The following is a 57,671-nucleotide window of genomic DNA, read 5'->3' as shown; positions in this document are numbered from 1 at the left end:
TGGTAAAAAATACTCTTTTAAGCACTCTTTTAGTCCATTTTCATACTTTAGAATTTTTTCAATCTCTAGTCCGCCAAGATCATAGTTTGTTCCCTTTGTTGCATGCAACATAGTAAGGATATCTGGCTGGCTTGTTCCGCCACTTACAGGAGCAGCTGCTAGATCTATACCATCAACTCCTGCCTCAAGTGCTGCTTGATAACATGCCACGCTAACTCCGGCAGTTTCGTGAGTGTGAAGTCTTATGTGGGTATTTGATGGTAGTTTTGCCCTTGCCATTTTGATTGTTTCATAGACCTTTTTTGGGCTACTTGTGCCACTTGCATCCTTAAAACAGATACTATCAAAAGGAATCTCAGACTCTAAAATATCCTCAAGCACCTTTTGATAGAAGGCTGCGTCATGCGCTCCATGACAGTTTGGCGGAAGATCCATCATAGTTATTACAATCTCATGTTTTAGTCCATATTTTTTGATACATTCGGCGCTAAATTTCAGATTGTTGATATCATTTAGTGCATCAAAATTTCTTATAGTAGTTGTGCCATGCTTTTTAAAGAGTTTTGCGTGAAGATCTATCATATCAGCACTACCTGTATCAAGCGTGACTGTATTTACACCACGGCTTAGAGTTTGAAGATTTGCCTCATCTCCTACAATCTCTCTAAATTTATCCATCATAGTAAAGGCATTTTCATTTAGATAAAAAAACAGACTTTGAAATCTAGCTCCACCTCCAAACTCAAAGTGCGTTATACCCGCCTCTTTTGCCATAGAAACGGCAGGCATAAAATCATCCATAAGAACTCTTGCGCCAAAAACTGATTGAAAACCATCTCTAAAGGTGGTATCCATAACATCTATAAATTTCTTAGCCATAAAATCTCCTTAATATCTTTTTTGATTGTTGGTTGATAGTTGTAGATATCACGACAGATAGATAGCTTAAAATAAATTATCTCTATAAAAAAAAGTGGTGATATTACAATTAGAAAGTCTTTTAAATTTGGTAAGACTATTTTAAAAGGGTCTTTGTTTGGTCTAAAGCTACCATTTTTAAGCTGCGTGTTTTTTATGCTAATATCCATAAATTTGCACTAAATAAAGCTAAATTTGATAAGTTTTTAACTACAAAAAAGAGATGCAAAGTCACTCCTTAAGACTCAATTTAAATATAGAGGCTATTTTAGCTAATTTTTCATAAAAGAACTAAAATAAAAAGAAAAAGAGAGAAATTTAAGAGTTAAATTTGACTATAAAATCTCTATCTATCTTTTGATTAAGAATTTTTATATAAAATTCAAAACCAATTTTATTAAAGGAAATTTATGAGTCATCTTTTTACAAATCTTGCAAAAGTTATCTTTATCTTAATCTTTTCTCTAAATTTAGGAGCAAAACAGATAGAAGAGGGCAGAGACTATTTAGTTTTGAAAGAGCCCTTTTTAGATGCCAACTCAACTATGATAGAAATTTTTAGCTATGACTGTCCATTTTGTTATAGATATGATCAAAATATCACTTCTACGATAATGAGCGCATTTTTGGATATGAGATATGAGCCTATACATCTGCAAGATAAACCACTGTATGGAAAAGCGGCAAGTAGATTGCTTGCTGTTATGTTGATGCTTGATAGAGATGATGATATAAATTTATTTAGCGATGAGTCTAAATTTAAAAGAGCTAAAATGAAGCTCTATAATGCCTATCACAACAGAAGCTTTAGTGCAAAAGAGGTAGAGAGTGCAGAAGCTATCTTTAGAAATATACTTCAAGAGCTAGGTGTTGAGCTAGATGAGTATGAAAAGCTAAAAAACGATGAAAAAGTTTTGGCTATTTTGGATAGTTGGAATAACGAAAGAGTCTATGAGGCTGTTAAGTTGCAAGGAATTCCAGCTTTTATTGTAGATGGTAAATATCTCATAAAAACCGCTGCTGTTGGTGGGATTGATGATATGATAGAGCTGATAAAAGAACTTATAGAGCTTTCGAAGCGAGTTGTTGGAGAGCATAATTTTTTAAATTTAAACAAATCCAAAGAATTCAAATAGTAAAATTGCCTGTTTAGAGTTTGGAGTAGGGGCATTGAACCGAAAAGAGCTTTAAAGACTATATTTTAAAGGATTTTTTATGAAAAGAGTTATTCTTTTTGTTTTGGCACTTTCTGCTTTTGCTTTTGCTGGCGATATAGAGAGTAGTGAGATGTTGGCAACTTATACAACATTGGCTTCATATTCATTTATAGCAGCCGCTTTTGTTTTGGGTGTTCCAGCTCTTGGTGGAGCTTTGGCTATGGGAAATACATCAGCTGCTGTAATTAGCGGAATTGCTAGAAACCCAGGCGTTGGAAGCAGACTTACAACTACAATGTTTATCTCTTTGGCGATGATTGAGGCTCAAGTTATCTATGGTCTTGTTATTGCACTATTGTTGCTTTATGCAAACCCACTTATAACAAAGACAATTGGAGCTGTTGTAGCCTAAGTGTATTCGGACCCATTTTTTGGGTTCGGCTTTTTTGCGATCATGGTGGAACTGGTAGACACGCTATCTTGAGGGGGTAGTGAGCCACGCTCGTGCGAGTTCAAGTCTCGCTGATCGCACCATCTTATATTTAATTTCTTATAGTTTTAGTTTATTTAAATTTATATCTTATATTTAAGTATTTTAGGTGATAAGAGATTATGATAGATGTCACATTTTAAAAGTGATATTTATATTAGTTGGGGTTTTGCTTATATCTCACTATCTTGTACTTGGGAGTGGGACAAATTACTATAAATTTAGATATAACTACTTTGTAAATTTTATTTCATTTTCTTCATTGCTCTTTATTTCGCTATATTACAAAAGATTTTTTTGGTATATTGCTTTTCCTTATATTGTAATTCTTAGTTTTTGGGCACCAATTGGTCTTGTGCATGGAAGAATTTCTCTTTGGTATTTTATGGCTATTTGGGCAACATATGGTAGTGAGGTAAATGAGTTTTTTCAAAATATACCATATGACTATTTTATCTATTCAGCTCTTTGTATTGTTTTTGTAGTGCTATTTAGAAAGCTTTTGGCAAAAGAGAGTATAAATTTAAAGGTCAAGAAACCACTTTTTATCTTTGCGATAATCGCCTTTATACCAACTATATTTGCAAAAAATGCACCACTTTATACAATTACAGATGGCGTTATTTACTTTAACTCTTCATATCAAGAGATGAAAGAGCTTAAAAAACCACTTCAGAGTAGTTGGAAGATAGTAAAAGTTGAGCCAAGATATAAAAACTATGTTGTAGTTATCGGTGAGAGTGCAAGGAGAGACTATCATCATGTATATGGATCCCGCTAGAAAATACTCCATTTTTAGATAGTGTAAATGGTCTTTTTGTGGATGGTTTTAATAGTGTTGGTCTAAATACAATTCCATCGCTTAGTTGGGCGTTGGCATACCCAGATAGTAGCAATGGCTATAAGCAAAATATAGCAAACAATATAGTAACTCTCTCTACTCTTGCAGGATATGAGACCTATTGGCTATCCAATCAAGGTTTTATGGGTCAAAATGACACACCAATTACCAAAATGGCAAAAAATGCAAATCACCTTTTCTTTTTAAAAAGTGTTGATTATGATAGCAAAAATAGCTTTGATTTTGAACTTTTGCCCAAATTTAAAGAATTTTTAACTACCAAAAGCGATAAAAATAGAGTATTTTTTCTACATCTTATCGGCTCACACCCTAGTTTTTGTAACAGAATTCCAAGAAAGCTATATGTAAAAAATAAAGGTAGAAAAGATATCAATATCTACTGTTACTTAAAAACTATTGAGCAAACTGATAGTTTTTTAAAAGAGCTTTATGGTATTTTGAACAAAAATTACAAAGATAATAATGAGAGTTTTTCTATGATATATTTCTCAGATCATGGACTTACTCACCGAGTTAAAAAGGGAGAATTGAGTTTAGCAATAAATTCATCTATAGCCGCAAAAGAGCATTTTGCAGTTCCACTAATAAGGTTATCAAGTGATGATGTTGGTCGTAAATTTGTAAAAAATAGAAGCTATGGCAACTACTTTGCCCAGAGTTTTGCAAAATGGACAGGCATAACTACATCTAACATAAAAATAACTAATGATATTTTTGAGCCAATAGAGCAAAAAGATATCATAGACATTGATAAAAATTTCATAAAAAGTAAAAAACCAGATAGCGCAAAGGTTATTGAGAATTTTAATTGATATATCAATAGATATTTAACTACTTTCTAAATTTAAAATATTTTTATTATATGTTTAAGTTTCTTTTCGATACCATAGGGGATTATTTTTTTAGGTTGGTTTTATGAGTTCAAAAGTTACTAAATTTAGTAGAGTTGGTTTTATCTTAGCAGTTGCAGGAAGTGCTGTTGGACTTGGCAATGCGTGGAAGTTTCCTACAATGGTTGGAGAAAATGGCGGAAGTGCCTTTATACTTCTCTATCTTATCCTGACTTTAGGCGTTGGCTTTGTCATATTTTTGGCTGAGTTAAGTATCGGTAGGCTTAGTAGAAAAGATCCAGTCAATGCCTACAAGGCACTCTCGCACGACAAAAGCCCTTGGAGATTTGTGGGATATAGTATGATAGGCGCTATTATGATAGTTAGCTTTTATAGCATTATTATAGGTTGGGCGCTTAAATATCTATTTTTAAGTTTTGGTTCACTTCCAACGGACATTAATAGTAGTAAAGAGCTTTTTGAAAATCTTATAACCAATGATCCGCTTAGTCAATTTATCTGCTTTAGTTTAATTTTTATAGCTGTTTTTTGGGTAGTTTCTAAAGGGGTGATTAGTGGCATTGAGAAGTTAAATGTTTGGATGATGCCAACACTTTTTATACTTTTGATACTTTTGCTTGGCTACTCTGTTAGTATGAGTGGCTTTTGGAAAGCTGCAGAATTTCTTTTTGTTCCTGACTTTTCAAAGGTTGGAGTAAGTGCATTTTTGCAAGCTTTAGGCTTATCGTTTTTTAGCCTATCTATTGGAGTTGGTTCAGTTATCACCTATTCAGCTTCGCTAAACGAAAAGACCAACTTTGTAAATAGCACGCTTATTATCATACTTATAAATTGTCTTATCGGACTTATGATGGGGCTTATAGTCTTTACCTTTATTTTTGAGTTTAACGCTAGTGTTAGTCAAGGTCCTGGACTTATCTTTATCTCTTTGGCAACTCTTTTTGCCAATCTTGGGATTTTAGGTAAAGTTTTGGCGATATTTTTCTTTGTAGCACTCATATTTGCTGGTCTTACAAGCGCTGTTTCTATGGTAGAGCCATTTACCTTCTATCTTATAAATTCCTTTAATTGCTCTAGAAAAAAGGCACTCATCTTAATAGGCAGCATAGTCTATGCGCTTGGAAGTTTGTGCATACTCTCATACTATGTTGTTACTAGTAGCTATTTTACCTTTTTTGACAAGAGCTTTTTTGATATTTTAGACTATGTTGCTTCCAACTGGATGATGCCACTTGGCGGATTTTTTGCAGCTATATTTGTAGGTTTTTATATGGATAAAAGACAAATTTATAAGCTATTTTCGTCATATATGAGTAAAACTACCTTTGATATTTGGTATTTTTTCGTTCGTTTTATCTCTCCTGTTGCGGTTGTTGTAATAATGCTTTATGAGTTGATTTTTAAAGATTTGATAGGTGGTTAAGATGAATGAGAAATTTAGCAAAATTGGTTTTATCTTAGCAGTTGCAGGAAGCGCTGTTGGACTTGGCAATGCCTGGAAGTTTCCAACTTTGGTCGGACAAAATGGCGGAAGTGCCTTTATACTTTTGTATCTTATCCTGACTTTGGGTGTTAGCTTTGTCATATTTTTGGCTGAGATTGCTATAGGGCGGCTTTCTGAAAGTGACGCGGTAAGTGCCTTTAGAAAACTTGCACCAAAACATAAAGAAAAGTGGAAATTTGCAGGATATTTTATGATAACTGCGCTCCTTATCTACTCATTTTATAGCGTAGTTATGGGCTGGATTTTAAAATACACCATAACAAGCATTTACTACCTACCAAAAACAATAGAGGAGAGCGCAGATAAATTTGGCACTCTTTTAAGTTCAAGTCTTTTAGTTAGCGTAGTTTGCTTTACTATCTGTTCGGTAGTTTGCTTCTATATACTTTCAAAAGGTGTAAAAAGCGGCATTGAGCGGCTTAATGTTTGGATGATGCCAGCGCTTTTTATACTTTTGATTTTGATGGTTTTATATTCAGTAAGTGCTGAAGGTTTTGTAAAGAGTCTCAAATTTCTACTTATTCCTGACTTTGGTGCGTTAAATAAAGATAGTGTTTTAAAGGCTTTGGGACTTGCATTTTTTACACTCTCTTTGGGTGTTACAACTATCATAACCTACGCTGCAAGCCTACCAGCAAAAACAAACATCTTAACTTCAAGTCTAAGCATTGTTTTTATAAATATCTTAATTGGCATAATGATGGGGCTTATAGTCTTTACCTTTATTTTTACTTTTAATGCCAATCCAAATCAAGAGGGTCCAGGACTCATCTTTATCTCGCTTACTATGCTTTTTTCAAAACTTGGCATAGCGGGTCATATCTTGGCAGTTGGCTTTTTTGTAGCACTTCTTTTTGCTGCAATTACTTCTGCTGTTTCGATGATTGAGCCAACTATTTTTTATCTTATAAACAATCATGGTTTTACACGAATAAAGGCGATAATTTGTATATTTACTATCACTTATATTTTGGGACTTTGTTGTATATTTGGCTACTACATACCAACATCTGGGAGTTTTTCACTCTTTGGAAAGAGCTTTTTTGACTGCCTAGACTATCTTACCTCAAACATCTTAATGCCAGTAAGCGGAATTGTAACAGCTATTTTCGTAGGATTTATCCTTAAAAAGCGCTCTTTGCTTATACTTCTTGGAAGATATATGGGTAGGGCTATCTTTGAGCTTTGGTATTTTTTATTAAGATTTGTAGCGCCTATTGCAGTTCTTATCATAATGTTAGAACAGCTTGGTATTTTAAAATTTTTAGGACTTAGCAAGTGAGTGATAAATTTAGTAAAATCGGCTTTGTATTGGCAGTTGCGGGTGGTGCTGTTGGGCTTGGCAATGCATGGAAGTTTCCAACTTTGGTTGGACAAAATGGTGGCTTTGCCTTTGTGCTTTTGTATCTTTTACTAACTTTAACGATTGGTTTTAGCATATTTTTGGCTGAGATTGCCATGGGGCGAATTAGTAGAAAAGATCCCGTTGGCGCCTATAAAACTCTAGCACCTAAAAATGGCGATAGGTGGCAATATGCTGGCTTTTTTATGATAAGCGGTATTTTTGTTTTGTCCTTTTATCTAGTTATTCTTGGCTGGGTTATAAAGTATATTTTTGTTGGATTTTTTGAACTTCCAAATAGCATAGAAGCAGCCGATCTACTCTTTGGAAACTTCATCACAAATAGCCTTGGTGAAAATCTATTTTTTTACTTAATAGCACTATTTTCTACTTTGGCAGTTGTTTCAAAAGGTATAAAAAGCGGCATTGAGCGACTAAATATCATAATGATGCCAACACTTTTTATCTTGCTTTTGTTAATGCTTTGCTACTCTCTTACGATGAGTGGCTCAAGTGAGGCTTTTAAATTTCTCTTTAAGCCCGACTTTTCAAAGATAAATTTAGATAGCGTTTTAACAGCACTTGGACTTGCATTTTTTACGCTTTGCGTTGGAATAGGGTGCATTTTGACATATGCAGCCTCGCTTGATGACAATACCAATCTCATAAAAAGCTCCATCAACATCATTCTTATAAATATTCTAATTGGTCTTATGATGGGTATGATAGTCTTTACCTTTATTTTTGAGTTTGGTGGCGATCCAACACAGCAAGGCGTGGGACTTGTTATGGTCTCTCTTAGCGCTCTTTTTTCAAAACTTGGTATAGTTGGCAATATCTTAGCGGTTTTGTTTTTTGTATCGCTCTTTTTTGCAGGTATTACTAGCGCTGTTTCGATGATTGAACCATTTATCTTCTATCTAGTCAATAAATACAACATAAAAAGATATAAAGCACTCTTTTTTACAGGAATTTTTATCTTTTTGCTTAGTCTTTCTTGCATACTCTCTATGCATGTTAGATATCAGGAGAGCTTCACCTTTTTTGGCAAGAGCTTTTTTGATATATTGGACTTTTTAACTTCAAATATCATGTTGCCACTTGGTGCAATTACAACCGCTTTGTTTGTGGGATTTGTGATGAAAAGGGAGCAAATTTACAATCTTCTTAATAAAGATATGGGTAGAGTTGGCTTTGCTATTTGGTATTTTTTCTTAAGATATATAGCGCCACTTGGGGTTGTTGTGATAGTTGTAAATGAGTTTATAGGTTAAATTTAAGAATTAAAGTTGCAATAAAATTTTTTTGCTAAAATAATGATTTTTAAGACCATATATGGGGGAGAGTATGAATTTTGTTGATATTGGAAATGGTATTTTTGAGTTTAAATTTGCCTTTTTCAAAGTTATTAAGGAGTTGCAAGAGGGAGTCTTTGCATATCATATTGTGCTTGATTTTTACTCAACTTTTGCAGCCATTTTGCTAGTTTTGCTTATAGGTAGCTTTCTTACCAAAAAGATAAAGTTTCTAAACACATATGATATTCCTGAGCCAGTTACGGGCGGACTTGTTGCGGCGATTGTATTTTTTATATTGAAATTTTCTTTTAATATCTCTGTTGGCTTTGAAGATAGTATAAAAGATCCTTTGATGCTTATGTTTTTTACCTCAGTTGGACTTGGCGCCGACATTGCAAGCCTTAAAAAGGGCGGCAGGCTTTTAGTTTTGTTTGGTATAGCTGTCTGCCTCTTTTTGATTGTGCAAAATATCGCAGGAATCGCTGTTATGTCTCTGCTTGGAGAAAATCCTCTAATTGGCTTACTCGCTGGCTCAATTACGCTAAGTGGCGGTCATGGAACGGGCGCTGCTTGGAGTGCAGTTTTTGAGGCAGCTCCTTATAGTTTTGAGGCAGCAAAAGAGATAGCGATGGCTAGCGCAACTTATGGACTTATAGCTGGCGGTCTGATAGGCGGTCCGATGGCAAATCATCTTATCAGCAAATTTAAACTAAAGCCAACTGAGCCTATAGATGTTGCAAATATTAGCGATGAGATTTTCGAAGAGCCAAAAAAACAGCGCCTAATAACTGCGCAATCATTTATAAAAAGCCTTGGACTTTTTGCAGTTGCTATGTTTTTTGGAACAACTATCTCCGTGCTTACAAAGGGAAGCGCTATAACTTTACCAACCTTTGTTTGGTGCCTTTTTGCTGGAATTATTATAAGAAATGTTCTTTCTTACTCAAGTCTTCACAATATCTTTGATAGAGAGATTGGAGTTATTGGAAATGTCTCATTGTCACTCTTTTTAGCGATGGCAATAATGACTTTAAATTTGGTTCAGCTTACAAAATTAGCAGTTCCACTTATCACTCTTCTTGTGGTTCAGACTCTACTAATCATAGTCTATGTGAGATATGTTACATTTGGAATTTGTGGAAGAGACTACAACGCAGCTTGCATGGTTGCAGGACATTGTGGTTTTGGAATGGGCGCTACACCAACAGCTGTTGCTAACTTACAAGTTGTAACTAATCACTTTGGACCATCAAAAATCTCATTTATAATAGTTCCTGTAATGGGTGGCTTTTTTATAGATATTGCAAATGCCATAGTGCTTGGGCTCTTTTTGAAGTTGCCATTTTTTGGCTAATTACAAAGACTAAGAGTTAGCCTCTCTTAGTCTTAAAATCTCTTTTGCAATACTCTCTTTATCGCCACTAAATTTATCCTTAAATTTAGAGCGATTGAAGGTAGTTTGACGTTTTGCAAGTTGGGCGGTGTGAGTTGAGATAAGTTCTACAAGTTCATCTTCGTCTTTTATCTTGCCATCAAAAAAATCTCCACACTCTTTAAGACCTATCGATTGAAGGGCTTTATGCTCTCTTCCATACTCATCAAAAAGCATCTTTGCCTCACCTAAAAGCCCAAGCCCAATCATCTCTTTTGTTCTTTGTTTGATCTTATCTCGAAGCTCTGCTCTATCCATCTTGATTTCGTAGATTGGAATTTTTTCGATAGTTGGTTTTTGTGTCTGCTCTTTTAAAAATTGAGTTGGGATCTGTTTAGTTGCTGTGTAGATATCTAACCATCTATTTAGTCTATAGCTGTCATTTTTACTAAATTTGGCGCTAAAGAGCGGATCTATCTTTAGTATAAGTTCCCAAATTTCATCATTGCTAAGAGTTAAATTTGAGGGCTTGACATAGGGCACAAGTCCTTTTAGCATGCTGTTTAGATAGAAGCTACTGCCACCTGTGATGATGAGTGGAATTTTTCTTTTTTGGGCATAATTTTTGGCTATTTTATACTCATCTATAAATTTAACTACATTAAACTTGGCATCAGGATAGACCAAATTTATACCAAAATGCCTTACACTCTCTAACTCTTTTTGGGTCGGTTTTGCACTTGCGATATCTATCTTTTTGTAGCAAGCAAGTGAGTCAAGGCTTAAAATAACTCCATTTATAACTTTTGCAAGCTCAATTGCAAGGGCGCTTTTGCCACTTGCTGTCGCTCCTATTAATGCACATTCAAAAAACATTTGCAACCTTTTTTATTTTGCTAAATTTCAAACTCTAAATTTATCCAAAGTTTTCAAACGTCAAATTTAAGATAATTTTTTATAAATTTAGCAAATCGTATTATAATAAATTTACCAATTAAAACAGAAGGAGAGACTATGTTTAGTGCAAGAAATCAACTAAAAGTCAAAATCAAAAATATAACCAGCGGTATCGCAAATTCTGTTGTAACTGCTAGTTTGAAAGATCAAGTTTTAAAAGCAACGATAACTTTAGAGTCTGAAAAAAGACTTGGCTTAAAAGAGGGCGATGAAGTTTTATTTATGTTTAAGGCATTTGATGTGCTTATTGCAACAAAAGATGACCTAAATACAAGTGCTTCCAATGATCTTGCAGGCGTTGTTTTGGATGTAAGCGATGGAGTTGTAAGCTCTGAAGTTGTTATTGAGGTGACAAATGGTGTTACAATTGTTGCCGTTATCACCAAAGAGTCAAGCAAAAATTTAGGACTAAAAAAGGGCAGCAAAGTTAGAGCCTTGATAAAGGCTACCAACATAATTGTTGCCAAAAAATAGAGCTATTTAGGCGCTAAATTTCGCGCCTAAACTAAAACTCATCTTTTGTATTACTTCCGCTACTTCTATCCCAGCTAAGTTTTGTTCCGCCAAGTAGATGAAAGTGTAGGTGCATGACCTCTTGACCAGCATTTTCACCACAATTTGTGATAAGCCTATAGCCAGTTTTATCAACGCCCATAGTTTTGGCAACTTTGTGGATAAACTCAGTCATTGCTGACATTATTGATGGATCTACCTCCTGAAAGTTTTTATAGCACTTTTTAGGAATGATTAAGATGTGAATTGGTGCCTTTGGGTTGATATCATGAAATGCCAAAAAATCATCATTTTCCAAAACTTTATTGCAAGGAATTTCTCCTGCTACAATTTTTTCAAATATTGTCATTTTTGCTCCTTATGCTCCTTAAATTTATGGTTGATTATATCAAAATATAAGAGAAATCAGGTTAGATTGCTTTTTTGATAATTTACCTATTTTTTATAAAAAATTGATTAGAATGTCTGCTTAACTTCAAATAACTAAGGATAAATAGGTGCAAAATTTAAAAGCCAAAATAGAAGATGTCAAAAACCTTGATGAACTTGATAGACTTAGAGTTGAATATCTTGGTAAAAAGGGCATTTTAACAGAGCAATTTAGCAAACTAAAAGAGCTAGACGCAACTAAGAAAAAAGAGATGGCAAAGAGCCTAAATGAGCAAAGAGATAGCCTAAATGCTTTTATAGCCAAGAAAAAAATCGAGCTAGAGACAAAAGAGATTTTACAAAAAGAAGAGGAGCAAGCTATCGATGTAACGCTTTTTAATGAGCAAAAAAGTATCGGCGCACTCCACCCAATAACGGCAACTATGGACAAAATCATAGAGTATTTTTTGGCGCAAAACTTCTCACTTGAGAGCGGACCTTTGATAGAAGAGGATTTTTACAACTTTGAGGCGCTAAATTTACCAAAATACCACCCAGCAAGAGATATGCAAGATACATTTTATCTAAGCAACAAAAATCTCCTTAGAACTCACACAAGTCCAGTGCAGATTAGAACTATGCTAAAACAAAAGCCGCCAATTCGCATGATAGCGCCAGGTGCTGTTTTTAGAAGAGATCTAGACCTTACTCACACGCCTATGTTTCATCAGATTGAGGGGCTTGTAGTAGAAAAGGGCAATAAAGTTAGCTTTTCAAATTTAAAATACCTTTTAGAAGACTTCTTAAGATATATGTTTGGCGATGTAAAGGTTAGATTTAGACCTAGCTTTTTCCCATTTACTGAGCCATCTGCCGAGGTGGATATAAGTTGTATTTTTTGTAAAGGAGAGGGCTGTAGAGTCTGCTCAAATACAGGTTGGCTAGAGGTTCTTGGAAGTGGCGTTGTAGATCCAAATGTCTTTACTCATGTTGGTTATGAAAATGTAAGTGGATATGCGTTTGGGCTTGGTATAGAGCGATTTGCTATGCTACTTCATCAGATTCCAGACTTAAGAAGTATGTTTGAAGGAGATATGAGACTATTGGAGCAGTTTAAATGATAATAACAAGAAATTGGTTGCAAGAGTGGGTAGATATAAGAGAAATTTCAAGTCAAAAGCTACAAGAGACCCTAAACTCAATAGGGCTTGAAGTTGGCGGTTATAGAGAGATTGCTATACCTTCAAAGGTAGTTATTGGTTTTGTAAAAAGCAAAGCAAAGCATGAAAACTCAGATCATCTAAGTGTCTGTGAAGTTGATGTTGCAGATGAGACATTGCAGATAGTTTGCGGTGCAAAAAATGTAGCTGTTGGTCAATATGTCGCTGTTGCTTTGATTGGGGCGGTTTTGCCGGGTGATTTTAAGATAAAAAAGTCAAAGCTAAGAGGAGTTGAGAGTTTTGGAATGATCTGTTCTTCAACAGAGCTTGGACTGCCAAAGATAAATGATGGTATTATGGTGCTTGATAGTAGCATTGGAGAGCTTACTTTGGGCGAGGAGCTTTGCAAAAATCCATGGCTAAATGATGAAATTTTTGAGATAGACTTAACTCCAAATAGAGGAGATTGCCTAAGTGTCTATGGAATCGCTAGAGATCTTTGTGCAGCGCTTGATATAAGTCTAAAAGAGGTTAATTATGATGAGAAAGAAAACCTTTTGGGTATTGGAAGAATTATCTCTATCAACTCATCCAAGCTACAAGATTGCTCATTTCAATATAGAGCCTTTGATGTTAATTCAAATGTCTCAAAGCTAGATCTTCTAAAGCAGCTAAGATTGGCGGCAGCTGGTATTTATAGTGCTAAAAAGATAGATGATATTCTCTCATATGCGACCTATTCGACAGGCGTTCTTCTAAGAGCTTATGATCTAAATAAAATTTGCACTGATTGCGATAAGATAACATTTACAATCAAGCAAGAAAAATGCGGCGCTTATGGCGTTTATGCCAACGACAAACTTCTTTCTATCGCTGGAATTTCACAGGTAGATGAATTTAGAGCGGATAATGAGAGCAAAACTATCATTATAGAGGCAAACTACACAGCGCCAACAGCTATTCAAGAGGCAGTTGGACAAAACAAAGAGCTAAAGGGTGATGAACATCTTTATCGCTCAACTAGAGGTTCTGAGCCAAATTTAACGATAGGTGGTGACTTTCTCTTCTCATTTTTAGCAAAGATGAGTGGCATAAATTTATATGGCGGCTTTCAACAAATTTGTCCGCACAAAGAGCGCTTTATTGTTAGCTTTTCTATCGATGAGATAAGTAGTATGATTGGAAAAGAGCTCGATAAAAATAGCGTTGTAAAGATACTTAAAAGACTATGCTTTGATGTCAATGTTTCACAAGAGCTTATCAATGTTGGAGTACCATTTTTTAGGCATGATATCAAGAATTCTCACGATATTTGCGAAGAGATAGTAAGGATAATTGGGATTGAAAATATCGAGTCAAGGCCACTTCTTTTTAGTGAGAAAAACAGACTAAACAAAAGTTACGAACTCTACACAAATCAAAAAAATATAAGATACAAAGCTGCAAATAATGGCTTTATTGAGTGCATTCACTACGCTTTTGATAGTAAAGAAGAGCTTAGTAAACTTGGCTTTAAGCCTTGCCAAAAAGAGATATTAAACCCGATAAACAACGAGCTAGACACACTTAGACCAACGCTTATCAACCATCTTTTAAAATCTAGCCTTAGAAATATCAAAAACTCTAAAAAAAGTATAAAGCTCTTTGAAATAGGAACTATTTTTGATGAGATAGCAAGAGAGAGCGTTGCTCTTGGATTTGTAGCAAGTGGCTATGTAGAGGAGTCAAGTCTGTTAAATGGACCAAAACCTAAAATGGTTGATTTTATCTATTTTGCCAACCTTATCCAAAATATCATAGGCGACTTTAGGATAGAGCTACCAAAAGAAAAGCTTCCATTTTTAAGTCAATATGAGCAGGCAAACATCGTCCAAGATGGCGAAGTTGTCGGCTATATAGGCAGAGTAAGTCTTGCTTTGGAAAATGAGTTAGAGCTTTATAAGAGCTATCTATGTCAAGTTGATTTTGCAAAGCTTAAATTTCAAAAGATAGTTGCCAAAAAATACTCCAAAATGCCTACAATAACAAGAGACATCAGCCTTATAGTCCCAAAAGAGTTAAGATATGAAAAGATAAAAGAGATTATAGATGGGCTAGATATCCTAAATTTGAAGGAGTTTTATCCAACAGATATCTATAGTGATGAGAGTTTGAAAGATAAATTTAGCCTCACAATAAAACTCACCTTTCAAGATGATGAAAAGACCTTAAAAGATGAAGATGTCACTATCTTTGTAGATAAAATTATCTCTTCCTTAAATGACAAATTGGGTCTAAATTTAAGATGAAAATTTTTACGCAAACAGAGCCGATATTAGCAACTCTTGAAGAGATAGCAGCTGATAAATCACTCTCTCATAGAGCAGCTATATTTTCTCTGCTTAGCAACAAGCCGTCAAAGATAGAGAACTATCTTTTGGCAAATGACACTTTACACACTTTAGATATCGTAGAAAAACTTGGCGCAAAAGTCCATAAAAATGGCTCATCTATCACTATAGAGCCGCCAATTACCATAAAAGAGCCAAATGAAGTTTTGGAGTGTGGTAACTCAGGAACAACTATGAGACTTTTTTTGGGCTTTTTAGCAGCGACAGATGGATTTTTTGTCTTAAGTGGCGATAGATACCTAAATAAAAGACCTATGAGAAGAGTTTTGGACCCACTAGGGGCTGTTGGAGCCAAGTTTGATGGAGTAAAAAATGGCGAGTATGCACCAATTGCCATAAGAGGTAAAAAGCTTGACTATTTTAAATTTGAGAGCAAGATACCATCAGCACAGGTTAAGTCAGCCATGATACTTGCAGGGCTAAAAAGCAGTGGTTGCTCTTACAAAGAGCCAGAGCTTAGTAGAGATCATAGCGAAAAGATGTTAAAAGGAATGGGCGCAGATATAAAAACAGATGGCTTAGTAAGCTATGTTAAGCCGCTAAATTCGCCCCTATCTCCACTTTCTATAAAAATCCCATCAGATCCAAGTTCGGCATTTTATTTTGCTGTAGCTGCGGCTATAACTCCAGGCTCTAAAGTTGTTTTAAAAGATCTACTTTTAAATAAAACTAGAGTAAAAGCCTATGAAATTTTGGCACAAATGGGAGCAAAGATAGAGTTTATAAAAAAAGAGAGTTTGTATGAGGAGATTGGTGATATTGTAGTTGAGTATGCACCACTAAAAGCAGTCGATATAAAAGAGAATATCTCATGGCTCATAGATGAAGCACCGGCCCTTGCAATGGCATTTGTCTGCGCTAGTGGAAAGAGTAGTCTAAGAAATGCAAAAGAGCTTAGAGTTAAAGAGTGCGACCGCATTAAAGTTGTCGTTGAGGGGCTTAGAGCTTGCAAGATAGAGGTAGAGGAGTTTGATGATGGCTTTGCAATAAAGGGCGGCAATCCACAACCTGCCATAATAGACTCCAATGGCGATCACCGCATAGCTATGAGTTTTGCCATTTTGGGATTAAGGTGCGGTATGATTATTGAAGACGCGGCTTGCATAGATAGCTCATTTCCGAAATTTAAAACACTCTTAAAAAGTGTTGGAGTTAGTGTTGAAGATTGAGCTTGCACAAAATTATGGCTTTTGCTTTGGTGTAAAAAGAGCAATTAGAATAGCGCAAAATACAAAAAACGCAGCAACTATAGGCGAGCTTATACACAACAACGAAGAGATAAAAAGACTTAAAGAGCGATATGGAGTAAAAACTCTAAACAGCATTGACGAGCTAAAAGATGAAAAAAGAGTTATCATAAGAACTCACGGCATTGCAAAAAGTGACTATGAGAGGCTCAAATTTGAGGGCAAAGAGATATTTGACGCTACATGCCCTTTTGTGACCAAACCACAGCAAATTGTAGAAGAGATGAGCAGTGAGGGCTATGATGTAGTTATCTTTGGCGATGAAGATCATCCAGAAGTTAAAGGTGTAAAGTCATATGCCAAAGGAAAAGTTTATGTTACTACAGATCCAGCTACGCTTGATGGAGTTAAATTTGGCAAAGTGGCACTCATCTCTCAAACTACCAAAAAAATCGAAAACTTTGAAGTTTTGGTGGGATATCTTTTAAGAAGAGCAAAAGAGGTGAGAGTTTTTAATACCATTTGCAACGCAACCTCTCAAAATCAAAAGGCGATTACAGAGCTCTCTCAAAGAGCCGATGTTATGATAGTAGTTGGTGGCAAAAACTCATCAAACACAAAGCAACTTTTTCTCATCTCAAAGCAGTTTTGCAAAGATAGCTACCATATAGAAAATGAGTTAGAGCTTAAAAAAGAGTGGTTTATAGGCAAAAATCTTTGTGGTATCTCAGCTGGTGCTAGCACGCCTGATTGGATTATCCAAAAGGTAATTAAACAGATCGAGAGTTTTGTCTAAATTTCAACTATATTTATAAATTTACCAAAACAATATCCGCAAAAAAGCCAAATATATTTATTAAATTTAAAGCAAAGTTATCATAAAATCAATTCCTACTATTTTATTTATAGATAGAAATCATAGACAAAAGGAAAAAAATGGCTGAGGTGAACACAGGAGTTCAAAGTGAAGCAAAAGAGCATCTCAATGAAGAGATGGATTTTGCAACAATGTTGGAAGAGTCTTTCAAGAAAAAAGAGGAAGAAGTTGTGATTGATGGCACTATCGTTGCTATCAAAGGTGATGAGGTTTTTGTTGATGTAGATAGAAAGTCCGAAGGGCTTCTACGCGCAGAAGAGATAAAAGATGACAACGGCGCTCTTTTATACAATGTAGGCGACGCTATAAAGGTAGTTATCGTAAGTAGCTACAACGGTAAACCGATAGTTTCATACAAAAAAGCATTAAAAAAGATAAAAGTTGCAGAGTTTATCGACTCTTATGATGAAGAGGCTGAAAATATCTTTGATGCAAAGATTGTTTCTAGAAACAAAGGTGGCTATATCTGCGTTACAAAAGATGGGCTAGAGTTTTTTATGCCTCGCTCGCAAAGCGCTTTAAAGGATTCAAACTCACTTATTGGCAAACAATACAAAGTAAAAGTAATCAAAGTAAATAAAGAAGATCAAAGCATAGTTGCTTCTAGAAAAAAGCTAGTTGATGAAGAGAGAAAAGCCAAGAAAGAGATAGTTTCCAAAATCCTAGAAAGCGATGAGATTATTGAGGGAACTATCAAAAAAATCACAACTTATGGAATGTTTGTAGATGTTGGTGGAGTCGATGGTTTGGTTCACTATAGTGAGATAAGTTACAAAGGACCTGTCAATCCTCAAACGCTTTACAAAGAGGGCGATAAAACTCAAGTAAAAGTTATAAATTATGATAGTGAAAAAAGACATCTTTCACTCTCTATAAAGGCAGCTACTCCAGATCCTTGGAGAGAGATCAAAGAAAACGAGCTAGGTGTTGGCGATATCATCAACGTAACAGTTAGCAACATAGAGCCATATGGTGCTTTTGTTGATCTTGGCAATGATATAGAGGGATTTTTACATATAAGCGAGATCTCTTGGGATAAAAACATTAAAAATCCAAAAGATTTCATAGAAGAGGGTCAAAATTTAGATGTTGAGATTATTGAGATAGATAGCGAAAAAAGACGCTTAAGAGTAAGTCTTAAAAACCTTCTACCAAAACCTTTTGTCGAATTTAAGTCAAAACATAAAGTTGGCGATGTTGTAAAAGGAGAGGTGACTACCATCACAAATTTTGGAGCATTTGTAAAAATAGACTCAGTAGAGGGACTTTTACACAACGAAGATGTCTCATGGGATAGAGCAGTAAGATGCAAAGAGCTCTTTAAAGTTGGCGATGAGATAGAGGTAAAGATTATTAAGATTGATGATGAGAGTGAAAAAATTTCTCTTAGCAAAAAAGAGCTAGAGGATAGCCCTGTTGTAGAGTATGCCAAAAAGCACAATATTGGTGATGCAGTTAAGGGCAAGATAAGAGATATCAAAGAGTTTGGAATTTTTGTTGAACTTGGCGAAAATGTTGACGCACTCATCAGAAAAGAGGATATTCCAGGTACTGAATTTGACAATCTAAAAGTTGGCGATGAGATAGAGGCGGCAATTGATTTTATAGATGAGAGAAGAAATAGAATCAGACTTAGCCTTAGACGCCTTGAAAGACAGAAAGAAAGAGCAGTCCTAAACGAGATAAACGATAGTGACGAGAAGGTAACTTTAGGCGATCTTATAAAAGAGCAGTTACAAAATAACTAAATTTGCCATTTAGGCTTATAATTTAAGGGAGTTAAGAGATGGGTACTATTATAGTTTGCGATGCGATACATCCAATTGGATTTGAACTACTAAAAAAAGAGAGAGATATTGAAATTATTGATGCTACAGAGCTTAGCAAAGATGAGCTTTTAAAACTTTTGCCAAAAGCCGATGTAGCAATCACTAGAAGCCCAACAGCTGTAAATGATAAATTCTTAAACTCAGGTGTAAATTTAAAAGCAATTGTTAGAGCTGGTGTTGGTGTGGATAATGTGGATATTGAGTCTTGCTCAAAACGAGGAATAATCATTATGAATGTCCCAACAGCAAACACAATAGCTGCTGTTGAGATGACTATGGCTCATCTTATTAACTCCGCAAGAAGCTATGTCAACTCTTGCAACGACCTAAAGATAAATAGAATTTGGAAGCGAGAGAAGTGGTATGGCAATGAGCTTTTTGGCAAAAAACTTGGAGTTATAGGCTTTGGTAATATTGGCTCAAGAGTTGCTACAAGAGCTTTGGCTTTTGGTATGGATGTAGTTGCTTATGACCCATATATCTCACCATCTAAGGCAACAAGCGTTGGCGTTAAGTATTGTGAAGATTTTGGCGAGATATTGAGTAGCGATTTTATCACTATCCATACACCAAAGACAAAAGAAACGATAGATATGATCTCTTTTGATGAGATGAAAAAACTAAAAGATGGTGTTAGGTTGATAAACTGTGCAAGAGGTGGACTTTTTAATGAAGATGCTCTAGTTGAAGGGCTTAAAAGTGGCAAAATCGCCTATCTTGGTATAGATGTTTTTGACAAAGAGCCAGCCACTGACCATCCATTTTTGGACTTTGAAAATGTTTCAGCCACTCCTCATCTTGGTGCAAATACCAAAGAGTCACAAAAAAATATTGCAACTCAAGCAGTTGAGCAAGCAATTAGTGCTTTAAGAGGCATTTGTTATCCAAACGCACTAAATTTGCCTATAAAAGAAGAAGATATTCCAAAAGATATAGAGCCATATATCGAGCTTATTTCAAAGATGTCCTACCTTGGAGCGCAGATAAATAAAGCACCTATCAAAAGTATTGAGTTGCAAGCTTCAGGCGAGGTTGCAAACTATCTTGACTCTATGATAACTTTTGCTTTGGTGAGCGCACTTAGGGATACTTTGGGAGATAATATAAATTATGTAAATGCCAAATTTATAGCAGAAGAGAAGAAAATCGCGCTTAAAACATCAGTTATAACTCAGTCAAGCTACAAAAACAGAGTTACAGTAAAAATCGTAACCGATAAAGATATCTCATCAGTTAGTGGCACAGTCTTTGCCGAAAATGAGGGTCGCATTATAAATATCAACGGCTTTAAAACTGACTTTAAGCCAAAAGGCAAGATGATTGTCTTTAAAAACGAAGATATTCCGGGAGTTATTAGAGATATCAGCACAATTTTAGCTAAAGAGCAGATAAATATCGCAGACTTTAGACTTGGTAGAAGTAATAGTGGCGATGGCGCTTTGGCTGTAATTCTTGTAGATGAAGATATTACAAAAGAGACTCTTGCAGCACTTAACAAGATCCCAGCTTGCATTTGGGCAAAATACGCAGTTTTATAAACTTTAGTGGCTTTTTATAGCCACTAAACTTACAAATTTAAGCAGTGAAATTTAAGAATTTTTTATAATTTATCAATATATTTTCGGAGTTAAATTTAGTTAAAAGTTGCCATTAGATGGCAACTTTTTTAGCATGAATAGCAAGTTTTGAACTCAAACGCTGTTGGTCTAGCTTCATATGGCCATACTTGAGTTTCAAATTTAAAGTGTTGATATGTCTGGATAAAGAGATCACTCATTACAGGTTTTAGATAGTCACAATCCCTTATAAGCGACTCCAAAGCCCCTCTTAAGGTGTGTGGAAGTTGCTCTATATCTCTTTTTCTTATCTCATCAAGAGTTAGTTCAAATAAGTTTTCATCCATTGGACCAACAGGCTCATATTTGTGTTTTATGCCATCAAGTCCTGCAAGTAGCAGTGAAGAAAAGGCTAAATATGGGCAAGCTGTAGCATCTGGAAATCTTATCTCAGCTCTAACGCTATTTTTGCCACTTCCATATGGAATTCTAATAGAAGCTGAGCGGTTTTGGCAAGAGTATGTCAAGATATTTGGCGCCTCAAATCCAGGTATCAATCTTTTATAAGAGTTGGTGCTTGGGTTGGTAAATGCAGCAAGACTTCTTGCATGTTTTAAAATACCGCCGATATACCATCTTGCAACATCGCTTAAATTGCCATAAGCTCCCTTTTTATAGAAAAGATTTAGTCCATCTTTCCATATGGATTGGTGCACGTGCATACCGCTACCATTGTCCCCATAAAGCGGTTTTGGCATAAATGTAGCTGTTTTGCCATTGAGATGAGCTACCATTTTTACCACATACTTATACTTTTGAACATTATCGGCTGCTTCAACCAAAGTGCCATATTTTACGCCAATTTCGCCTTGTGCTTGACCTGCCTCATGGTGAGCTAGATAGGTTTCAAGCCCAATTTGCTCCATTACTTGCAACATCTCAGCTCTTAGATCAACCATACTATCTACAGGTTGAACTGGAAAATATCCACCTTTTGCAGTTGGGTGGTGACCTGTATTGTAACTATCTTTAAATTTCTTACCACTATTCCACGAACCCTCTTCACTGTCTATCTTATACATTCCAACATTTGATGAATCCACGATTCTAACATCGTCAAAGATAAAAAACTCATTTTCAGGTCCAAAGTAGCATGTGTCGCCTATGCCACTTTCTCTTAAAAAGGCCTCTGTTTTTTTTGCAATACTTCTTGGACATTTTTCATAAAGCTCATTTTTATAGACATCATAAACATCGCAAATCACCACTGCTGTGACATCGGCTGTAAATGGATCTAAAAAGAGAGTTTCAACATCGGGCTTTAAAAGCATATCGGATTGGTTGATTGGCTGCCATGCTGCAATAGAGCTGCCATCAAATGGTATTCCATTTTCCATTAGCTCTCTTTGAAGTCTGTGATAGTTATATGCTATGTGGTGCCAAGTACCTTTCATATCGGTGAAGCGAAAATCAACAAAAGCGACCTCATTTTCATCACAAAATTTAAAAAATTCATCTAAGTTTTTAACAAATTTTCCCATGATATCTCCTATTTAAATTTCAGAAGCTTTATTTTAACATAAACAACGGTATTTTTTATTTAATTTTATATTTTTAAAAAATCTATTTTTTATTTAGCTAAGTTAGATAAATTTTGCTTTAAATACAATTTTAACTAAATAGAATATAATATGACTTTATCAAAAAGGAGAGAGTTGAAAAAGATAGAGCTATTAAGCCCAGCGGGCAATCTTACAAAGCTTCAAATAGCCATAAATTATGGCGCCGACGCAATTTATGCAAGTGTTGGAAACTTTAGCCTACGCCAAAGAAGTGCAAAGGACTTTACAAAAGAGAGCTTTGCAAAGGGCGTTGAGATAGCCAAAGAGCACGGCAAGAAATTTTATGCAGCAGTAAATAGCTTTGCCTTTAACTCCCAACTTGAGAAGATAAAAGAGCATATGAATTTTTTAAATGAGCTAAAAGTTGATGGGGTCATCGTCTCAACACCAGCCACAATCGCTCTTGCAAAGGAGCTTTTGCCGCACTCCCAGATTCATCTTTCGACTCAAGCAAATGTTATGAACTATCTAGATGCTAAGTTTTACTATGAACTTGGAGTTAGTAGGATAGTTGCAGCAAGAGAGATGAGCTTAAAAGATGCAATTTTTATAAAGGAGATGTTGCCAAATTTGGAGCTTGAGATGTTTTGTCATGGTTCAATGTGCTTTGCATATAGTGGTCGCTGTCTTATAAGCGCCGTTCAAAGTGGAAGATTTTCCAACAGAGGAAGTTGTGCAAATGACTGTAGATTTAACTATGAGTTATATGCCAAAGATCCAGAAAATGGCGCTTTGTTTAGGTTAGAAGAAAACAGTGGCGATGGAACTATGATAATGAACTCAAAAGATCTAAATCTCATAAACCACATAGAAAAGCTTATCTCTAGCAATGCCATTGACTCATTGAAGATTGAGGGCAGGACAAAGAGTGAGTATTATGTTGCTTGTAGCACAAACGCTTATAGAATGGCAATGGATGAGTATAATACGCCTAAATTTGACCTTTCTAAATATAACTATGAACTAAATAGCCTAAGCAACAGAGGCTTTATGGATGGATATGTTGTAAAAAGACCTTATGAGCGATTAGATAGTCAAAATTTAGACTCAAGCCAAGAAGATGGAACTCATCAAGTTGTTGCAATGAGTGACGAAGAGGGCTACATAAGTGTAAAGTCAAAGATAATTTTGCAAAAACCATACGAAATTTTGTCTGCTAACAAGCAGTTAGAGTGCTGCGATAACGATATAGGCAGAATCTATCAAGAAAATGGCAGATATATGTTGATTTTTAAAAGACTAATAACAAAAAACCAAAAAGAGCTAAGTGAGGTTCATAGCGGAAATTTAAATCCAATAAAACTTCCAATAAAGCTTGCTAAATTTAGCTTTTTAAGAGAGAAAATAAAGGAGAATTTATGAAGTTTGTAAGCATTATAATGGGTAGCAAAAGCGACCTTGAGGTTATGAGAGAGTGTGAGAGTATTTTAAAGGAGTTAGGCATTGCTTATGAGATGATAATAAGCTCAGCTCACAGAACTCCAAAAAGAACTGCAGAGTATGTTCAAGAGGCGACAAACAAAGGTGCAGAGGTCTTTATCTGTGCAGCTGGCATGGCGGCTCATTTGGCAGGTGCAGTGGCGGCAAATACCATAAAACCAGTCATTGGTGTGCCGATGTTTTCAAATACCCTTTCTGGTGCCGATGCTCTTTATTCAACTGTTATGATGCCAGGTGGAATACCTGTTGCAACAGTTGCGATTGGCAAGGCAGGTGCAAAAAATGCCGCCTATTTGGCAGCTCAGATTTTGGCTACAAGCGACGAAGAGTTAGCCAAGAAGCTTAAGGTAAACAGAGAGCAGAGTGCTAAAAATGTTGAGAGCGACTCAAAAAGCATAGAAGTTCGTATCAAATAATGGAGTTTATATGACATTTTCACAAATTATTTTAAAACTACAAGAGTATTGGCATAAGCAAGGTTGTATTATAATTCAGCCTTACGATATACCAGCTGGTGCTGGCACATACCATAATGCTACATTTTTAAGAAGTCTAGATAGCAAACCATGGGCTGCAGCTTATGTTGCGCCATCTAGAAGACCGACCGATGGAAGATATGGCGAAAACCCAAATAGACTTGGCGCCTACTACCAATATCAAGTAATCATAAAACCAAGCCCAGCAAACATTCAAGAGCTCTATTTAAAGAGCCTTGAGATGTTGGGACTTGATCTAAAAAAGCATGATATTAGATTTGTTGAAGATAACTGGGAGAGCCCAACACTTGGCGCTTGGGGACTTGGTTGGGAAGTTTGGCTTGATGGAATGGAAGTGACACAATTTACCTATTTTCAGCAAGTTGGCGGTATCTCTTGCAAAAGTATAAGTGTTGAGATAACTTATGGACTTGAGCGACTTGCCATGTATCTGCAAGATAAAGAGAGTGTGTTTGATCTTGTTTGGGATGAGTATGATGGCAAAGTCTTTACCTATGGTGATGTTCATAAAAGAAGCGAGTATGAGTTTAGTAAATATCACTTTGAGTTGGCCGATACAAAGATGCTTTTTTCTATGTTTGATGGCTATTTTAAGGAGTGCAAAAGGATTTTAAAAGAAAAGCTAGCACTTGTGGCGTATGATTACTGTATGCTTTGCGCTCATACATTCAACATTTTAGATGCAAGAGGCGCTATCTCTGTAACGCAAAGACAAGAGTATATTTTAAAGATTAGAGAGCTTGCAAGAGAGTGTGCTTTGTGCTATTTGGGAGATGAGAGTGAAGATAGCAAAGATCTATGAAATTTTAGATCAAATTGCGCCATTTTGCGAGCAGGAGAGTTGGGACAATAGCGGACTTTTACTAGGCAGCATGCAAGATGAGTTTGAAAAGCTCTATCTAAGTTTAGATCTTGATAGTGCCCTTGTTGGGGAGATGTTGTCAAACTCTTTAGTCATAACTCATCATCCGCTTATTTTTGGTGGTCTAAAAAAGATAGACAATCTCTATCCATCAAATTTGATAAGAGAGCTTATAAAAAAAGAGATAAAACTTATCTGCATGCATACAAATTTTGATAAATTTGTCTTAAATGACTATGTTGCAACTCAAATTTTACAAGTAGATATTGTAGATAGAGATGACTTTCTTATCTATTTTGAGCCAAATTTAAGCTTTGATGAGTTTGGAAAGTGGCTCAAAAAAAGGTTAAATTTAGAACAAATTCACGCAGTAAAGGCGGGAGATTTTATCAAAAGAGTGGCACTTTGCACAGGAAGTGGCGGGGATTTGATAGATAGTGTTTTGGCAGATTGTTTTATAACGGGCGATATTAGATATCATTTAGCACTTAAAGCTCATGAAAATGGCATTTCGCTTTTTGATATAACTCACTTTGGAAGTGAGTGCTATTTTGCTTTGGCACTTGCTAAACACTTGCAAAAAAACCAAATAGAAGTTATAATTCGTAATTCAATAAATCCATTTAGTTACATATAAAAGGGAAAAGATGAACAAATACTTAAAGCAACTTATAGAGTTGTCAACATACGATAAACAGATAGATGAATTTACTCCACAAATCGAAGAGATAGAGAAAAAAGTTGGCTCAAAAGAGGATGAGATTGGAGCAGTTAGCAAGCAAGAAGAGGAGCTTTTGGACGATAACAAGGAGCTAGCAAGTCAAATTTCTAAAACAAATATCCAGATACAAGAGTTTGCTCAAAAACTAAAAGAGGTTTCCAAAAAGAAAACCACCATCAAAACTGAAAAAGAGCTAAAGGCACTTAGCACAGAAGAGACAGTTGCAAAAGAGCAGTTAAATGCAGCTAACGAAGAGATTGCAAGACTTGAAAGAGTTATAGAGAGCAAAAAAGAGCAACACCAAGAGTTAGAAGAGAAGAAAAAAGCTTTGGAAGATGAGCTAGAAGAGATGAAAAAAAAGAGCGGCGAAGAGCTTGCAAAGATAGAAAAAGAGCGAAATGCAATCTCAAAAAACAAAGCCCAACTTCTAAAAGAGATGGATCAAAAAATTATCTCTTTTTATGAAAAAATTAGAAAGTGGGCGAAAAATAGCGCAGTTGTTCCTGTAAAAAAACAGGCCTGCTATGGCTGCTTTTTAAGAATCAACGAGAAGACCTACTATTCAGTTTTAAAAGGCGATGAGATTGTTACTTGCCCACATTGTGGCAGAATTTTATACAAAGAAGAGAGTAGCACAAAAGAGAAGTCAGAGTGATTTATAATTTAGTTGCCGCTATCGTTTGGGTAGTGGCATTGCCCATTTTGCTTCTACTCTCATTTAAAAGCAAATACAAAAAGAGCATTCCAGCTAGATTTTTCCTAAAAGATAACTCAAAATTAAAAAAATCCGATGTTCATTTTCACGCCTGTAGTTTTGGAGAGGTTAGAGCGCTAGCGCCACTCTTTGATAAGTTTAAAAATATCGCCATAACAACTACCACACAAACTGGCTTTAATGAGGCCAAGAGATGGGACAAAGAGGCTAAATTTCTACCTTATGAGCTTTTTTTGCCATTTTGGCTGGGTGGTTCTAAGGTTCTAGTTGTTTTTGAGGCTGAGCTTTGGCTAAATTTAGTCAAATATGCCAAAAAAAATGGCACCTTTATCATCCTTTTAAATGCAAGAGTGAGTGATCACTCCTATGAAAAATATCTCAAATTTAGATTTTATTATAGAAAAATTTTTAGCTATATAGATGTTGTTTTTGCACAAACTACCAAAGACAAAGAGCGACTCTTGGAGCTTGGTGCAAAAAATATCATCGTAAATGGCAACATAAAATGCTATGTTGATAGGAGCAAATTTAGCCAAAAAATGGAGCTAAAAAGTGACAAAAAGATATTGGTCATCGCAAGCACTCATAGCGGCGAAGAGAGTATTATACTTGATAGTATCGCAACAAAGAGGTTTAAAATCATCATCGCGCCACGTCATCCAGAGCGCTTTGATGAGGTTGATCTTATCTCCAAAGAGTATTGCAAAAGACTAAACTTAACTTATGAGAAATTTAGCCAAAATTTAGCTCTAAAGAGCGATTTTATACTTCTAGACACCCTTGGAAAGCTTGATGAGTTTTATCAAGTTTGCGATGTTGTTATACTTGGTGGAAGCTTTATTAGGGGCATTGGTGGTCACAATCCAATAGAGATAGCAAGATACAATAAGCCTCTTATTAGTGGCAAATATATTCACAACCAAAAAGAGCTTTTTAACTCAATTGATGGTGCTATTTTTGCAGAGCCAAGTGAGCTGCGAGGACTTTTAGAAAAAGAGCTTCCTAAAACTAAGATTAAAAAAGAGTATGACCTAAATCCAGTTATAGAGCTAATAAAGGAGAAAATTTGAGTAAAGAGAGAGCCTATAAGTTGCTTGCATTGGAGCTAAAGATCTCAAACAATAAGGCAAAAGAGCTAATAGACGATGGACTAGTTTTTGCTAGAGGTGCAAAAATTGCAATTGCTAGAGAGATGTTAGATGTTGGGACCAAATTTAAAGTTATGCAAAGAGAGGCTATAGAAAAAATTTATGAAGATGACAATATCATAGCCCTAAATAAGCCAATCTCCATTACTTCTAGCCAAGTTGAAGAGAAATTTGGTTTTGCGCTTTTACATAGACTAGACAAAGAGACAAGTGGCGTTTTGTTGCTAGCAAAAAATAGCGATTTTCAAAAGAGAGCAATTGATGAATTTAGGGTAAAACGAGTTAAAAAAACCTATCTAGCCATAGTAAAAGGAGTTGTCAAAGAGCCATTTACTATAGATGAGCCACTAATTACACTAAAGGGCAAAGGTGGGGCTTTTACTAAGCTTTCAAAGTATGGAAAAGAGGCGATAACACACGTAGAACCCTATATGATAAGTGGCAAAAAAACTCTTCTAAACATCTGCATAGAAACAGGCAGAACTCATCAAATAAGAGTCCATTTAGCTTCCGCTGGATATCCTATAGTTGGCGATGAAAAATATGGCAACAACAGCTCTATTAGAATGTTTTTGCACGCTTATAAAATTGAGCTTTTGGGCTATAAATTTATAGCAAGCTTAAAAAATAGTTTTAATGAGTTTGGCTTTGAGCTACCCAAAGATTTGCCATTTTAAAGATATTTAAGGATAAAAAGATATAATAGCCCCTTTAACTGCATAAAATATATAAAAAGGAAGAGAGTGTTTAACCAAATTAGCGAGTCATTTAGATCTGCTGTAAATAAACTTAGATTTGTTGATGATGAAAAGGCGCTTAAAAATGCCATTGATACGCTTAGAAAAACGTTGCTTAGAGCCGATGTTCATCACAAAGTAACAAAAGATCTATTAACTCTTATTGAAAATGATGTCAAAGCCAAAGGAATTGGACAAAAACACTTTCTCGACTCGATAAAAGAACATCTTACAGCTATCTTAACAGCGCCTGGCAATCAAGGCTTTGTCTTTGCAAGCAAGCCACCAACTGTGGTGCTTATGGTTGGACTTCAAGGTAGCGGTAAGACAACAACAACAGCAAAGCTAGCAAACTATCTAAAACTAAAAAAGAAAAAGGTTTTGATAGCAGCTTGTGACCTTCAAAGGCTTGCGGCAGTTGAGCAACTAAAACAGCTCTGCTTGGCAAATGAGTTAAATTTATTTTATATAGAAGATGAAAAAGATCCACTCAAAGTTGCAAAAGGAGCACTTCAAAAGGCAAAAGATGAGCTTTTTGATGTTTTACTTATAGATACAGCTGGACGACTTGCGATAGATGAGGAACTTATGAATGAGCTAAAAGAGATTAAAAAACTTAGCTCACCCGATGAGGTCTTTTATGTAGCTGATGCGATGAGCGGTCAAGATGGAATTAGATCGGCTGATAAATTTAACGAACAAATTGGACTAACAGGAGTTATCTTAACCAAATTTGACTCTGATACAAAGGGCGGTATTGCGCTTGGTGTTGCAAAACAGCTTGGCGTAGCACTTAGGTTTATTGGTGTTGGTGAGAAGATTGCCGACCTTGAAGGTTTTATACCTGATAGAGTTGTTGGTAGGATTATGGGCGAGGGCGACCTTGCTACATTGGTAGAAAAAACTAGTGCTGTTTTTGATGAAAGAGAGGCAAAACAGATAAGCAGAAAGATAAAAAAGGGCGAATTTACATTTAATGACTTTTTATCTCAGCTAGAGAGCGTAAAAAAACTTGGCAGTATTAAAAATCTTGTTGGTATGATACCGGGACTTTCAAATGTTGCCAACCAGCTAAAAGATGTTGATCTTGACAATTCAAAAGAGATTATTCATATAAAGGCAATGATTAACTCAATGACGCCAAAGGAGCGCGAAAATCCATCTTTACTCAACAACTCAAGAAAGAGAAGATTGGCAGCTGGTTCAGGGCTTACTCAAATGGAGGTAAATCGCTTTTTAAAGCAGTTTAGTAACGCCTCAAAAATAGCCAAAAAATTTTCAAGTAAAAATGGTGGTATGAGTGCACTTAGTTCTATGATGGGCGGACAAAAAATTCCTAGATAGTTCTAGGATTTTTTTATGGGCAAAAGATGTCTATAAAAAAGTCTTAATAAATTTAAAGGAGAGAGCAGATGGCAACAGTTGTAAGGCTAACTAGAGTAGGTCGCAAAAAGAGACCTTTTTATCGTATTGTTGTAACAGATAGTAGAAAAAGAAGAGATAGTGGTTATATCGAGGCTATTGGTTACTATAATCCAATAACCAACCCTGAAGTTGTTAAATTTGATCAGGAGAGACTTCAGTATTGGAAGAGCGTTGGTGCAAAACTTAGCGATCGTGTTGCACGAATAACAGCAAACGCATAAAAATGGTAGAAGAATTTTTAAAGCAATATGCTCTATTGCTTGCTAGCAAACCAGACAAGATAGAGGTCAAAAAAGAAGAAGCAGATGAGAATTTTGTAGAGATTATCATCTATGCCGACAAATCTGATACTAGAAAGCTCATAGGAAGAGGCGGTAGAATGATAAATGCTATAAAAACCGTCTTGCTTGGTTGCAAAGCCAAAAGTCCAACTTCTTATAGAATTACAGTTAAACCTATCGAGGAGATGTGATGGATGAGCTCCTTTTGGTGGCAACTATTGGCAAAACAGTAGGGCTTAAAGGGGCTTTAAAAATTCACATAGTAAGTGATTTTCCAGAGCAGTTTAAAAGTGGCGCCAAGTTTATCTTAGATGATGATAGAGTTTTGGAGATTGCTGCTTTTAATGATGGAAATTTAACTGCTATTTTTAAGGGATATGAAGAGATAAATTTAGCCAAAGAGCTTGTAAATAGAAAAATTTATCAAACTATCGAAGAGACCAAAAAAAACTGTAAATTAGAGCAAAATCAATACTTTTACTTTGATATCATCGGGCTTAAAGTCTTTGAAGAGTCGCTTTTGCTTGGTGTTGTTGATGAGATTGCTGATGGCGGGGCAAATGAGCTGCTTTTAGTAAAAACAGATAGCGCCTTAGTTAAAAGCGGTCTTAAAAAAGAGTTTTTTATCCCATATACCAAACGTTTTGTTGTTGGTGTTAGTTTGGAGAGAGAAGAGATCAGAGTCAAAAATTCACTTGATCTTCTAAAGAGTTTATGACCATTAGTTACATTACGCTTTTTAGCTCTTTGGTTGAGTTTTATTTTAGGGACTCAATCCTAAAAAGAGCGCTAGATAGCGGACTTTTCACAACTAAGTTTATCAATCCTAGAGACTTTTCAAAAGATAGACATAAAAAAGTCGATGACTATATGGTTGGTGGCGGTGCGGGACTTTTGATGAAGCCAGAACCGCTTTATGAGGCTATAAAAAGATGCAAAGAGCAGGGCGCTTACATTATCTGTCCAACTCCAGCAGGCAAGCCATTTAGACAAAATGATGCAAAAAGACTTGCTAAAAAGGAGCATATTTGTTTTGTTTGTGGAAGATATGAGGGGATTGATGAGCGAATTGTTGAGCAGTGTGTTGATGAACTTTTTTCTATAGGGGATTTTATCATCACTGGCGGAGAGCTTGGGGCGCTTTGTATGAGCGATGCAATCTGTAGAAATATCAAAGGTGTTCTTGGCAATGAAGAGTCCTTGAAAGAGGAGAGTTTTGAAGAGCTTCTTTTAGAGGCACCATCTTTTGTAAAGCCAACTATTTTTAATGATAACCCGTTGCCTTCAGAATTGTTAAAGGGTAATCATGGTAAAATACAAGCTTTAAAAAATCAAATGGCGAGCTTAAAGACTAGCTATTACCGTCCCGATTTAGCAAATATCGCCAACATAAAAGGAAAATTATGAGAAATAAATTTATTGAGACATTTGAGCAAGAGCAGATTGCCAAAAAAGAGGTTCCTCAGTTTCGCGCAGGCGATACTATAAGAGTTTCTATACATATACGCGAAGGCGATAAGAGCAGAATTCAAAACTTTGAAGGTATCTGTATAGCAAGACGTGGAACTGGCGTAGGCGAGACCTTTATCGTTAGAAAAATAGGTGCAAACAACGTAGGCGTTGAGAGAATTTTCCCACTATATAGTGAGAGTATCGAAGAGATAACAGTCTTAAGACATGGAAGAGTTAGAAGAGCAAAACTATTTTATCTAAGAGATAGAAGAGGTAAGGCTGCTAAGATTAGAGAGCTTAAAAAATAATTCTACAAATTTAAAAGATCGCTAGAGTTCTAGAGATCTTTTTACCCCTTTACCACACATTTTAATCCAATCTTTTCTATTTTGAGCTATTTAACTCAAATTTGACTTCTTTTGTTTATTGTAGATTTTGTGGTTATTGAGTTGAAATTTAAGCCTTTTAACATTCAAATTTAGAGTTTTTAAAATGGCAGTTAAGTTTAAATTTCAGCTGTTTATTTTAACTTTGAGGCGCTTATTGATTGCACTTTTAAAAGCTAAATTTAGCCTCTAAACTCCTATAAGTTGAGAGTTTTTAAAATGGTTAAATTTTAACTCTTTATTTAGTAGGTTTTTTAAATTTAGTTTTTTATTTTATTGTAGACTTTATGGCTATTAATTTGAAATTTAAACCTTTTAAAATGGTAGTTAAGTCTAAATTTCAGCTGTTTATTTTAACTTTAAAGTGCTTATTGATTGCACTTTCAAAAGCTAAATTTAGCCCTAAGCTCTTATAAATTTAGAGTCCTAAAAGAGTATTTTGTCATTGTAGCTTGGCTGTTCGTTGCTGTCGTCTTGTTGATAGTCATAGATGGTCTTTACAGGCAGAGGCGAGCGATCTGTATAAAACTCTTTTTTGCCATCATCATACTCTTTTACATAGACGCCATTTGGCAAGCTAAAGGTTCTCTTTGTTCCTGGAAAAAGAGCTAAATAGCTGTTTAAAAATTTAGCAAAAACAGGTGCTGCTGTTCTAGCGCCGCCCTCTACATTTCGCATTGGCTTGTAGTTGTCGTTGCCATACCACACAATTACCAAAAGCTCAGGCGTGTAGCCACAAAACCAAGCATCTACGCTGTTATTTGAGGTTCCAGTTTTGCCAGCGACCTCTATCTCTGGGACTTTTGCTCTTCGCCCTGTTCCGTTATTTACCACATCTCTCATCATATCAATCATTAGGTAGTTTTGCTCAGGTGTGGTTATGGTTTTGGATTCAGATTCAAAAAGATAGACTGTATCATCTTTTGAGATGGCTTGTTTTATAAATTTAGGTGTAGTCATCACTCCGCCACCTGCAAAAACTGAGTAAAACTTAGAGTATTCCAAAGGCGATATTCCAAAACTTCCAAGTGCCACTGAGAGATCGCTTGGGATATCTTTAAAGCCCATATCTTGAAGTCTTTTTACGACATTATTGACACCAAGTTGGTTCATAAGATTGACTGTTGCTAAGTTTCTAGATCTTCTAAGTGCCTCTTTCATAGTGATGTAGCCATCATATCTTCTTCCGTAGTTTTGTGGGTTCCACTCATTTTGAGCTCCCTCGTCAAATGTCTTTGCAATATCGGCCACTTCACTAGTTGGCGAAAGTCCGCTATCTATGGCATATTCGTAGATAAATGGCTTAAAGCTAGAGCCTGGCTGTCTTTTGCTCTGTGTTGCGCGGTTGAAGTTGCTTTTTGCATAATCGACTCCACCAACAATAGCCAATATATCGCCATTTAACGGATTGATGACAACTATTGCGCCATTTACAACACTTGCATTTGCCTCACTATCTCGCTTCAAAATCTCGTTATATCCAAAAACTAGCGCCTCTCTTGCTATCTCTTGGACCTTTAAATCAACGCTAGTATAAATTTCATAGCCCGATTTGTCTATCTCTTTTAGATATCTTCTAGCCTCTTTCATAACTTCATCTACTACATATGGCGCTCTGTTTTGAGTAAGTGTGTCATCATAGACCTTTGGGACCTCTTTTGTAGCGCTTATGTATTCGCTTTTGGTTATCCAGCCAAGATTATACATCCTTTGAACTACACTATTTGCCCTTGCAAGTGAGAGTTCTAGATATCTAGTTGGATCGTAGCTACTAGGGGCTTTTGGAAGACCTACAAGGATAGCCATCTCCTTTAGAGTAAGCTCATCAAGACTCTTTCTAAAGTAGCCTTTTGCTGCTGTTTTTATGCCAAAATAGCCATGTCCTAAGTAAATTTCATTTAAATATCTCTCTAAAATTTGCTCTTTGCTAAGATAGTCTTCAATCTTGATAGAGATCAAAATCTCCTTTATCTTTCGCTCAATCTTCTTTTCGCTGCTAAGTAGCATATTTTTAACAAGTTGCTGTGTGATGGTAGAAGCACCCTCTACTAACTTCATAGCCTTTATATCTTTGATAAGCGCTCTAAAAATCGCCTCATAATTAACGCCACCATGTTCAAAAAAACTGGTATCTTCAATGGCGACCAATGCCTCTATGATCCTTCCTGGAATATCGTCATATTTTACATAGAGGCGGTTTTCTTCATCAAAAACATTTGCAATAAGATCACCATTTATATCGTATATTCTAGTAGTTAGGGCAGGCTTATACTCTATGATACTGTCAAAATCAACCTGAATACTCCTATAAAAATAAAATATGATTGTAAAGGCAGCAACAACTCCCAAAGTTATAAGCCCAAAGAAAAATCTCACAAACATAGATATCTCCTAAGAATCTCGATATTTAGTCCCATGGCTGTGCTAGTGTTGCCACTTTGAGACTTGATATATTTTTTGTTAAATCCCTCTATACTCATTCCGCCCGCCTTGCCTTTGTATCCGCCAGATGTGATGTAGTTGTGAAGTTCATCTTGGTCAAATTTGTAAAACTCATATGTTGTAAGGCTCAAATTCCAAAAATTTAGCTCTTTTCCCAAAAATATCATAGCGGTAGATATGCTTACTTTGTTGCCACTTTGCAAAGAGAGCATTTTTGTTGCCTCTATCTCATCTTTTGGCTTTTTTAGGACAATGTCGCCTACCAAAACAAGAGTATCGGCAAAGAGTAAATTTTGGCTCTTTTTGTCAAATTGTCTATATTGGTGCTGTTTTTGCATGGCTATCTTATAGGGCTTTAGATATGGCGGTGTTTCTCTTATATCAATTTCGTTAAAGTCAAATTTAATCTGTTTAAAATAAAAGCCGCTCTCTTTTAGAAGTTTGGCTCTAGTTGGCGAAGTTGAGACTAAATTTATCACTATATGACCTTCAAAGCTACGCCAAGATAGATACCTATGGCAAAAAGGGCGATATTTAGAGGTAAGAAGTATTTAGCAATGATGACTAAATGCTCCATCATGGCTTCATTATCATCTTTTAGGATTGATTTTTTAAGCTCTTTCATGCGGTAAAAGATGTAAAAATGGTTAAAAAGTATAAAAAGTATCAGAACGATTTTGGTGTTTATAATCTCTTCTACCATAGGATCTGCAAATTTGATGTTATTGCTATCTAGAAGTAGATAGCCAATTGTTACAATAAGTGCCAGAAGCAAAATAAACAAGAAGAAGAATAAATTTAGAGAAAAAAGTAGAAACTTTAAATTTCTCTTATCTTGCGAGCTTTTCATAAAAAATATCACAATAGCAACCACGCTAGTTTGCAAAGCGATGATTGCTGAGATGGATAAAATATGAAAAAATGGAAGTATTTGCTCTACTCTTGCAAAAGCACTATTGACCTCATACATTTTTTAACTTTTCTTTGATGGCTTTTTTTGTAAATTTCAGCGCTTCTTCTATTTTTGATGGATCTTTTCCGCCAGCTGTCGCAAAGTCATCGCGACCGCCGCCTCCTCCACCTAAAATAGCAGCTATCTCTTTTATAAGCTCTCCAGCCTTTATCGGTGCATTTTTGACACCAAGTGCTAGGGCTATTTTGTCATTGCTGCTGTTTAGCAAAAAGACAACTATGCGCTCATTTGAGTTTTTGAGTTCGTCTATTTTAGTTTTGATATCTCCGTTAAATCTATCAACAACAACCTTTATCCCCTTAATTTCATCTGCTACTAAGGATTTTGCCATTGAGATATTTTTTATCTCATTGTGTGCTTTTCTTAATTCATCCTTTAGCTTCTCTATGCTTTGAAGTGGTTCGCCCTTTAGAGCTAGCTCTATATCTTTGTATTTGGCTCTTAAATCATCTATATATTTTAGTGCAGCTCTACCGCAAATCGCCTCTATTCGTCTTACGCCAGCGCTTATCCCGCCCTCTTTTAAGATGATAAATGTGCCGATAGCAGAGCTGTTTTTGACATGAGTTCCGCCACAAAGCTCTTTGCTCTCTCCGATAGTTTGCACTCTTACTTTGTCTTTGTACTTTTCGCCAAAAAGAGCTATCGCGCCACTTTCTTTTGCCTCTTTTAGGTTCAATACTTCGCACTTTGACTCTATGGCTTGAAATATCATCTCATTTACGATTTTTTCTATTCTGTTAAGTTCGCTCTCTTTTAAAGCTCTATTAAATGTAAAATCAAATCTAAGCTTGTTGCTCTCTACAAGTGAGCCAGCTTGAGATACGCCATCGCCAAGCACCTGTTTTAGAGCATATTGTAAAAGGTGAGTTGCACTGTGATGTTTGGCAATCTCATCTCTTCTACTCTCATCAACGATAGATACAACATTCTCGCCTAAATTTAAGTCAGCCACAGCCTTTATATGAGCTAAATTTATATCCAAATGCTTGATAACATCATCTATATCGCCCTTGCCCTCTATTTTTCCAAAGTCAGAGCTTTGGCCGCCACTCGTTGCATAAAATGGTGTTTTATCTAGCATAACCCAACCAGACTCACCTTTTTTTATCTGATCTATTCTCTTAAACTCTTCGTCAAGCAGTGCTAAAATTTGGCTCTTTGTCTTTAAACTATCATAACCTACAAATTGATTTGCTCCAAATTTATTAAGAAGTTCTTTAAAGTCGCCATGTATAGCTCTATCGCCGCTACCTTTCCAGCTTGCTTTTGCTCTATCTTTTTGCTCTTGCATAAGCTCGTTAAATTTATCTTCATCTACGCTAAGCCCTTTTTCTCTAAGCATATCAGCAGTCAAATCAAGCGGAAAGCCATATGTATCATATAGTTTGAAAGCTACTTTGGCGCTAAAGACATCTTTTGTTTTGGAAAGTTCATCATTAAATAGCTCAAGTCCATTGGCAATAGTAGATAAAAAGCGTTCCTCTTCAGCTAAAATTTGCTCTTTTACAAAACTTGCTCTCTCATTTAGATAGAGATAATGACCACCCATAAGCTCAACTACTTTATCTACAAGTTTATACATAAATGGCTCTTTTATACCAAGCAAATAGCCATGTCTTAATGCTCTACGCAAAATTCTTCTCAAAACATAGCCTCTGCCCTCTCTATCAAACCCAACGCCTTGAGCTAGCAAAAAGACAGCTGATCTAATATGATCGCTTATGACTCTATAGCTTGCTCCTTCTTCATAAATGTATGGTTTGCCACAAATTTTTTCAACTTCTTTTATAAGTGGCATAAAAAGCGAGCTATCATAGTTGCTAAATTTGCCCTCTTTTATAGCCATTACTCTTTCTAGCCCCATTCCTGTATCGATACTTGGTTTTGGAAGAGGGCTTAGTTTGCCATCTTTGGATCTTTCATACTGCATAAAAACAAGATTCCAAATCTCCAAAAATCTATCGCCATCGCCGCCCATATAGTCCTCAGGACTATTAAAATGCTCACTTCCTTGATCATAAAAAATCTCACTACATGGTCCACAAGGTCCAGTATCTCCCATCGCCCAAAAGTTATCTTTGTCGCCAAATTTGTAGATACGCTCTTTGTCGATGTGTCGCTGCCAAAGTTGGTAGGCTTCATCATCTTTTTCATGTACTGTAACATAGAGTCTATCTTTTGGAAGTTTTAAAACTTCAGTGATAAACTCCCAAGCATAGCCAATAACCTCTTTTTTAAAATATTCTCCAAAGCTAAAATTGCCAAGCATCTCAAAAAATGTATGGTGTCTTGCTGTGTAGCCAACGTTGTCTAAGTCGTTGTGTTTTCCGCCAGCTCTTATGCAAGTTTGACAGCTCGTGTAGATGGGTGGAGTAGGGCGTGGCGCCTCTCCTGTGAAGATGTTTTTAAAAGGAACCATTCCCGCATTTGTAAAAAGCAAAGTTGCGTCATCTGGCACCAAAGGGGCGCTTGGCATAACTTTGTGACCTTTATTCTTAAAGAAGTTTAAATACTCTTTTCTTATATCCATAATCTCACTCATAAAAATCGACCTTAATTTATTTTGTTTTTATTTTAAGCATTGATTTTACCAAAATTGTTGTAAATATTAGCTTTTATCTATCAACTTTGGTATAATCAAACAATTTTATCACTAAAAAAGGGTTGAGTGTTAAATAATGAAAAAAGATATCGCCATCATAGGACTTGGGCAAAGAGGAAGAAATCACCTAAGCGAGCTTAGAAGATCTGATTTTTTCAATCTTGTAGGGCTTTATGACAAAGTTAGCAAGCAAGATTTTGGTAGGTTTGTTGTCTATGATGATATTGAAAAAATGTTTAAGGAGACAAAACCCGAAGCTGTAGTGATAACAACTCCCATTTCTACCCATAAAGAGATGATTACTAGATCGATGAAATATCTTAAAAATATCTTTGTTGCAACCCCAATTACGGGCGACTTGGAGCAGATAAATGAGCTTTGTGAGATTGCAAAAGAGAATGAGCTAAATTTAGCCATTGGATACTCTCAAAGATTTAACCCAACTACCCAATCCATAAAAAAAGAGCTTGAGAAAAATATTGAAATTTACAATATCTCCTACATAAGAGGCATTTGTCAAGATGAGAAAGAGTCAAATTTAGATAGCTTCTTTACCCAAGATATCGACATCATCACACATATTTTTAAAAGTGATGTTGAGAAAATAGAGTTAATTAGAGAAAAAAATAGAGCTGCAGTGGCATCTTTGAAGATGAAAAATGGTCTGTTGGTGAGCTACTCTTTAAGCACTCTCTATCCGAAAGAGAGATGTTATATGGAAATTTGCACCGATGATGGCTTTTATCTTGCTGACTTTGTAAATTTCACTCTTCATAAAATAACAAAAAACGGCAGGATAAATTTAAGAGTTGATAGCGAAGATTTTTCTATAAGATTTGAACATGATGCCTTTAAAAAGTTGTGCGATGGTCTTGGCTGGGGCAATCTTGCAAGCATTGAAGATGTTTTGGCAGCAAAAAAGATAGCCTCTTGAAAAGATCGATACTTCTTTTAAATATGGGCGGCCCAAGCAACCTTGATGAGGTTGGGCTTTTTTTGAAAAATATGTTTGATGATCGCTATATTTTGCCAATTAAAAATGATTTTATAAGAAAAACTCTCTCTTGCGTTATCACCTTTTTTAGAAAAAACGCGGCTAAAAAAAACTATATGCAAATTGGCTCAAAGTCGCCCATAAATGATATAACAATTAGACTTTGCAAAAAGATAAATGAGATGGCAAAAGAGATTGATGGTGAAGTTGTTGTTGATTATGTGATGAATTATACGCCACCTTTTGCAGATGAGGTTGTGAAAAAATATAGAGATTTTGATGAGATTATTCTCTTTCCGCTCTATCCACATCATTCAAAAACTACTGTTGATTCGAGCCTATATAGCATAGAGCAAGCGATTGCTAAATTTGATATAAAAGCAAAGATAAAGGTTGTTCCTGTTTTTTATGACGATGAGAATTACAATAAAATTTTACTTAAACTAATAGCAGATAGAAGTTCAAATTTAAGTAGCGATGAGATTGCAAAGACCGATATTATATTTTCTGCCCACTCACTTCCTAAAAAAAATGTAGAAAGAGGTGATATCTATCAAAGTCACATAGAGAAGCACTTTGAGATATTGAGTGCGCTTCTTGCTAAAAATGGTCTAAATTTCAAAAACTATCATCTTGCCTATCAATCAAAGCTTGGTCCAGTTGAGTGGCTTACTCCAAATTTAAGCCATATTTTGCCTATGTTGGAGTCAAAAAGAACTATTGTTGTGCCTCTTTCTTTTTGCATCGACAACTCAGAAAGCGACTATGAGCTTGCCATAGAGTATGCCAAACTTGCAAAGGTGCATGGCTTTGATTTTTATGAAGTTGTAAAGTGTCCAAATGATAGCGATGAGTTTGCCAAATTTATCTTGCAAAAGGCACTTAGTAGTTAAATTTGACTAGTTTTTGGAGCTATCTTTTTTTTGGTTTTAGGTAGTTCTCTTCTAGCAAAATCCTAATCATTTCATTAAATATCGGTAGTGCGGTTTGTGATGAGTAGTAACTGCCTTGTTTTGGGTTATTTACAAAGACGCCTATTGTAAATTTATTGGTATCGTCATTGGCAAAACCAAAAAAAGAGCTGTTATAGTTGCTAATATATCCACCTTTGCTTGCAATTCTTGCAGTCCCAGTCTTACCACCAATTTCTAACTCATCATTCTTAGCGGCCCTTGCTGTGCCTTCTTGCACTGTTTCTATAAGGATATTTTTCACAATATCTGCTTGAGCTTTTGCTAAAATTTCCTTTTCTTTGGGCTGATCTATGATGTAATAATCCCCATCTCTCCTTAGATAGCTAACAATTCTTGGTGCTATCATAATGCCATCGTTGTTAAAGATATTGTAGGCGTTTAGCAGCTGTATAAAGGTAGTTTGAAGTCCATATCCATAGCTTACAGTTGCCTTATAAACCTCATTGTCTAGCTGATCTATCGTAGGAATTACTCCTACTTGCTCAAATGGCAAGTCAATACCTGTTTTTTCAGAGAGCCCAAATTCAAGCATTCCTCTATGAAGTAGTGCTGCATCAAGTTTAGAAGAGAGCATAATCATACCTATGTTTGATGACTTGGAGATGATTTGAGATGGCGTTAGATAGGGCTCTTTATAGGTATCTCTTATCACTCTTTTTCTTAGTTTATAAACTCCATTGTAGGTCTTTATCTTTTCATTTAAATCAATTTTGCCCTCTTTTAAAAGTATCGAAAAGATAAGTGGTTTTATAACCGAACCTGGCTCATAAGCATACTCGCTAGAGGTGGAGTTTAGAAGTCTAATCTCATTTTTTTTGATATTGTTTGGGTTGTATCTAAGCGATGAGGCTAGGGATAAAACTCTTGCAGTTTTGGAGTCAAGTATCGCTACAACTATCTCATCAGCATCGTAGAGTTTAGCAGCTTTGCTAATCATTTTTTCTATTTTTATTTGAAGACTTAAAGGTATATTTAAGATGACATCATAGCCATCAACTCGCTTTGATTTTTGGCTATTTTTTTGAAATATAATGTTGTTTGCAAGATCTCTTGGACCTTTTAAAACCCCATTACTAGATGCTTCTAAATAGTCTTGATAATATCTTTCTATCCCTTTTTGTCCCTTTACTTTGGTAAGTCCCATAACCTCTATTTTGTTCATGTAGCCAATTATTGGTGTTAAAGAATCATTTGTTATAAAGCTCCTTTTCTCGCCACTTTCAACTATACTCATACCTATTGGGACATTTGTCCGCTCGCCAACTTTAAAGGAGATGAAGACCTTTTTTTGGTTGAGCTTTCTTGCTAAATCTTTTAAGTGAGTTGCTGTTTTTGGATCTATTCTGTTTGAAAGCACAACTGTTCCATTTGAGCTAAGGATAGCCTTTTTTATCGCTTTTTTGTTGCTATTTGTGTAGATGGAGTATAAATTTACAAAGAGATCAAGCTTGTTTTTGTCTATGCTTCTACTATCTATAATCGCTTTGTAAAGTTTACTTGAAGAGCTTATGGTATAGCCATCTTTTGAGATGATACTTCCTCTAAGTGCGGTATTGTTCTCGACTGAATATTCTCGTGGTAAAACTTTACTCTCATCTACTACTATGTAGTAAGTGGCCATGATAAAAAGTATCAGTAAAAGAGGCAATAAGAGATATTTTATCCAAAATATTGTGCTAAAAAACTCCCTCTTCATCAAACCTCTTTTATTTGAAATTTATCCCTACAAATGGCAATGTAGGGATTTGACACTTTTAAAGTTCTTTTGAATACTCTTTTTTAAAGAAAGAGATAAAGGCAACCAAAGAGAGCACCACAGCACTTACCCAAATGGCGGTAGGTATTGGAATGGTATCTCCAGCTGCATAGCTATGAAGTCCTGTTAGGTAGAAATTTACGCCAAAATAGGTCATCAAAACACTTGCGTAGGCAAACATTGAAGCTACAGCAAACCAGTATTGACTATTTAGACGCGGAACAAATCTAAAATGGACAATTGCTGCATAAATTAAAATAGTTATAAGTGACCAAGTCTCTTTGCTATCCCAGCCCCAATATCGCCCCCAGCTCTCATTTGCCCAGACACCGCCCAAAAAGTTGCCAGTAGTAAGTAGGCAGATACCAAGTATCATTGACATCTCATTTATCCTTGTGGCTTCTAAGATGTTTCTTGAAATCTCCTTGTTGATTTTTTGGTTGTCTATGATGAAAAGCACCAAAACAAACATTCCAAGAAGTGCTGAAAGTCCCAAAAATCCATAACTTGCAGTTATTACTGAAACGTGTATGGTAAGCCAGTAAGAGTCAAGCACCGGCTGAATATTTGTGATTTGAGGATCCATCATACTCAAGTGAGCAACAAACAAAGTTACACCTGCAAGTATCGATGTAAGAGCTAGTGAGATAGGTGACCTTCTTGAAAAAATCATACCGCTAAGTCCTAAAGCCCACGCTATATAGACCATCGACTCATAGGCATTTGACCAAGGTGCGTGTTGAGCTATATACCATCTTAAGCCAAGTCCTATTGTATGAAGTCCAAAGGCTATGGCATTTACCGCATAGACGCTTTTAAAGAGTAAATTTATCTCTACTTTTGGAGAGAGTAGTCTTATAAAGACAAATATCAAAAGTGCAAAACCAGCCAAAAGATAGATAATTGTAAGATTGTCAAAAATTTGAAGTTTGTTAAATAGTATCTCAAATTTAATTCTATTTTCTGTAGGTATAACATCTGCACCAGTCTTTCTTTGATACTCTTTGAGTAGCTCTAGTCCCTTATCTGCCTTGCTCCAATCACCACTTTTTTGTGCATCAATAACACTTACAAAGTAGTTTTCCAAGATTTTGCTAACCATCTCAACTTCGCCCTTAGGAAACATTCTCATAGCATTTACAGGTGAGTACCAAGTGTGATTTGGATCGTCTATCTTTGGAACTATTCTAAAAATTTCATTGAAAAATAGCATATAGAAGATGTTAAATCTCTCATCAACTTTCAAAAGCTCTTTATCAAAGGTTCCTCTTGTGTTGAGTGGCTTTCTACTTGTCTCTTCAACTAGTTTTTTAAGTTTATAGTAGTTGTGTCCATTTTTATCTTTACCATAAAAGTCTGCAAATTGGGCGTGAGTGCTGTTGCTTGGAAGACCAAGTAGCTCTCTTAGCTCTTTGTTGCTTACCTTTACAAATGGTGCATCTCTCCAATATTCTGGATTGACCATGATAGAGAGCATTACTTGATTTGGGTTTAGCCCATGATAGTTTTCACCTTTGTAAATTTTATGAAATAGCTCCATAGAGACAGTATCAAAAGGTTTTAGTCTGCCATCAAAGCCTTGAACTACCAAAGAGGCTAGCTTTTTGGCATGCTCCTCATCTACTACGGGTCTGTTTTCTCCTGCATTTAGAGTTGATATAGCGATAAACAAAGAGAGAAGCAGTTTTATTGTGTTGTTAGCTATTTTTTTCATTGTTCTTCCTTGCTTTTTTATCTCTTGCGCTACTCTCATCTACCATTCTTGAAAGTTGCACAAATCTTGAGTTTTTGTTGAAGAAATTTAAGAGCATTCCACCACAAAGTAGGGTATAGCCTATATATGTAGGAAACTTACCAGGATCTCTATTGACCGTTAAAATAGTGCCTTTTTCATCCATATCATATGAACTTTGGAAAAAGCGATATCCCGCATAGTCAAGCACATGATTCATATAAATTTTATACTCAAATTCTCTGTTTTTATGCTCATCTTTTACAACAACATCGCTGCTATATCCAGAAGGTGAGTTGGAGCCTGGATATCTATCTAGATTAAATTTATCAAGATGTAGGGTAAAAGGTAGTTTTCTCTCTTTTGGTGCCCAAGCAAGCATAAAGTCTTTGCCACCGACATTATAGACCTTTGGTAGATCTCCAAAAAAGATAAAGACCTCTTTTTTATCATCGTTATAGCTCAAATCCGCTATTAAAACGTTGTTTCCCATGGATTTCTCAGGTAGTTTAACAATCCCTTTTTTAGCGCTTTTTAAAAGTGTTGTAGCAGAGAAGTTAATCCCTTCGATTTCATAGATATAGTGCTCATTAAATGGCATTGCGACATCTTTTTGAAGATCGCTTTTTTGCAAAGTTGCCGTATCGGTATATGCTACCTTTTCATTTGTCTTTATGTAAAATTTGCCACCATCTAAAAAGATTTTTATATATTTTTCCTGTTTTGGCTCTTCGTTAAATGCAAGACTTAAGTCGCCTATATTGATATTTTGTTTATCAATCATAGTCACACTTCTTTTGTTTTTATCATCATAAAACAAAAGAACAGCCACAGGATGTCCAACTTCGCTTGCAACCCAGCCAAAAGCGCCATTTATAATAAAGTCTTTATAGGATAAAATAGCCTTTTTACCATCAATTTTTAGTTTCATATCAAAGCTATTTTTCTTGCTATCTGATGATAGGTAGCCGTTATGATCATCTCTTATAAGCTTATCGCCATCTTTGGAGGCAAATTGTATATAGACCTCTCTGCTAGATACTAAGTTGTTTTGGCTCCCCTCTCTTATGTGAAGAGTCCCCTCATATCCAAAATATCTAGTGATGATTGAGCCTATAAGTATGAAAAGGAAGCTTACATGAAAGATAAAAGATGGAACATTTTTTGAGTTGTAGAACTTATATTTGAAAATGCCTACAACCAGGCAGATTCCAAGAAGAACTTGAATGGCCCCAAACCACAGTGAACCATAGATAAAAGCCCATGCCGCATCGGTAGAGTAGGCACTTTCTACTATAGTTGCAGTTGCGCTTGCTATTGCAAATAGTATAAGTAGTATTATGGTTGTTTTCATTCCAAAAAGTGAGTAGATGAACTGCTTCATTGTCACTCTTTAATTGACTTTAACAGGCATAAAGAGATATTCAAAAATCTTCCATTGCCCATCAATCTTGTGCAGTACAACATTTTTATCAAATGTATGATTTTGTTTTTTGTAGTTTGTAGTCATCTTTACAACAGCAACATCATCGCTACTTAAATTTTCAAGCAACTCATAGTCTATTCTTACTACATTGTCGTTGCCCTTATAGTCATAGTCTATAAAAATAAGGTCTTTTCCCATATCTCTATATGTTCTAAAATAATCCACATTATTTCTTTTTGTGATGAGTTTTTGTGCCTTGTCAAGCTCTCCCTTTTCACAAAGCAAGATAAAGTTTTGCAAAACACTAACTGGATCGTCTTTTTTACTACTACAGGCAGTTAAAAAGAGTGCAGAAAAGATAAGAGCTACACATAACATTCTTGATCTTTTTTTCATTGATACTTTCCTTTATTAGATAATTTGAAGCTAAATTTATATATTTTCTATAAATAGTATATAAACGGCTAGATTTTTGACGAAATATCTTAGCAATTAAATCACAATATAATCTTAATAGTGTCTTAAATTTGGTTAAAAAATGGCTAAATTTAACGAGCAATAGTTGCTTAAAAGAGATTGAAAAAGTTTTTATCAATATTCAAATTTAATATAATTAATAAAGGTTAAATAAAGGAAAAATGATATAATATGCTTTCGATATTTATTAACAGAAAGTTAATATAAAGTATCTGATTGTGAATATTTAATTAATGGTGCCTATTAAATTAGGTTGGTAAGTGTAGGTTTTGAGTTGATATTTACTTAAAGGAGGTTTATCATGAAGACCTTAAATATAGCTAAACGATCCTGTATGTTAGCTATAGCGGCCTGTTTTAGCTTAACTAGTTTAAATGCAGATAATAATGCAAAAAAAGATTTAAGCGTAATGCAGGCTTATGACAATAAGCTAAACGGTGCAGGTTTTCCTGAGCCTGACGGCTTTAAGCCAAGAACGCTAGAGGATTATGTCCATGGTGCAGATGATTTTATGTCACTGCTTTTTAAAGTCCACCCTATGTTTAAATACGAAGAGGCTGGCAGACTTGTTGGTAAATATAAGATAAGTGATAGAATGGAGGAATTTGTTGAGTTCAACAGAGGTCCAGTTCTTTCTAAGAAATTTAACCAAAATATGACTGCTGTAACCTATCGTCTAGGAATGGAGTCTGTGCTTGATTTTCCTAACAAATTTGTAGGACCAAAAAAATGCGGTGAGTGTCACCCAGCTCAATATCAACAGTGGGAGCGCTCAAGACACGCAAAAACTGTAAGATTTCCTAACCAAATGATAGAAGTTGGTAACGATCTTAAAAAACCAGTTTATGACACAGCTCCTTCATCAATACTTCCTTTAGGAATTCAGGCTGGCGATGTCTATGCAATTATCGGTACTCCAAGAACAAAATATGGCTTTTTGGATAGATGGCTAGTTCGTGGTACATATCACGTTCAAGATGGAAATTTAAGCGATTTAAGTGGTAAGATGGTTGCTGGTGGTAACCAGTTTTCAAGAGTTTGGTCTGAAAACTTTACTCCTGAAATGACTAAAAAAATAGCTGAGTTTAGTCCAGGATTCCCTACAAAAATGGAAGACTTTGGTCATAGTAGATCAGCAGTTTGGGGAACTAACTCATATGGTTCAAAATATGCTGAGTCAACCATGTTCCAACCTGCAACTTCATACTGCGAAGTTTGCCACAGTTTTAAATTTGACTTTAAGAGCAAAGAGGAATTCTATGCAGCAATTGGCGATCCTGTAAAACTTCAAGAGCATACTATTGCTCAAGGTATTAGCTGTGAAGAGTGTCACGGTGCTGGTGCGCACTTATATGGCGCAAGAGGCGCTGGAATGCCAAGTAACTGCGAGAGATGTCACCAAAGATTTTCATGGTATGAAGATGAAGCTGATGCAAACCCTAAAAAACCATTTAACGCCTTCTTTAAGTCAAGCTGTCCAGCATGCGGAACAGAGGGTGCACAAATGTATAATACAGAGCACTATGACAAAGGTATGAGATGTAGCACCTGTCACGATCCACACGAAGTTACAGCAAATGATTGGATGAGCGGCTATACCTTGACAGGTCTTAAAAAGACATGTCAAGATTGCCACGAAACACAAGCTGACTTCTTTAAGCAAGGTGGAGTTCATGCAAAAGACAACTGTACAGGTTGCCATATGCCAAATATGATGAGTTGTGAGAACTTTGCAGCTGTTCAAAATCCTGATAAAGCAGGCTTTGATAACGTTAGAGCAAGCCACATTTGGAGAATTAAAGTAGATAGAACTGCTAAGAGTATCAACCCACCTGAGGGACAACCACGTGACCCTATGAAGACAAAAGGCTGGAGACTTACAAGAGATGATGCAGGAAGATTCTATGTTGATTTGATGTGGAGCTGCGGAAGAACAAGCTTCTCAGATGTTAACTTAGTAGGACCTGGTGCTAGTGGATGCCATAGCCCTGTTCAATCGACATTGCCAAATGATTTGAAATTTACAAATCAAGAGATGATTTATGACAAAGTTATGGAGTGGCAACTACCTGTAAAAGATGGTTTTGCAAACATCGAGCTTGGACTTAGAAAGATCGACCGTGCTGTTGCAACCAATCCAAAAGTAGCAACTGCAGATATGGCAAAAGCAATACTCTATGCAAAACAGGCTGAAGATATTAAAAATAAGTTGGCAAAAGACGGCTCATGGGGAGTTCACGGACCACAATACTCTCAAAAGCTTGTAACTGAAGCGCTAACTTATATAAAAGCTGCACAAGAGATCTTGGGCGTTGATAAAAAGAAGTAATAGTCAAAAGCTTTTTGTGCGGGACTTTAATGTCTCGCACTTAAGGTCTAAATAAAAGGATATGAGATGAAAATTATTAGAAATTGGCTATTGACTATTTTTTGCATCTTTTTTGTCACTCTAACGCCACAATTAAGCGCTTCTGGAGATGGAGATATAGCGATTATTGAAGGTGTTGTGCCTATTAGCATATCTGATGCAAAAAAGTTGATGACGCAAGATAATGTATATATATTTGATGCCAATGAGGAAAAAATAAGAGAAGAGCTCGGATATATTCACGGTGCTGTTCATATAAATTTAGAGGGTTGGCAAAATTTACTACCAAAAAATAAGGATGCGACGCTAATTTTTTATTGCCAAAATCGAACCTGTTTTACAAGTAGTGAAGCAGCGCTAGAAGCTATGAAACTTGGCTATAAAAACTCCTATGTTATGCTTGAGGGGATTGAAAATTGGATTATAAAAGGAAATCCGGTTGTAAAACCTAGCAAAGATATCCTAATCAAAAATTCAAAAAACGCAACCTCAAAAGCTTCTTGGCTTGAGTCAAGTGATGTTGATGATTATGCAGATAAAGTCCATAGTCATATGATTTTTGGTAAAATTCCTGCTTGTAGAGATTGCCACGGTGTGGATACTGGACTTGATAGAAATCAAATTCGCGCACAAATGGCTATTAGCAAAGACAATGTCAATAACAACTGTGCCTCATGTCACAGCGATATTGCAAAAGAGTTTAAGGGTAGTGTGCATGACTTTAAAACAACTTTAAATGACCGCTCGCCATCATGTTCTGATTGTCACGCTATACATACTGGCGCTAGCACTGCTTTCATCAACGTTAGAAAACAAAGTGATGAGAGATGTGGTTCATGCCATAAAGAGGAACAAGCTCACTATCACGAAACTTTCCATGGTAAAGTGGTAAGACTTGACGATCCAAATGCCATAACAACAGCTGCTGCATGTTCTGACTGCCACGGTGCACACAATGTATTTAAGATAGACGATAAGAGATCTACTCTCTTTTTAGGTAATAATAATCGTATTGATACTTGTGCAAAATGTCATGATAATGTCAATGAGAACTTTGCTGAATTTATAGCTCACGCAGATCATACAAACAAAGATAAATTTCCTGTTTTGTTTTGGACCTATGTCTTTATGACAGGATTAATTATCGCTGTGTTTGGCTTCTTTGGCTTCCATACTTTCTTATGGTCTGTTAAACTTATCTCTACTAGATTAAAACATCCAAAAGAGTGGAAAGAGGCAAAAGAGAAGGCTGCAAGCGACCCAGTTGCTATTAGAAGATTTAGCGCATTCCATATGTGGCAACACTTCTTTATGGCTGCAAGTTTCTTGGGACTTAGCTTCTCAGGACTACCGCAAAAATTTAGCACAGCTTCATGGGCTCAAAGTATGATTGATATGATGGGCGGACCTATAATGGCTACAAAAATCCACCATATTTCAGCTATTGTTATGATAGTTGTATTTTTAAGCCATATTCTAGAGGTGCTTATCAATGCGTGGTGCAAACGTGATGCAATTCGCAATCCACAAACAGGCAAGATGGAGCTAAGTAGATTTTGGAGTAAGTTCTTTGGACCAGATTCGCTCTTCCCTAGATGGCAAGACTTTAAAGATATGAAAAATCACTTCTTATGGTTCTTTGGCAAAGGTGAGAGACCTCAGTTTGATAGATGGACCTATTGGGAGAAATTTGACTATCTAGCAGTATTTTGGGGTATGTTTATCATCGGACTTTCAGGTCTTATGCTTTGGTTCCCAACTTGGTTTACACAATATCTACCAGGCTGGTCGCTAAACCTTGCAACACTATTGCACTCAGACGAGGCGTTACTTGCGACAGGATTTATCTTTGCGATACACTTCTTTAATACTCACTTTAGAGCAGATCGTTTCCCTATGGATATGGTTATATTCTCAGGAACATTTACAAAAGAAGAGATTAAACACGAGAGAAAACCTTGGTATGATAGACTTGTTGAGAGTGGAAAGATAGAGAGTCTTGAGGTAAAAGATAGCAACTTCAAGTCTTGGAGTTGGCTAGCTAAATTGGCTGGCTTTGCAATGCTTATCACTGGTATGATATTCTTGTTTATGATTATCTATGCCTTTGCTGAGGTGTTGTTCTTCTAATAAATTATCCCCCGAAAGGGGGATATAAATTTACCCACAAATTTAAAACTACAAATTATAAAAAAGATAAATTAAAAGCTTAAATTTCATCTTAAAACTATAAAAACATATAAATCAAAAGTTTAAATTTCAGTTTAAGTAGCAAAAACTTTTAAATTAGAAGCTTAAATTTGAATCAAAACTATAAAAACAAATGCTTAAATTTCAATTCAAAATAGTATAAAACTATATTTAAGAGTTAAATCTCTATCTAAATTTGACAACTTTATCAAAATATTTGTTGTTATAAAAAACTTGTTTAGATTTGAAAAAGCTGTCTAAATTTAGTTACCAAATATCTAAATTTAGCTATAAATTAAATTGATTTTTCTATAGAGCACCTTAATGGAAAGTGTGCTATCTTTGCTCTTTTTTCTATCTCTTCTTGTTTCAAAAGGGCAACTTTTTTGCTAAAAATACCACAGTTGCAACTTCCAATATTGTGAATGGTAAGCATAAGGCAGATGGCATCTTCTAGGCTCTTTCCAAAAAGCTCTATCAGTAGCTCAACTACAAATTCCATAGGTGTAACATCATCGTTATAGAGCGTGATGTAGTATTGTTCTTTTTTATTTTGCACTTTTTATCCTATCAAGGTCACTTTGAAGTAGCGAAACTGGAAGTTTTCCGACATAAAACTCTCTTTTGTTGCTTGATGGCATCTCATTGTTGCTAACTTGTTGAACAATGCCATTTTTATAAATTACTTTAAATGGTATAGTTAGCGCACTTTGATAGCTGATATCTCTTAAAACTTGCTCAATAATTCTATCATTTGGATTGGTTTTGGAGTTGGCGATAAAGTAGTAAGCATTGTAGTTTTTACTGAAATTATCAACCACCTCTTTGTCTGTTATATCTTCGAATGTTATAAGCCCTATTATCATAAAGTCATCTGAGTTTTTTAGCTGAAAGCTCATAAGATGTGCCGCTTCATCTCTGCACGGTTGGCAATATGTTGCAAAAAAATCAAACATAATTATCTTTTTGCTGCCATCCATTTTAAAGCCATTTTCTGTTCTTACTACTGTTATCTCGTTGCCAATTACACTTTTTAGCTTGATTTTTTCACCAACTGCAAATGGCTTAAATTCGTTGCTATTTTCGCTTATTTCATCGTTTTTACAACCTACCAAAACCATTGCTGTAAACAAAAAAGTCAATAAAATAGTTAAATTTCTTTTCATATTTTCCCTTTTAGATTGTTACTAAGTGCTGTTTTTGCCTCTCTTTGGAGATCTTTTCTTTTGATATCTTCCCTTTTATCATAGAGTTTTTTTCCTCTTGCAAGGGCGATATTTGCTTTTATGATGTTTTTGTCATTTAGGTAGATTGAGAGTGGCACGATGGTAAGTCCATCTTTTGCCACTCTTTGGCTAAGTCTATCTATCTGTTTTTTGTGCATCAAAAGCTTTCTAGCACCCCTTTCATCGGGTCTATAAAAGGTGTGAGTATTTTGCAAAAAACTAATATGAGCATTTAGCAAAAAAACTTCGCCTCTTATAACTCTTATAAAGCTATCTTTCAAATTTACCTTTGAAGCCCTTATAGCCTTTACTTCGCTACCTTTTAGCACAATACCAGCTTCAAAACTCTCAATTATTTCGTAGTCGTAAAATGCCTTTTTATTTCTTGCTATTGTCTTCATCTATCACCTTATAATAAGAGCTTCCGCTACCACTTAAAAACTCATTGTCATGTAAATTTATACTATAAATTTTAACAAATGGTGCTAAAAGATCATTTAATTGTCTATTTTTATAATTTTTAAGCAGCTCTTTTGTAGTAAGAGTTGAAAACTTTTTGGCTAAATTTGGGTCAATATCTTTAAAAAAAGAGTTTCTAAACTCGCCATAAACTGCTGCTGTGTTGCTACAAATTGGCAAACAAAAGAGCTTTAAATTTGGAATATCATCAACGAATGGCTCTATTATCTCGCCTTTCCCATAGACATTTGCCGCTCTTTGTTCGCTGATAAAAAAGGCAATATCGCAACCAAGTGGAAGTGAAAGCTCTATAAGCTCTTTTTTAGACATTTTTAAACCTAAAGTTTTATTACAAAGCTTAAGGAATGTTGCGCAGTTGCTACTCCCTCCGCCAAGTCCACCGCCTATTGGGATCTGTTTGTTAAGCTCAACAGTGTGACTTTTAAAAAATGGCTCAACACAGCTAAACTCTTTGGCCAAAATATCATAAGCTTTTTTTATGAGATTTTCGCCAGGAATTGCCTTGTTGGTGGCAATAGTGAAGTTTTTTGACTGCTTTTCTTTAAATGTGATGGTGTCAAAAAGCTCTTCAAAGAGTATAAATCTTGAGGCAATTTCGTGATAGTTGCCAAGCTTGCCGATGACCTTTAAAAAAATATTTATCTTTGCAAAACTTTTCAAATTTCAAACCTATTTAAAAGATAATTAACTGCGCCATCCCTAAACTCAAAAATAGTTATAAGATCGCCATTTTTTACTAGATACTCTCCATCATCTTTGATTTGGAAGTTTTTTACTTCTAATTTTTTTCCAAGAAGGATATCGTTTTTATCAAGATTGTAGAAGTTTTCTCTCAAATTTAGATAGTTTAGCGGGTTTAGTGCCTTTTCGTTTTGAAATTTAAACTCTCCTTCGCTAAGTCTGCAAAGTGCACTTAAAATTGCATTTTGACCAATCATCTGCCCAAAAAGTTGCGCATAAGATCTCACATAAGCACCTTGGCTAACTGAGAGCTCGATAGTTAAAAAAGGATGCATATATGAGATGAGTTTCACATCATAAATGCTCATCTCAATGCTTTTTAACTCAAACTCTTCTTTTGCTCTAGCTAACGTGTAGGCTCTTTTCCCGGCAACTTTTTTGGCGCTAAATTTAGGCGGAGTGTAGCAGATATCGCCTTTTAGCTTCTCAAGGCAAGAGTTTATAAAATCTAGCTTTAAAATGGGCGAGAGTTCTATCTTTTCTACTTTTTCTATATCCAAAGTAGGACTACTTGCCCCAATCCAAATGGTCGCTCTATATCTTTTTGGCTCTTTATTTAGAAATCTAAAGAGCTTTGTATAGCTACCAAAAGCCACTATCAAAGCACCAGTTGCAAATGGATCTAATGTGCCAGAAAAGCCAGCTTTTTTAACACCGTATTTTTTCTTAAGACGCCCTAGATAGAAGTTTGAGCTAACTCCCCGCGGCTTATTTGCTACAAAAAGTCTTTGCAAGTTAGACCTTTTTTTCTACAAAGTCAGACATTATTTTTCTGTTGATACCGCCAAAGTTTATATCAAGCATAAGACTTGTTTTTACCTTGGTTGTTGCAGTTACACGTCCCATTCCAAATAGTTTGTGATTTACAATATCGCCTTTTTTTATCTCTTGCGTTTTTTCAAAAATCATCGCTCCTTCGCAAAGTCCAGCTTCAGATAGAAAGCGGCTCTTTTCTAGCTCTTTTCTCTTGCCATTGTAGTAACGTGAATTGGTAGTGCTTAGTGTTAGAGAACTCTTGGCTCTTGTAAGTGCTACGTAGGCTAATCTTCGCTCCTCTTCTATGTCAATATTGTCACTTTGTATCGGAAAAAAGCCCTCTTCAAGCCCAATTACAAAGAGATGTTCAAACTCAAGCCCTTTGCTAGCATGAATGCTCATAATAGAGATGGCATCATCGCTAATTGCATCCTGCTCGCTTCTTAACAAAAGATCATTTAAAAACTGCGTTATATCAAAGCTAGGATCGTTTTTTACGCTCTCTTTAAGCAGGGCTATAAACTCATCGATATTTGCAACTCTATCTTCGCCATCTGGCAGCTCTTTATACCACTCCCTTATGCCAAAACTCTTATCAAAGTCAGAGAGTATCGCATAGGCGCCATCTAAATTTCTAAGCCTTTCAACTTCATCTTTTAGTTTTAAAAGCTCATCTAAGCTACTTTTACTAACCTCTTTGTTTAGATGAGTTATGCTATCTAACATAGAGAGTTTTAATTCTTTTGCCTTGTTTTCTATCTTTGTAAGACCAACAGCGCCGACACCTCTTTTTGGGCGATTTATAACTCTTTTTAGTGAAAAATCATCGTTGCTATCTAGGATGATTCTTAAATAGCTAATGATATCTTTTACCTCTGCTCTTTGATAAAACTTTATACCTCCGACCATTTTATAGGGAATTTTTGCTCTCATTAGTCCATCTTCAAGGGCTCTTGATAGGGCATTTATGCGGTAAAGTATGGCTATGTTTTGTGGTTTTACTCCATCTTTGATGAGTTTTTCTATCTTGATAGCTATTTTGTTTGCCTCATAACTTTCATCTTGTGAGTTTATAAGCTCTATCTCTTCGCCCGCTCCCTTTGTGCTAAGAAGTTTTTTTCCAAGGCGGTTTGTGTTGTGCTCTATAAGATCATTTGCTGCATTCAAGATGTTTTGAGTAGATCTATAGTTGCTCTCTAGCTTAACCATCTTTACATTGCTAAATTTGTCTTTGAAATTTAAAATATTTTCTACTCTAGCCCCTCTCCAGCCATAGATACTTTGGTCATCATCGCCAACTACAACTATATTGTTGTGAGTGCTGTAGAGCTTCTCTAGGAGTTTAAACTGAATTTCGTTGGTATCTTGATACTCATCTACCATTATGTATCTGTAGTTGTTTGAAATCTCTTCGCAAAGCTTTTTGTCCCTATCTAAGATCTTGTATGGAAGAATGAGTAGATCGTCAAAATCGACTAAATTATCCTCTTTTAGCCTATTTTCATATTTTTGATAAATTTCACAGATAGTTGCATATCTCTCTTTGTTGTAGTAAAAATCATCAAAAGTGGAGTTTGAAAGTCTCTGCTTTGCTTCTTCTGGATCTATTAGAGAGTTTTTTAGTTTTGAGATCTCATTTGCTATGGTTGAGGTTGGGATTTTGCTTTTAAACTCAGAGATAATCTTTTTTTTGTCATCTGTATCTATGATGATAAAGTTGTTTTTGCGTCCAAGCCTATCTATATAAAACTTCAAAAACAAAAGCCCAAATTTGTGAAAAGTGCAAAGAAGAGGCGAGCCTTGAGGTTGTGCTATGTTGTTTTTTGATATCAAATTTAAAGCTCTTGCTCTCATCTCATTGGCCGCTTTGTTTGTAAATGTAAGAGCTAAAATAGAGGATGGCGGTATGCCGTTTGCTATGAGGTAGGCTATCCTTGTAGTGATGGTTTTGGTCTTGCCACTTCCAGCGCCAGCAAGGATGAGCATAGGACCATCGACATGTGTTGCTGCCTCTTTTTGACTATCGTTTAAATTTGCTAATATATCCATTTTTCCCTCATAACTTAAAGGCTTTTCTTGAACGAGCCATTTTATCATCTTTGCTTTTATAGAGTGCAAAATTTGTAAGTAGTGGGTTTTTGCTAACTAAGATTTGAATTACCGCTCCATATGGAATGGTGACAAAAGAGGCAAACATCTCATCGCCAAAACCTGCATGAAATGTAAAGTCTTCATCGTCAAGCTTGATACTTGATAGGGTATAGCCATCTAGCTCAAACAAAATAGCGGGCTGATCTTGGAGGCTTTCTGTGATGTGCTGTGGAAGAGCTGGGTTAAATTTCACAAATTCCAAATTTGCAACCAAAGAAAAGGCAACATCATTTGATGTAAAAAAGCCGATAAGCTCTTTGATATGCTCTTTCATCATCTTTGCAAAATCGCTATTTTTCATAATATAATCCATCATAACTGCTCCTTTGAAAGAGTTAAAAACTCATCTAATAGCTCTTGGATTAGCAAAATGCCATTTTTCCAAAAACTTACATCCTCTATATCTAGCCCAAAGATAGCCACTAGCTCTTTTGGACTTTTGCTACCACCAAGGCTTAAAAACTCTATATATCTATCTGAAAAGTCACTGCACTTGCCGCTTTTATAGAGCTTAAAGAGTGATAAGACTAGCAATTTTGCATAGGAGTATGAGTAACAGTAAAATGGGGTATGGAAAAAGTGCGGTATATAGGACCACCAGCTTTTGTAGTACGGATTTAGCTTCACCTTTCCATCAAACATCTTAGCTGACTCTTTTAGCCAAAGCTCACCTATCTCATCGCTACTTAAATCTCCATCTTTTGCATGAACTATGCGCTCAAAAGTAGTGAAGTTTATTTGGCGATAGAGTGTTGCAAAGATATCTTCAAGTTTTGTTGCAAGTAGGGCAACTTTTTCTTTTTTGCTAACCTTTTTTATGAGAGTATCAAAAATCAACATCTCACAAAAAATTGAGGCAGTCTCAGCCATAACTAGCGGTGTATCGCTGTTTAAGTAGCCAACATCATATGAGAGATATTGATGTACACCATGACCTAGCTCATGAGCTAAAGTAAAGAGATCTCTACTTTTATTCATATAGTTTAGAAGAATGTGTGGATGAGTCTGTTTTGTAGATGCCAAGGAAAATGCACCGCCAATCTTGTCTTTTGAGGGATAGACATCTATCCAGTTTTCGTTGAAAGCCTTTAGTGCAATCTCTTTAAATTTGGGGCTAAATTTGGCAAAGCTATCAACCACAACTCTTTTTGCCTCATCAAAAGGTATCTCAATCTCTTTTGCAATTGGTGCATAGCGGTCATAGTCAAAAAGCTCATCATAGCCCAGAATTTGACGCTTTCTCTCATAGTAGTTGCCAACTAGATAAAAGCTATTTTCACTCGCTTCTATAAGAGAGTCAAGACTCTTTTTTTCTATCTGGTTATAAAGGTGCATGCTCTCTTCTGGCTCTTTATAGCCTCTTAATTCGGATTTGATTTTGAGATCACTTCTTACCATATTGTAGATAAAGGTTAGAAGATGTGAGTTTTGCTCAAGTGTTTTGCTAAGTGCTAGACTTGAGTCTTTTCTAAGCTTCCTATCGTCGCTACTAAAGTTACTAAGAAGCTCTTCAAGAGAGTAATTCTTACCACTGAGTTCAAATTTAAATTTAGAAAAACTCTCATCAAAAAGCCTTGTAAAGGACTCTTTGCCAAGCGGTTCTAGCTTTAGCAAAAGTGACTCTTCCTTTAGGCTTAGTTGATGTTTTTTTCTCTTTTTAAGAAGAGTTAGAAAATAGCTATATTTTGGTAGATAGCTTATGATTTGTTCTTGTTTATCTGCATTTAGAGTGTTAAACTCAATGGTAAAAAATAAAATATTTTGTGAAATTTCATCTGTTTGCAGCTCTGATTTGTGAAGTTCTGAGCCAAGAGTTGTATCTTTGGCAAATTTAAGATAACTATAGCTTTGGATATGGGCAATTTTCTCCTCTATCTCCTCATATCTTTGGATTGCCTTGCTAAACTCTTCTAAAGTAAGAGATGAGAGCCTGTCTTTGTAGTTGGTTAAAAAATCAAGCGACTCTTTTTTTAAAGAGGAGAGGTAACTCTCATAAGAGCTACCTTTAAAAAAACTATCTAACTCCCACTCCATTAGATGCCCTCAACATCACTACCTGTTCTGTGAGAGGCAATAGCTGTAAAAAGCACGTCAGTTGAGCTGTTGATGGCAGTTTCGAGTGAGTCTTGTATAACGCCAATCATTACACCAATTCCAACAACTTGGAATGCAGTCGCTTCATCGATACCAAACAAAGAGCAAGCAAGAGGAATGAGCATCAAAGAGCCGCCAGCCACACCGCTAGCTCCGCAAGCGCCAAGAGTAGCAACTGTGCAAAGAAGAAGTGCTGAGAAAAAGCTAACTTCAACGCCAACTGTATATGCTGTGCAAAGTGAAAGTATCGCGATAACAACCGCTGCACCGCCCATATTGACAGTAGCACCAAGTGGGATTGAGATAGAGTAAATTTCTTCGTCCAAATTTAGTTTTTTACATAGGTTCATATTTATCGGTATATTTGC

The 57,671-nt window shown here is 35.8% G+C and carries 54 protein-coding genes and 1 tRNA gene (2 of these 55 cut by a window edge); 33 read left to right on the top strand and 22 right to left on the bottom strand.

The window, feature by feature from the left end:
* Positions 1-879 carry the beginning of a biotin/lipoyl-containing protein gene (locus Q0X52_RS02970; protein ID WP_297574682.1) on the bottom strand. Its footprint begins 954 nt before the window's first position, so 879 of the gene's 1,833 nt are visible here — the first part of the coding sequence; it begins with the start codon at positions 877-879; the stop codon falls past the left edge of the window.
* Positions 861-1,088 (bottom strand): hypothetical protein, encoded by a 228-nt coding sequence (locus Q0X52_RS02965; RefSeq protein ID WP_297574680.1) that lies wholly within the window; start codon positions 1,086-1,088, stop codon positions 861-863. The genes Q0X52_RS02970 and Q0X52_RS02965 overlap by 19 nt, the downstream gene beginning before the upstream one ends.
* Before the next feature lie 240 nt (positions 1,089-1,328).
* Here Q0X52_RS02965 and Q0X52_RS02960 point away from each other — a divergent pair, with 240 nt between their 5' ends.
* The 9 genes from Q0X52_RS02960 to gltS all read left to right on the top strand — a co-directional run bounded on the left by Q0X52_RS02960 (position 1,329) and on the right by gltS (position 9,776).
* Complete coding sequence (locus tag Q0X52_RS02960; protein ID WP_297574678.1) at positions 1,329-2,054, top strand: DsbA family protein; 726 nt, start codon at positions 1,329-1,331, stop codon at positions 2,052-2,054.
* Positions 2,055-2,133: 79 nt separating this feature from the next.
* The gene (locus Q0X52_RS02955) at positions 2,134-2,487 is read left to right on the top strand and encodes a F0F1 ATP synthase subunit C (protein ID WP_297574676.1); all 354 of its coding nucleotides are present in this window, start codon (positions 2,134-2,136) and stop codon (positions 2,485-2,487) included.
* A gap of 36 nt (positions 2,488-2,523) precedes the next feature.
* Positions 2,524-2,609 (top strand) — tRNA-Leu (locus Q0X52_RS02950).
* Between the two features lie 65 nt (positions 2,610-2,674).
* Positions 2,675-3,346, top strand: a complete 672-nt coding sequence (locus Q0X52_RS02945; protein ID WP_297574674.1) for a hypothetical protein — start codon at positions 2,675-2,677, stop codon at positions 3,344-3,346.
* A 38-nt stretch (positions 3,347-3,384) separates the two neighbouring features.
* Entirely contained in the window at positions 3,385-4,239 is an 855-nt protein-coding gene (locus Q0X52_RS02940; protein ID WP_297574672.1) for a sulfatase-like hydrolase/transferase, read from the top strand.
* 103 nt (positions 4,240-4,342) lie between these two features.
* Complete coding sequence (locus Q0X52_RS02935) at positions 4,343-5,701, top strand: sodium-dependent transporter (protein ID WP_297574670.1); 1,359 nt, start codon at positions 4,343-4,345, stop codon at positions 5,699-5,701.
* 1 nt (position 5,702) lies between these two features.
* A complete protein-coding gene (locus Q0X52_RS02930; RefSeq protein ID WP_297574668.1) occupies positions 5,703-7,064 on the top strand; it encodes a sodium-dependent transporter in 1,362 nt (453 codons plus the stop codon).
* The gene (locus tag Q0X52_RS02925) at positions 7,061-8,398 is read left to right on the top strand and encodes a sodium-dependent transporter (RefSeq protein ID WP_297574665.1); all 1,338 of its coding nucleotides are present in this window, start codon (positions 7,061-7,063) and stop codon (positions 8,396-8,398) included. The genes Q0X52_RS02930 and Q0X52_RS02925 overlap by 4 nt, the downstream gene beginning before the upstream one ends.
* Positions 8,399-8,471: 73 nt before the next feature.
* Positions 8,472-9,776: a sodium/glutamate symporter gene (gene gltS / locus Q0X52_RS02920; protein WP_297574662.1), complete on the top strand. Its 1,305-nt coding sequence runs from the start codon at positions 8,472-8,474 to the stop codon at positions 9,774-9,776.
* 9 nt (positions 9,777-9,785) lie between these two features.
* On the opposite strand, the gene miaA is transcribed toward gltS, so the two are convergent.
* Positions 9,786-10,670: a tRNA (adenosine(37)-N6)-dimethylallyltransferase MiaA gene (miaA, locus tag Q0X52_RS02915; protein ID WP_297574659.1), complete on the bottom strand. Its 885-nt coding sequence runs from the start codon at positions 10,668-10,670 to the stop codon at positions 9,786-9,788.
* A gap of 138 nt (positions 10,671-10,808) precedes the next feature.
* On the opposite strand from miaA, the gene Q0X52_RS02910 reads away from it, so the two are divergent.
* Positions 10,809-11,225, top strand: coding sequence for a TOBE domain-containing protein (locus Q0X52_RS02910; protein ID WP_297574655.1), 417 nt, complete (start codon positions 10,809-10,811; stop codon positions 11,223-11,225).
* 31 nt (positions 11,226-11,256) lie between these two features.
* Here the strand turns inward: Q0X52_RS02910 and Q0X52_RS02905 are convergent, their stop codons facing one another.
* Complete coding sequence (locus tag Q0X52_RS02905; protein WP_297574652.1) at positions 11,257-11,613, bottom strand: histidine triad nucleotide-binding protein; 357 nt, start codon at positions 11,611-11,613, stop codon at positions 11,257-11,259.
* Positions 11,614-11,761: 148 nt separating this feature from the next.
* On the opposite strand from Q0X52_RS02905, the gene pheS reads away from it, so the two are divergent.
* The 6 genes from pheS to serA all read left to right on the top strand — a co-directional run bounded on the left by pheS (position 11,762) and on the right by serA (position 20,614).
* The gene (gene pheS, locus Q0X52_RS02900; protein ID WP_297574649.1) at positions 11,762-12,754 is read left to right on the top strand and encodes a phenylalanine--tRNA ligase subunit alpha; all 993 of its coding nucleotides are present in this window, start codon (positions 11,762-11,764) and stop codon (positions 12,752-12,754) included.
* Positions 12,751-15,081 carry a phenylalanine--tRNA ligase subunit beta gene (pheT, locus tag Q0X52_RS02895; protein WP_297574647.1) on the top strand — a complete coding sequence of 777 codons (2,331 nt, stop codon included), beginning with the start codon at positions 12,751-12,753 and terminating at the stop codon, positions 15,079-15,081. Before pheS ends, pheT begins: the two co-directional genes overlap by 4 nt.
* Positions 15,078-16,352 carry a 3-phosphoshikimate 1-carboxyvinyltransferase gene (gene aroA / locus Q0X52_RS02890; RefSeq protein ID WP_297574644.1) on the top strand — a complete coding sequence of 425 codons (1,275 nt, stop codon included), beginning with the start codon at positions 15,078-15,080 and terminating at the stop codon, positions 16,350-16,352. Before pheT ends, aroA begins: the two co-directional genes overlap by 4 nt.
* Positions 16,342-17,166, top strand: coding sequence for a 4-hydroxy-3-methylbut-2-enyl diphosphate reductase (locus tag Q0X52_RS02885; protein WP_297574642.1), 825 nt, complete (start codon positions 16,342-16,344; stop codon positions 17,164-17,166). Before aroA ends, Q0X52_RS02885 begins: the two co-directional genes overlap by 11 nt.
* 140 nt (positions 17,167-17,306) lie before the next feature.
* Positions 17,307-18,995, top strand: a complete 1,689-nt coding sequence (locus Q0X52_RS02880; RefSeq protein ID WP_297574639.1) for a 30S ribosomal protein S1 — start codon at positions 17,307-17,309, stop codon at positions 18,993-18,995.
* Positions 18,996-19,033: 38 nt separating this feature from the next.
* Entirely contained in the window at positions 19,034-20,614 is a 1,581-nt protein-coding gene (gene serA, locus Q0X52_RS02875) for a phosphoglycerate dehydrogenase (protein ID WP_297574637.1), read from the top strand.
* Between the two features lie 128 nt (positions 20,615-20,742).
* On the opposite strand, the gene glnA is transcribed toward serA, so the two are convergent.
* Positions 20,743-22,173 carry a type I glutamate--ammonia ligase gene (gene glnA / locus Q0X52_RS02870; protein WP_297574634.1) on the bottom strand — a complete coding sequence of 477 codons (1,431 nt, stop codon included), beginning with the start codon at positions 22,171-22,173 and terminating at the stop codon, positions 20,743-20,745.
* A gap of 174 nt (positions 22,174-22,347) precedes the next feature.
* On the opposite strand from glnA, the gene Q0X52_RS02865 reads away from it, so the two are divergent.
* The 13 genes from Q0X52_RS02865 to rplS all read left to right on the top strand — a co-directional run bounded on the left by Q0X52_RS02865 (position 22,348) and on the right by rplS (position 31,840).
* Positions 22,348-23,616, top strand: a complete 1,269-nt coding sequence (locus tag Q0X52_RS02865; RefSeq protein ID WP_297574631.1) for a peptidase U32 family protein — start codon at positions 22,348-22,350, stop codon at positions 23,614-23,616.
* Positions 23,613-24,110 carry a 5-(carboxyamino)imidazole ribonucleotide mutase gene (gene purE, locus Q0X52_RS02860; protein ID WP_297574622.1) on the top strand — a complete coding sequence of 166 codons (498 nt, stop codon included), beginning with the start codon at positions 23,613-23,615 and terminating at the stop codon, positions 24,108-24,110. The genes Q0X52_RS02865 and purE overlap by 4 nt, the downstream gene beginning before the upstream one ends.
* Before the next feature lie 10 nt (positions 24,111-24,120).
* Positions 24,121-24,993 carry a glycine--tRNA ligase subunit alpha gene (gene glyQ, locus Q0X52_RS02855; RefSeq protein WP_297574619.1) on the top strand — a complete coding sequence of 291 codons (873 nt, stop codon included), beginning with the start codon at positions 24,121-24,123 and terminating at the stop codon, positions 24,991-24,993.
* Positions 24,971-25,690, top strand: coding sequence for a Nif3-like dinuclear metal center hexameric protein (locus tag Q0X52_RS02850; RefSeq protein WP_297574615.1), 720 nt, complete (start codon positions 24,971-24,973; stop codon positions 25,688-25,690). Before glyQ ends, Q0X52_RS02850 begins: the two co-directional genes overlap by 23 nt.
* 10 nt (positions 25,691-25,700) lie before the next feature.
* Complete coding sequence (locus Q0X52_RS02845) at positions 25,701-26,429, top strand: C4-type zinc ribbon domain-containing protein (RefSeq protein ID WP_297574613.1); 729 nt, start codon at positions 25,701-25,703, stop codon at positions 26,427-26,429.
* Positions 26,426-27,559 carry a lipid IV(A) 3-deoxy-D-manno-octulosonic acid transferase gene (gene waaA / locus Q0X52_RS02840; RefSeq protein WP_297574611.1) on the top strand — a complete coding sequence of 378 codons (1,134 nt, stop codon included), beginning with the start codon at positions 26,426-26,428 and terminating at the stop codon, positions 27,557-27,559. The genes Q0X52_RS02845 and waaA overlap by 4 nt, the downstream gene beginning before the upstream one ends.
* Positions 27,556-28,314, top strand: a complete 759-nt coding sequence (locus tag Q0X52_RS02835) for an RluA family pseudouridine synthase (protein ID WP_297574608.1) — start codon at positions 27,556-27,558, stop codon at positions 28,312-28,314. The genes waaA and Q0X52_RS02835 overlap by 4 nt, the downstream gene beginning before the upstream one ends.
* 66 nt (positions 28,315-28,380) lie before the next feature.
* The gene (gene ffh, locus Q0X52_RS02830) at positions 28,381-29,718 is read left to right on the top strand and encodes a signal recognition particle protein (protein WP_297574606.1); all 1,338 of its coding nucleotides are present in this window, start codon (positions 28,381-28,383) and stop codon (positions 29,716-29,718) included.
* 68 nt (positions 29,719-29,786) lie between these two features.
* Positions 29,787-30,020, top strand: a complete 234-nt coding sequence (gene rpsP / locus Q0X52_RS02825) for a 30S ribosomal protein S16 (protein WP_297574603.1) — start codon at positions 29,787-29,789, stop codon at positions 30,018-30,020.
* A gap of 2 nt (positions 30,021-30,022) precedes the next feature.
* A complete protein-coding gene (locus Q0X52_RS02820; protein WP_297574600.1) occupies positions 30,023-30,271 on the top strand; it encodes a KH domain-containing protein in 249 nt (82 codons plus the stop codon).
* A complete protein-coding gene (gene rimM / locus Q0X52_RS02815; protein WP_297574597.1) occupies positions 30,271-30,798 on the top strand; it encodes a ribosome maturation factor RimM in 528 nt (175 codons plus the stop codon). Before Q0X52_RS02820 ends, rimM begins: the two co-directional genes overlap by 1 nt.
* Positions 30,795-31,487, top strand: a complete 693-nt coding sequence (gene trmD, locus Q0X52_RS02810; protein ID WP_297574595.1) for a tRNA (guanosine(37)-N1)-methyltransferase TrmD — start codon at positions 30,795-30,797, stop codon at positions 31,485-31,487. The genes rimM and trmD overlap by 4 nt, the downstream gene beginning before the upstream one ends.
* Positions 31,484-31,840 carry a 50S ribosomal protein L19 gene (rplS, locus tag Q0X52_RS02805; RefSeq protein ID WP_297574592.1) on the top strand — a complete coding sequence of 119 codons (357 nt, stop codon included), beginning with the start codon at positions 31,484-31,486 and terminating at the stop codon, positions 31,838-31,840. Before trmD ends, rplS begins: the two co-directional genes overlap by 4 nt.
* Positions 31,841-32,344: 504 nt before the next feature.
* Here rplS and Q0X52_RS02800 read toward each other — a convergent pair.
* Genes Q0X52_RS02800 through alaS form a run of 4 tightly spaced genes read right to left on the bottom strand, consistent with a single transcriptional unit; the run spans position 32,345 to position 37,866 of the window.
* On the bottom strand, positions 32,345-34,300 hold the full coding sequence (locus Q0X52_RS02800) for a transglycosylase domain-containing protein (protein WP_297574590.1): 1,956 nt from the start codon (positions 34,298-34,300) through the stop codon (positions 32,345-32,347).
* Positions 34,291-34,839: a septum formation inhibitor Maf gene (maf, locus tag Q0X52_RS02795; protein WP_297574589.1), complete on the bottom strand. Its 549-nt coding sequence runs from the start codon at positions 34,837-34,839 to the stop codon at positions 34,291-34,293. The genes Q0X52_RS02800 and maf overlap by 10 nt, the downstream gene beginning before the upstream one ends.
* Positions 34,839-35,330, bottom strand: coding sequence for a hypothetical protein (locus Q0X52_RS02790; protein ID WP_297574586.1), 492 nt, complete (start codon positions 35,328-35,330; stop codon positions 34,839-34,841). The genes maf and Q0X52_RS02790 overlap by 1 nt, the downstream gene beginning before the upstream one ends.
* Complete coding sequence (alaS, locus tag Q0X52_RS02785) at positions 35,323-37,866, bottom strand: alanine--tRNA ligase (RefSeq protein ID WP_297574786.1); 2,544 nt, start codon at positions 37,864-37,866, stop codon at positions 35,323-35,325. The genes Q0X52_RS02790 and alaS overlap by 8 nt, the downstream gene beginning before the upstream one ends.
* Before the next feature lie 148 nt (positions 37,867-38,014).
* On the opposite strand from alaS, the gene Q0X52_RS02780 reads away from it, so the two are divergent.
* Together Q0X52_RS02780 and hemH are read left to right on the top strand one after the other, a co-directional pair.
* On the top strand, positions 38,015-38,872 hold the full coding sequence (locus Q0X52_RS02780) for a Gfo/Idh/MocA family oxidoreductase (protein WP_297574584.1): 858 nt from the start codon (positions 38,015-38,017) through the stop codon (positions 38,870-38,872).
* Positions 38,869-39,825, top strand: a complete 957-nt coding sequence (gene hemH / locus Q0X52_RS02775; RefSeq protein ID WP_297574581.1) for a ferrochelatase — start codon at positions 38,869-38,871, stop codon at positions 39,823-39,825. The genes Q0X52_RS02780 and hemH overlap by 4 nt, the downstream gene beginning before the upstream one ends.
* 19 nt (positions 39,826-39,844) lie before the next feature.
* Here the strand turns inward: hemH and Q0X52_RS02770 are convergent, their stop codons facing one another.
* The 4 genes from Q0X52_RS02770 to Q0X52_RS02755 are packed head-to-tail and all read right to left on the bottom strand — an operon-like array spanning position 39,845 to position 45,216.
* Positions 39,845-41,602 (bottom strand): penicillin-binding protein 2, encoded by a 1,758-nt coding sequence (locus Q0X52_RS02770; RefSeq protein ID WP_297574578.1) that lies wholly within the window; start codon positions 41,600-41,602, stop codon positions 39,845-39,847.
* 58 nt (positions 41,603-41,660) lie between these two features.
* The gene (locus tag Q0X52_RS02765) at positions 41,661-43,376 is read right to left on the bottom strand and encodes a cytochrome c biogenesis protein (protein WP_297574575.1); all 1,716 of its coding nucleotides are present in this window, start codon (positions 43,374-43,376) and stop codon (positions 41,661-41,663) included.
* Positions 43,360-44,778 (bottom strand): cytochrome c biogenesis protein ResB, encoded by a 1,419-nt coding sequence (locus Q0X52_RS02760; protein WP_297574572.1) that lies wholly within the window; start codon positions 44,776-44,778, stop codon positions 43,360-43,362. Before Q0X52_RS02760 ends, Q0X52_RS02765 begins: the two co-directional genes overlap by 17 nt.
* Before the next feature lie 9 nt (positions 44,779-44,787).
* Positions 44,788-45,216 (bottom strand): DUF4878 domain-containing protein, encoded by a 429-nt coding sequence (locus Q0X52_RS02755; protein ID WP_297574569.1) that lies wholly within the window; start codon positions 45,214-45,216, stop codon positions 44,788-44,790.
* Between the two features lie 490 nt (positions 45,217-45,706).
* Between Q0X52_RS02755 and Q0X52_RS02750 the strand changes: the two genes are divergently transcribed.
* Both Q0X52_RS02750 and Q0X52_RS02745 read left to right on the top strand, forming a co-directional pair.
* Complete coding sequence (locus Q0X52_RS02750; RefSeq protein WP_297574784.1) at positions 45,707-47,626, top strand: cytochrome c3 family protein; 1,920 nt, start codon at positions 45,707-45,709, stop codon at positions 47,624-47,626.
* Between the two features lie 66 nt (positions 47,627-47,692).
* Entirely contained in the window at positions 47,693-49,795 is a 2,103-nt protein-coding gene (locus Q0X52_RS02745; protein ID WP_297574567.1) for a rhodanese-like domain-containing protein, read from the top strand.
* A 355-nt stretch (positions 49,796-50,150) separates the two neighbouring features.
* Here Q0X52_RS02745 and Q0X52_RS02740 read toward each other — a convergent pair whose 3' ends face one another.
* The 9 genes in view from Q0X52_RS02740 to sstT are tightly spaced (at most 7 nt apart) and all read right to left on the bottom strand, a layout consistent with a single transcriptional unit that may run on beyond the window.
* Positions 50,151-50,414, bottom strand: a complete 264-nt coding sequence (locus tag Q0X52_RS02740) for an ATP-dependent Clp protease adaptor ClpS (RefSeq protein ID WP_297574566.1) — start codon at positions 50,412-50,414, stop codon at positions 50,151-50,153.
* Entirely contained in the window at positions 50,404-51,021 is a 618-nt protein-coding gene (locus Q0X52_RS02735; protein WP_297574565.1) for a TlpA family protein disulfide reductase, read from the bottom strand. Before Q0X52_RS02735 ends, Q0X52_RS02740 begins: the two co-directional genes overlap by 11 nt.
* Positions 51,018-51,482, bottom strand: coding sequence for an SsrA-binding protein (gene smpB / locus Q0X52_RS02730; RefSeq protein ID WP_297574563.1), 465 nt, complete (start codon positions 51,480-51,482; stop codon positions 51,018-51,020). The genes Q0X52_RS02735 and smpB overlap by 4 nt, the downstream gene beginning before the upstream one ends.
* Positions 51,460-52,221, bottom strand: coding sequence for a 4-(cytidine 5'-diphospho)-2-C-methyl-D-erythritol kinase (locus Q0X52_RS02725; RefSeq protein WP_297574561.1), 762 nt, complete (start codon positions 52,219-52,221; stop codon positions 51,460-51,462). Before Q0X52_RS02725 ends, smpB begins: the two co-directional genes overlap by 23 nt.
* The gene (truB, locus tag Q0X52_RS02720) at positions 52,218-53,036 is read right to left on the bottom strand and encodes a tRNA pseudouridine(55) synthase TruB (RefSeq protein ID WP_297574560.1); all 819 of its coding nucleotides are present in this window, start codon (positions 53,034-53,036) and stop codon (positions 52,218-52,220) included. Before truB ends, Q0X52_RS02725 begins: the two co-directional genes overlap by 4 nt.
* A 1-nt stretch (position 53,037) precedes the next feature.
* Positions 53,038-55,107, bottom strand: coding sequence for an ATP-dependent helicase (locus Q0X52_RS02715; RefSeq protein WP_297574558.1), 2,070 nt, complete (start codon positions 55,105-55,107; stop codon positions 53,038-53,040).
* A 7-nt stretch (positions 55,108-55,114) separates the two neighbouring features.
* Positions 55,115-55,525, bottom strand: coding sequence for a hypothetical protein (locus Q0X52_RS02710; protein ID WP_297574557.1), 411 nt, complete (start codon positions 55,523-55,525; stop codon positions 55,115-55,117).
* Positions 55,522-57,243 (bottom strand): M3 family oligoendopeptidase, encoded by a 1,722-nt coding sequence (locus Q0X52_RS02705; protein WP_297574554.1) that lies wholly within the window; start codon positions 57,241-57,243, stop codon positions 55,522-55,524. The genes Q0X52_RS02710 and Q0X52_RS02705 overlap by 4 nt, the downstream gene beginning before the upstream one ends.
* A protein-coding gene (gene sstT / locus Q0X52_RS02700; protein ID WP_297574551.1) for a serine/threonine transporter SstT crosses the window boundary here: on the bottom strand, positions 57,243-57,671 show its end. 822 nt of this gene lie beyond the right edge of the window; the window shows 429 of its 1,251 coding nt (coding positions 823-1,251); its start codon lies off the right edge, out of view — the gene reads right to left on this strand; the stop codon is at positions 57,243-57,245. The genes Q0X52_RS02705 and sstT overlap by 1 nt, the downstream gene beginning before the upstream one ends.

The sequence above is a fragment of the uncultured Campylobacter sp. genome, assembly GCF_947255105.1.
Lineage (GTDB): Bacteria > Campylobacterota > Campylobacteria > Campylobacterales > Campylobacteraceae > Campylobacter_B.
The sequence above is the reverse complement of the archived record's forward strand: the minus strand, read 5'-3'. Positions and strand labels throughout refer to the sequence as shown.

What these genes read in the sequence shown, in the direction of transcription:
- Q0X52_RS02965 (WP_297574680.1), bottom strand. Translation starts at nt 1,088, where the DNA reads ATGGATATTAGCATAAAAAACACGCAGCTTAAAAATGGTAGCTTTAGA.
- Q0X52_RS02960 (WP_297574678.1), top strand. Translation starts at nt 1,329, where the DNA reads ATGAGTCATCTTTTTACAAATCTTGCAAAAGTTATCTTTATCTTAATC.
- Q0X52_RS02955 (WP_297574676.1), top strand. Translation starts at nt 2,134, where the DNA reads ATGAAAAGAGTTATTCTTTTTGTTTTGGCACTTTCTGCTTTTGCTTTT.
- Q0X52_RS02935 (WP_297574670.1), top strand. Translation starts at nt 4,343, where the DNA reads ATGAGTTCAAAAGTTACTAAATTTAGTAGAGTTGGTTTTATCTTAGCA.
- Q0X52_RS02930 (WP_297574668.1), top strand. Translation starts at nt 5,703, where the DNA reads ATGAATGAGAAATTTAGCAAAATTGGTTTTATCTTAGCAGTTGCAGGA.
- gltS (WP_297574662.1), top strand. Translation starts at nt 8,472, where the DNA reads ATGAATTTTGTTGATATTGGAAATGGTATTTTTGAGTTTAAATTTGCC.
- miaA (WP_297574659.1), bottom strand. Translation starts at nt 10,670, where the DNA reads ATGTTTTTTGAATGTGCATTAATAGGAGCGACAGCAAGTGGCAAAAGC.
- Q0X52_RS02910 (WP_297574655.1), top strand. Translation starts at nt 10,809, where the DNA reads ATGTTTAGTGCAAGAAATCAACTAAAAGTCAAAATCAAAAATATAACC.
- Q0X52_RS02905 (WP_297574652.1), bottom strand. Translation starts at nt 11,613, where the DNA reads ATGACAATATTTGAAAAAATTGTAGCAGGAGAAATTCCTTGCAATAAA.
- pheT (WP_297574647.1), top strand. Translation starts at nt 12,751, where the DNA reads ATGATAATAACAAGAAATTGGTTGCAAGAGTGGGTAGATATAAGAGAA.
- aroA (WP_297574644.1), top strand. Translation starts at nt 15,078, where the DNA reads ATGAAAATTTTTACGCAAACAGAGCCGATATTAGCAACTCTTGAAGAG.
- Q0X52_RS02880 (WP_297574639.1), top strand. Translation starts at nt 17,307, where the DNA reads ATGGCTGAGGTGAACACAGGAGTTCAAAGTGAAGCAAAAGAGCATCTC.
- serA (WP_297574637.1), top strand. Translation starts at nt 19,034, where the DNA reads ATGGGTACTATTATAGTTTGCGATGCGATACATCCAATTGGATTTGAA.
- glnA (WP_297574634.1), bottom strand. Translation starts at nt 22,173, where the DNA reads ATGGGAAAATTTGTTAAAAACTTAGATGAATTTTTTAAATTTTGTGAT.
- purE (WP_297574622.1), top strand. Translation starts at nt 23,613, where the DNA reads ATGAAGTTTGTAAGCATTATAATGGGTAGCAAAAGCGACCTTGAGGTT.
- glyQ (WP_297574619.1), top strand. Translation starts at nt 24,121, where the DNA reads ATGACATTTTCACAAATTATTTTAAAACTACAAGAGTATTGGCATAAG.
- Q0X52_RS02845 (WP_297574613.1), top strand. Translation starts at nt 25,701, where the DNA reads ATGAACAAATACTTAAAGCAACTTATAGAGTTGTCAACATACGATAAA.
- rpsP (WP_297574603.1), top strand. Translation starts at nt 29,787, where the DNA reads ATGGCAACAGTTGTAAGGCTAACTAGAGTAGGTCGCAAAAAGAGACCT.
- Q0X52_RS02820 (WP_297574600.1), top strand. Translation starts at nt 30,023, where the DNA reads ATGGTAGAAGAATTTTTAAAGCAATATGCTCTATTGCTTGCTAGCAAA.
- rimM (WP_297574597.1), top strand. Translation starts at nt 30,271, where the DNA reads ATGGATGAGCTCCTTTTGGTGGCAACTATTGGCAAAACAGTAGGGCTT.
- trmD (WP_297574595.1), top strand. Translation starts at nt 30,795, where the DNA reads ATGACCATTAGTTACATTACGCTTTTTAGCTCTTTGGTTGAGTTTTAT.
- rplS (WP_297574592.1), top strand. Translation starts at nt 31,484, where the DNA reads ATGAGAAATAAATTTATTGAGACATTTGAGCAAGAGCAGATTGCCAAA.
- Q0X52_RS02800 (WP_297574590.1), bottom strand. Translation starts at nt 34,300, where the DNA reads ATGTTTGTGAGATTTTTCTTTGGGCTTATAACTTTGGGAGTTGTTGCT.
- Q0X52_RS02790 (WP_297574586.1), bottom strand. Translation starts at nt 35,330, where the DNA reads ATGTATGAGGTCAATAGTGCTTTTGCAAGAGTAGAGCAAATACTTCCA.
- alaS (WP_297574786.1), bottom strand. Translation starts at nt 37,866, where the DNA reads ATGGATATAAGAAAAGAGTATTTAAACTTCTTTAAGAATAAAGGTCAC.
- Q0X52_RS02780 (WP_297574584.1), top strand. Translation starts at nt 38,015, where the DNA reads ATGAAAAAAGATATCGCCATCATAGGACTTGGGCAAAGAGGAAGAAAT.
- Q0X52_RS02770 (WP_297574578.1), bottom strand. Translation starts at nt 41,602, where the DNA reads ATGAAGAGGGAGTTTTTTAGCACAATATTTTGGATAAAATATCTCTTA.
- Q0X52_RS02765 (WP_297574575.1), bottom strand. Translation starts at nt 43,376, where the DNA reads ATGAAAAAAATAGCTAACAACACAATAAAACTGCTTCTCTCTTTGTTT.
- Q0X52_RS02760 (WP_297574572.1), bottom strand. Translation starts at nt 44,778, where the DNA reads ATGAAGCAGTTCATCTACTCACTTTTTGGAATGAAAACAACCATAATA.
- Q0X52_RS02755 (WP_297574569.1), bottom strand. Translation starts at nt 45,216, where the DNA reads ATGAAAAAAAGATCAAGAATGTTATGTGTAGCTCTTATCTTTTCTGCA.
- Q0X52_RS02750 (WP_297574784.1), top strand. Translation starts at nt 45,707, where the DNA reads ATGCAGGCTTATGACAATAAGCTAAACGGTGCAGGTTTTCCTGAGCCT.
- Q0X52_RS02745 (WP_297574567.1), top strand. Translation starts at nt 47,693, where the DNA reads ATGAAAATTATTAGAAATTGGCTATTGACTATTTTTTGCATCTTTTTT.
- Q0X52_RS02735 (WP_297574565.1), bottom strand. Translation starts at nt 51,021, where the DNA reads ATGAAAAGAAATTTAACTATTTTATTGACTTTTTTGTTTACAGCAATG.
- smpB (WP_297574563.1), bottom strand. Translation starts at nt 51,482, where the DNA reads ATGAAGACAATAGCAAGAAATAAAAAGGCATTTTACGACTACGAAATA.
- Q0X52_RS02715 (WP_297574558.1), bottom strand. Translation starts at nt 55,107, where the DNA reads ATGGATATATTAGCAAATTTAAACGATAGTCAAAAAGAGGCAGCAACA.
- Q0X52_RS02710 (WP_297574557.1), bottom strand. Translation starts at nt 55,525, where the DNA reads ATGATGGATTATATTATGAAAAATAGCGATTTTGCAAAGATGATGAAA.
- Q0X52_RS02705 (WP_297574554.1), bottom strand. Translation starts at nt 57,243, where the DNA reads ATGGAGTGGGAGTTAGATAGTTTTTTTAAAGGTAGCTCTTATGAGAGT.